The sequence below is a fragment of the Peribacillus frigoritolerans genome (assembly GCF_004358755.1).
In the GTDB taxonomy this organism is placed as follows: Bacteria; Bacillota; Bacilli; order Bacillales; family Bacillaceae; genus Bacillus_P.
The window spans coordinates 401,493-459,163 of sequence record NZ_SMZY01000003.1; the positions used below are offsets into that span (position 1 = coordinate 401,493).

Annotated in this window: 58 protein-coding genes and 1 tRNA gene (1 of these 59 only partly in view); 10 read left to right on the top strand and 49 right to left on the bottom strand. The window is 42.9% G+C overall.

Annotation, left to right across the window (positions count from 1 at the left end; translation table 11 throughout):
- The 3 genes from rnr to secG all read right to left on the bottom strand — a co-directional run.
- A protein-coding gene (rnr, locus tag E2R53_RS15510) for a ribonuclease R (protein ID WP_133312643.1) crosses the window boundary here: on the bottom strand, window positions 1–1,149 show its 5' portion. 1,236 nt of this gene lie to the left of the window's left edge; 1,149 of the gene's 2,385 nt are visible here — the first part of the coding sequence; the start codon lies at window positions 1,147–1,149; its stop codon lies off the left edge, out of view.
- 20 nt (window positions 1,150–1,169) lie between these two features.
- The gene (locus E2R53_RS15515; protein WP_133312644.1) at window positions 1,170–1,913 is read right to left on the bottom strand and encodes an alpha/beta hydrolase; all 744 of its coding nucleotides are present in this window, start codon (window positions 1,911–1,913) and stop codon (window positions 1,170–1,172) included.
- A 169-nt stretch (window positions 1,914–2,082) separates the two neighbouring features.
- Complete coding sequence (gene secG, locus E2R53_RS15520) at window positions 2,083–2,316, bottom strand: preprotein translocase subunit SecG (RefSeq protein WP_133312645.1); 234 nt, start codon at window positions 2,314–2,316, stop codon at window positions 2,083–2,085.
- Between the two features lie 182 nt (window positions 2,317–2,498).
- Between secG and E2R53_RS15525 the strand changes: the two genes are divergently transcribed.
- Both E2R53_RS15525 and E2R53_RS15530 read left to right on the top strand, forming a co-directional pair.
- Window positions 2,499–3,428 (top strand): DMT family transporter, encoded by a 930-nt coding sequence (locus E2R53_RS15525; RefSeq protein WP_133312646.1) that lies wholly within the window; start codon window positions 2,499–2,501, stop codon window positions 3,426–3,428.
- 154 nt (window positions 3,429–3,582) lie between these two features.
- A complete protein-coding gene (locus E2R53_RS15530) occupies window positions 3,583–4,434 on the top strand; it encodes a nuclease-related domain-containing protein (protein WP_133312647.1) in 852 nt (283 codons plus the stop codon).
- Between the two features lie 938 nt (window positions 4,435–5,372).
- On the opposite strand, the gene eno is transcribed toward E2R53_RS15530, so the two are convergent.
- From eno to rpoN, 8 genes are all read right to left on the bottom strand, one after another.
- Window positions 5,373–6,665, bottom strand: a complete 1,293-nt coding sequence (gene eno / locus E2R53_RS15535; protein ID WP_070878081.1) for a phosphopyruvate hydratase — start codon at window positions 6,663–6,665, stop codon at window positions 5,373–5,375.
- 25 nt (window positions 6,666–6,690) lie between these two features.
- Window positions 6,691–8,226 (bottom strand): 2,3-bisphosphoglycerate-independent phosphoglycerate mutase, encoded by a 1,536-nt coding sequence (gpmI, locus tag E2R53_RS15540; protein WP_133312648.1) that lies wholly within the window; start codon window positions 8,224–8,226, stop codon window positions 6,691–6,693.
- Window positions 8,219–8,980 (bottom strand): triose-phosphate isomerase, encoded by a 762-nt coding sequence (gene tpiA / locus E2R53_RS15545; RefSeq protein ID WP_133312649.1) that lies wholly within the window; start codon window positions 8,978–8,980, stop codon window positions 8,219–8,221. The genes gpmI and tpiA overlap by 8 nt, the downstream gene beginning before the upstream one ends.
- Before the next feature lie 114 nt (window positions 8,981–9,094).
- The gene (locus E2R53_RS15550; protein ID WP_133312650.1) at window positions 9,095–10,279 is read right to left on the bottom strand and encodes a phosphoglycerate kinase; all 1,185 of its coding nucleotides are present in this window, start codon (window positions 10,277–10,279) and stop codon (window positions 9,095–9,097) included.
- A gap of 134 nt (window positions 10,280–10,413) precedes the next feature.
- The gene (gene gap, locus E2R53_RS15555) at window positions 10,414–11,421 is read right to left on the bottom strand and encodes a type I glyceraldehyde-3-phosphate dehydrogenase (RefSeq protein WP_070878074.1); all 1,008 of its coding nucleotides are present in this window, start codon (window positions 11,419–11,421) and stop codon (window positions 10,414–10,416) included.
- Between the two features lie 52 nt (window positions 11,422–11,473).
- A complete protein-coding gene (locus E2R53_RS15560; protein WP_133312651.1) occupies window positions 11,474–12,502 on the bottom strand; it encodes a sugar-binding transcriptional regulator in 1,029 nt (342 codons plus the stop codon).
- 222 nt (window positions 12,503–12,724) lie between these two features.
- The gene (locus E2R53_RS15565; RefSeq protein WP_070878071.1) at window positions 12,725–12,982 is read right to left on the bottom strand and encodes a glutaredoxin family protein; all 258 of its coding nucleotides are present in this window, start codon (window positions 12,980–12,982) and stop codon (window positions 12,725–12,727) included.
- Between the two features lie 14 nt (window positions 12,983–12,996).
- Window positions 12,997–14,316, bottom strand: a complete 1,320-nt coding sequence (gene rpoN / locus E2R53_RS15570) for an RNA polymerase factor sigma-54 (protein ID WP_133312652.1) — start codon at window positions 14,314–14,316, stop codon at window positions 12,997–12,999.
- Between the two features lie 78 nt (window positions 14,317–14,394).
- Here rpoN and yvfG point away from each other — a divergent pair, with 78 nt between their 5' ends.
- The gene (gene yvfG, locus E2R53_RS15575) at window positions 14,395–14,613 is read left to right on the top strand and encodes a protein YvfG (protein WP_070878068.1); all 219 of its coding nucleotides are present in this window, start codon (window positions 14,395–14,397) and stop codon (window positions 14,611–14,613) included.
- A gap of 289 nt (window positions 14,614–14,902) precedes the next feature.
- On the opposite strand, the gene E2R53_RS15580 is transcribed toward yvfG, so the two are convergent.
- A tRNA-Arg gene (locus E2R53_RS15580) sits at window positions 14,903–14,978 on the bottom strand.
- 214 nt (window positions 14,979–15,192) lie between these two features.
- Here E2R53_RS15580 and E2R53_RS23605 point away from each other — a divergent pair.
- Window positions 15,193–15,318, top strand: coding sequence for a hypothetical protein (locus E2R53_RS23605; protein WP_286166230.1), 126 nt, complete (start codon window positions 15,193–15,195; stop codon window positions 15,316–15,318).
- 237 nt (window positions 15,319–15,555) lie between these two features.
- Window positions 15,556–16,155 carry an ATP-dependent Clp endopeptidase proteolytic subunit ClpP gene (gene clpP / locus E2R53_RS15585; protein WP_070876430.1) on the top strand — a complete coding sequence of 200 codons (600 nt, stop codon included), beginning with the start codon at window positions 15,556–15,558 and terminating at the stop codon, window positions 16,153–16,155.
- Between the two features lie 131 nt (window positions 16,156–16,286).
- Here clpP and E2R53_RS15590 read toward each other — a convergent pair whose 3' ends face one another.
- The 20 genes from E2R53_RS15590 to hprK all read right to left on the bottom strand — a co-directional run bounded on the left by E2R53_RS15590 (window position 16,287) and on the right by hprK (window position 34,365).
- The gene (locus tag E2R53_RS15590) at window positions 16,287–16,544 is read right to left on the bottom strand and encodes an HPr family phosphocarrier protein (RefSeq protein WP_133312653.1); all 258 of its coding nucleotides are present in this window, start codon (window positions 16,542–16,544) and stop codon (window positions 16,287–16,289) included.
- Window positions 16,545–16,569: 25 nt separating this feature from the next.
- The gene (whiA, locus tag E2R53_RS15595; protein WP_133312654.1) at window positions 16,570–17,520 is read right to left on the bottom strand and encodes a DNA-binding protein WhiA; all 951 of its coding nucleotides are present in this window, start codon (window positions 17,518–17,520) and stop codon (window positions 16,570–16,572) included.
- 126 nt (window positions 17,521–17,646) lie between these two features.
- Window positions 17,647–18,606 (bottom strand): gluconeogenesis factor YvcK family protein, encoded by a 960-nt coding sequence (locus tag E2R53_RS15600; protein ID WP_133312655.1) that lies wholly within the window; start codon window positions 18,604–18,606, stop codon window positions 17,647–17,649.
- Window positions 18,607–19,494, bottom strand: coding sequence for an RNase adapter RapZ (rapZ, locus tag E2R53_RS15605; protein WP_070876436.1), 888 nt, complete (start codon window positions 19,492–19,494; stop codon window positions 18,607–18,609).
- A gap of 53 nt (window positions 19,495–19,547) precedes the next feature.
- Complete coding sequence (locus E2R53_RS15610) at window positions 19,548–20,006, bottom strand: 8-oxo-dGTP diphosphatase (protein WP_070876437.1); 459 nt, start codon at window positions 20,004–20,006, stop codon at window positions 19,548–19,550.
- 381 nt (window positions 20,007–20,387) lie between these two features.
- The gene (gene trxB, locus E2R53_RS15615; RefSeq protein ID WP_133312656.1) at window positions 20,388–21,338 is read right to left on the bottom strand and encodes a thioredoxin-disulfide reductase; all 951 of its coding nucleotides are present in this window, start codon (window positions 21,336–21,338) and stop codon (window positions 20,388–20,390) included.
- Window positions 21,339–21,441: 103 nt separating this feature from the next.
- Window positions 21,442–22,911, bottom strand: coding sequence for a tetratricopeptide repeat protein (locus E2R53_RS15620; RefSeq protein WP_133312657.1), 1,470 nt, complete (start codon window positions 22,909–22,911; stop codon window positions 21,442–21,444).
- Between the two features lie 473 nt (window positions 22,912–23,384).
- Window positions 23,385–24,017 (bottom strand): bifunctional phosphoribosyl-AMP cyclohydrolase/phosphoribosyl-ATP diphosphatase HisIE, encoded by a 633-nt coding sequence (hisIE, locus tag E2R53_RS15625; protein WP_133312658.1) that lies wholly within the window; start codon window positions 24,015–24,017, stop codon window positions 23,385–23,387.
- Entirely contained in the window at window positions 24,014–24,772 is a 759-nt protein-coding gene (gene hisF, locus E2R53_RS15630; protein ID WP_133312659.1) for an imidazole glycerol phosphate synthase subunit HisF, read from the bottom strand. Before hisF ends, hisIE begins: the two co-directional genes overlap by 4 nt.
- The gene (gene hisA, locus E2R53_RS15635; RefSeq protein WP_133312660.1) at window positions 24,769–25,506 is read right to left on the bottom strand and encodes a 1-(5-phosphoribosyl)-5-[(5-phosphoribosylamino)methylideneamino]imidazole-4-carboxamide isomerase; all 738 of its coding nucleotides are present in this window, start codon (window positions 25,504–25,506) and stop codon (window positions 24,769–24,771) included. The genes hisF and hisA overlap by 4 nt, the downstream gene beginning before the upstream one ends.
- Window positions 25,503–26,138 (bottom strand): imidazole glycerol phosphate synthase subunit HisH, encoded by a 636-nt coding sequence (gene hisH / locus E2R53_RS15640; RefSeq protein WP_133312661.1) that lies wholly within the window; start codon window positions 26,136–26,138, stop codon window positions 25,503–25,505. Before hisH ends, hisA begins: the two co-directional genes overlap by 4 nt.
- A complete protein-coding gene (gene hisB, locus E2R53_RS15645; RefSeq protein ID WP_133312662.1) occupies window positions 26,139–26,726 on the bottom strand; it encodes an imidazoleglycerol-phosphate dehydratase HisB in 588 nt (195 codons plus the stop codon). It abuts the gene before it with no gap.
- A 12-nt stretch (window positions 26,727–26,738) separates the two neighbouring features.
- On the bottom strand, window positions 26,739–28,007 hold the full coding sequence (gene hisD / locus E2R53_RS15650) for a histidinol dehydrogenase (RefSeq protein WP_133312663.1): 1,269 nt from the start codon (window positions 28,005–28,007) through the stop codon (window positions 26,739–26,741).
- Complete coding sequence (gene hisG, locus E2R53_RS15655; RefSeq protein WP_133312664.1) at window positions 28,004–28,642, bottom strand: ATP phosphoribosyltransferase; 639 nt, start codon at window positions 28,640–28,642, stop codon at window positions 28,004–28,006. Before hisG ends, hisD begins: the two co-directional genes overlap by 4 nt.
- Entirely contained in the window at window positions 28,635–29,810 is a 1,176-nt protein-coding gene (locus E2R53_RS15660) for an ATP phosphoribosyltransferase regulatory subunit (protein WP_133313086.1), read from the bottom strand. The genes hisG and E2R53_RS15660 overlap by 8 nt, the downstream gene beginning before the upstream one ends.
- A gap of 666 nt (window positions 29,811–30,476) precedes the next feature.
- Window positions 30,477–30,998, bottom strand: coding sequence for an acyltransferase (locus E2R53_RS15665; protein ID WP_133312665.1), 522 nt, complete (start codon window positions 30,996–30,998; stop codon window positions 30,477–30,479).
- A gap of 2 nt (window positions 30,999–31,000) precedes the next feature.
- A complete protein-coding gene (gene ppaX / locus E2R53_RS15670; RefSeq protein ID WP_133312666.1) occupies window positions 31,001–31,642 on the bottom strand; it encodes a pyrophosphatase PpaX in 642 nt (213 codons plus the stop codon).
- Entirely contained in the window at window positions 31,632–32,582 is a 951-nt protein-coding gene (locus E2R53_RS15675; protein WP_133312667.1) for a nucleoside recognition domain-containing protein, read from the bottom strand. Before E2R53_RS15675 ends, ppaX begins: the two co-directional genes overlap by 11 nt.
- A gap of 4 nt (window positions 32,583–32,586) precedes the next feature.
- Entirely contained in the window at window positions 32,587–33,405 is an 819-nt protein-coding gene (gene lgt / locus E2R53_RS15680; RefSeq protein ID WP_133312668.1) for a prolipoprotein diacylglyceryl transferase, read from the bottom strand.
- A 24-nt stretch (window positions 33,406–33,429) separates the two neighbouring features.
- The gene (gene hprK / locus E2R53_RS15685; protein ID WP_133312669.1) at window positions 33,430–34,365 is read right to left on the bottom strand and encodes an HPr(Ser) kinase/phosphatase; all 936 of its coding nucleotides are present in this window, start codon (window positions 34,363–34,365) and stop codon (window positions 33,430–33,432) included.
- 365 nt (window positions 34,366–34,730) lie between these two features.
- On the opposite strand from hprK, the gene E2R53_RS15690 reads away from it, so the two are divergent.
- Window positions 34,731–35,423 carry an N-acetylmuramoyl-L-alanine amidase gene (locus E2R53_RS15690; protein WP_133312670.1) on the top strand — a complete coding sequence of 231 codons (693 nt, stop codon included), beginning with the start codon at window positions 34,731–34,733 and terminating at the stop codon, window positions 35,421–35,423.
- A gap of 20 nt (window positions 35,424–35,443) precedes the next feature.
- On the opposite strand, the gene E2R53_RS15695 is transcribed toward E2R53_RS15690, so the two are convergent.
- Window positions 35,444–36,349 carry a metallophosphoesterase gene (locus E2R53_RS15695; protein WP_133312671.1) on the bottom strand — a complete coding sequence of 302 codons (906 nt, stop codon included), beginning with the start codon at window positions 36,347–36,349 and terminating at the stop codon, window positions 35,444–35,446.
- 111 nt (window positions 36,350–36,460) lie between these two features.
- Between E2R53_RS15695 and mscL the strand changes: the two genes are divergently transcribed.
- The gene (gene mscL / locus E2R53_RS15700) at window positions 36,461–36,850 is read left to right on the top strand and encodes a large conductance mechanosensitive channel protein MscL (RefSeq protein ID WP_133312672.1); all 390 of its coding nucleotides are present in this window, start codon (window positions 36,461–36,463) and stop codon (window positions 36,848–36,850) included.
- A 59-nt stretch (window positions 36,851–36,909) separates the two neighbouring features.
- On the opposite strand, the gene E2R53_RS15705 is transcribed toward mscL, so the two are convergent.
- The 10 genes from E2R53_RS15705 to E2R53_RS15750 form a co-directional block, all read right to left on the bottom strand.
- A complete protein-coding gene (locus tag E2R53_RS15705) occupies window positions 36,910–37,278 on the bottom strand; it encodes a phage holin family protein (RefSeq protein ID WP_133312673.1) in 369 nt (122 codons plus the stop codon).
- Window positions 37,271–37,480 carry a PspC domain-containing protein gene (locus E2R53_RS15710; RefSeq protein ID WP_070876458.1) on the bottom strand — a complete coding sequence of 70 codons (210 nt, stop codon included), beginning with the start codon at window positions 37,478–37,480 and terminating at the stop codon, window positions 37,271–37,273. Before E2R53_RS15710 ends, E2R53_RS15705 begins: the two co-directional genes overlap by 8 nt.
- Window positions 37,481–37,485: 5 nt before the next feature.
- Entirely contained in the window at window positions 37,486–38,574 is a 1,089-nt protein-coding gene (locus tag E2R53_RS15715) for a DUF4097 family beta strand repeat-containing protein (protein WP_133312674.1), read from the bottom strand.
- Window positions 38,575–38,875: 301 nt separating this feature from the next.
- Window positions 38,876–39,196, bottom strand: a complete 321-nt coding sequence (locus E2R53_RS15720) for a DUF4870 domain-containing protein (RefSeq protein WP_133312675.1) — start codon at window positions 39,194–39,196, stop codon at window positions 38,876–38,878.
- 277 nt (window positions 39,197–39,473) lie between these two features.
- The gene (gene uvrA / locus E2R53_RS15725) at window positions 39,474–42,350 is read right to left on the bottom strand and encodes an excinuclease ABC subunit UvrA (protein WP_133312676.1); all 2,877 of its coding nucleotides are present in this window, start codon (window positions 42,348–42,350) and stop codon (window positions 39,474–39,476) included.
- 6 nt (window positions 42,351–42,356) lie between these two features.
- Window positions 42,357–44,339 carry an excinuclease ABC subunit UvrB gene (gene uvrB / locus E2R53_RS15730; RefSeq protein WP_133312677.1) on the bottom strand — a complete coding sequence of 661 codons (1,983 nt, stop codon included), beginning with the start codon at window positions 44,337–44,339 and terminating at the stop codon, window positions 42,357–42,359.
- A 315-nt stretch (window positions 44,340–44,654) separates the two neighbouring features.
- A complete protein-coding gene (locus E2R53_RS15735; protein ID WP_133312678.1) occupies window positions 44,655–44,894 on the bottom strand; it encodes a CsbA family protein in 240 nt (79 codons plus the stop codon).
- Window positions 44,895–44,909: 15 nt separating this feature from the next.
- Window positions 44,910–46,499 carry a peptide chain release factor 3 gene (locus E2R53_RS15740; RefSeq protein WP_070876464.1) on the bottom strand — a complete coding sequence of 530 codons (1,590 nt, stop codon included), beginning with the start codon at window positions 46,497–46,499 and terminating at the stop codon, window positions 44,910–44,912.
- Between the two features lie 282 nt (window positions 46,500–46,781).
- Window positions 46,782–48,194 carry a sensor histidine kinase gene (locus tag E2R53_RS15745; protein WP_133312679.1) on the bottom strand — a complete coding sequence of 471 codons (1,413 nt, stop codon included), beginning with the start codon at window positions 48,192–48,194 and terminating at the stop codon, window positions 46,782–46,784.
- Window positions 48,184–48,888 carry a response regulator transcription factor gene (locus tag E2R53_RS15750; RefSeq protein WP_133312680.1) on the bottom strand — a complete coding sequence of 235 codons (705 nt, stop codon included), beginning with the start codon at window positions 48,886–48,888 and terminating at the stop codon, window positions 48,184–48,186. The genes E2R53_RS15745 and E2R53_RS15750 overlap by 11 nt, the downstream gene beginning before the upstream one ends.
- A 189-nt stretch (window positions 48,889–49,077) precedes the next feature.
- Between E2R53_RS15750 and E2R53_RS15755 the strand changes: the two genes are divergently transcribed.
- Both E2R53_RS15755 and E2R53_RS15760 read left to right on the top strand, forming a co-directional pair.
- Window positions 49,078–50,541, top strand: coding sequence for an ABC transporter permease (locus tag E2R53_RS15755; protein WP_133312681.1), 1,464 nt, complete (start codon window positions 49,078–49,080; stop codon window positions 50,539–50,541).
- 13 nt (window positions 50,542–50,554) lie between these two features.
- The gene (locus E2R53_RS15760; protein ID WP_133312682.1) at window positions 50,555–51,253 is read left to right on the top strand and encodes an ABC transporter ATP-binding protein; all 699 of its coding nucleotides are present in this window, start codon (window positions 50,555–50,557) and stop codon (window positions 51,251–51,253) included.
- A 38-nt stretch (window positions 51,254–51,291) separates the two neighbouring features.
- On the opposite strand, the gene E2R53_RS15765 is transcribed toward E2R53_RS15760, so the two are convergent.
- Window positions 51,292–51,846, bottom strand: a complete 555-nt coding sequence (locus E2R53_RS15765) for a TetR family transcriptional regulator (RefSeq protein WP_133312683.1) — start codon at window positions 51,844–51,846, stop codon at window positions 51,292–51,294.
- 114 nt (window positions 51,847–51,960) lie between these two features.
- Between E2R53_RS15765 and E2R53_RS15770 the strand changes: the two genes are divergently transcribed.
- Window positions 51,961–52,944, top strand: a complete 984-nt coding sequence (locus E2R53_RS15770; RefSeq protein ID WP_133312684.1) for a zinc-binding dehydrogenase — start codon at window positions 51,961–51,963, stop codon at window positions 52,942–52,944.
- 264 nt (window positions 52,945–53,208) lie between these two features.
- Here E2R53_RS15770 and E2R53_RS15775 read toward each other — a convergent pair whose 3' ends face one another.
- The 5 genes from E2R53_RS15775 to E2R53_RS15795 all read right to left on the bottom strand — a co-directional run bounded on the left by E2R53_RS15775 (window position 53,209) and on the right by E2R53_RS15795 (window position 57,567).
- Window positions 53,209–54,147 (bottom strand): siderophore ABC transporter substrate-binding protein, encoded by a 939-nt coding sequence (locus E2R53_RS15775; RefSeq protein WP_133312685.1) that lies wholly within the window; start codon window positions 54,145–54,147, stop codon window positions 53,209–53,211.
- Between the two features lie 142 nt (window positions 54,148–54,289).
- Complete coding sequence (locus E2R53_RS15780; protein ID WP_133312686.1) at window positions 54,290–55,045, bottom strand: iron ABC transporter ATP-binding protein; 756 nt, start codon at window positions 55,043–55,045, stop codon at window positions 54,290–54,292.
- Window positions 55,039–55,989, bottom strand: coding sequence for an iron chelate uptake ABC transporter family permease subunit (locus tag E2R53_RS15785; RefSeq protein ID WP_133312687.1), 951 nt, complete (start codon window positions 55,987–55,989; stop codon window positions 55,039–55,041). The genes E2R53_RS15780 and E2R53_RS15785 overlap by 7 nt, the downstream gene beginning before the upstream one ends.
- Entirely contained in the window at window positions 55,982–56,932 is a 951-nt protein-coding gene (locus E2R53_RS15790) for an ABC transporter permease (RefSeq protein WP_133312688.1), read from the bottom strand. Before E2R53_RS15790 ends, E2R53_RS15785 begins: the two co-directional genes overlap by 8 nt.
- 203 nt (window positions 56,933–57,135) lie before the next feature.
- Window positions 57,136–57,567, bottom strand: coding sequence for a MarR family winged helix-turn-helix transcriptional regulator (locus tag E2R53_RS15795; RefSeq protein ID WP_133312689.1), 432 nt, complete (start codon window positions 57,565–57,567; stop codon window positions 57,136–57,138).
- Between the last annotated feature and the right edge of the window lie 104 nt (window positions 57,568–57,671).

Sequence of the window (57,671 nt, forward strand, 5' to 3'; positions counted from 1 at the left end):
TTGATCGACCAGAATTTCCTTTACATCGGAATACGTCATGCGTTCAGTCGTTTTGATCACGCTTTGGAATATTTCGTGCTTTACGACTTCCCCTTGGCTGTTGATCTCCATCTCACAAGAAAGCGTCAGACGATCTACTTTAGGATTAAGAGAACAAATTCCGTTTGATAAACGGTGCGGAATCATCGGAATAACGCGGTCAACTAAATAAACGCTCGTTGCGCGCTCCAATGCTTCTTTATCAATTGGCGAGTTCTCTGTTACATAATGACTGACATCTGCAATATGAACGCCTAATTTGTAATTTCCGTTTTCAAGCTCTGTTACTGTAACCGCATCATCAAGATCTTTTGCATCCGCGCCGTCAATTGTGACAATGACTTCATTGCGTAGATCCCTGCGGTCCTTGATATCCTCTTCACTGATCGTTTCAGGAACATCATTTGCCTGTTCCAGAACCTCCACCGGGAAAGCCTGAGGCAGCCCATGCTTATGAATAACAGACAAGATATCAACGCCTGGATCATTTTTATGACCAAGAATCGCAATAACTTCGCCTTCTGCACTCATTCTTCCTTCTGGGTATGTTGTCAGATGAACGACCACTTTGTGTCCTTCAATCGCCCCATTTGAAGCTTTTTTAGGGATGAAAATATCATTTGGAATCTTTTTATCGTCAGGAATGACAAAACCGAAGTTTTTGCTTTCTGTATAGGTTCCGACAACCTCTTTCAGACCGCGCTCAACGATGCGGATGACTGTGCCTTCCTGCCTGCTTCCGCTGGATTCTGTGCTTACTCTGACCAGGACAGTATCTCCGTGCATGGCATTACCAAGCTCGCTTGGCGGAATAAACACATCTCCCTGATTTGGATCCTCTGTAATGACAAAGGCAAATCCTTTCGCATGTCCGCTGACTCTTCCGCGGATTAAATTCATTCGTTCAGGCAAACCATAGCGGTTGCTTCTTGTGCGCACAACCAGACCTTGTTCCTCCATCGTGACAAGAGCTTTTACAAACTCCTTGAATTCAGAAGAATCCTCAATTCCAAACGCTTCTTCAAGCTCCTGGACGGTTAAAGGCTTGTATGCCTCTTCTTTCATAAAAGAAAGCAGTTTATCAATATGTATCTTCATATTATTATCCATTTGCGTCCCTCCTTTTGGGATTATTGCCAATCAAGACTTTCTAAAAACTCATAAACATCTGCATGGAGCTGATCGCGCTCTTTATCCAGTGTGATGACATGTCCTGATTCTTCGTACCATTTTAAATGCTTATTATCAGATTCTACTTCGTTATAAATAATATTTGCACTATCTGTATTAATCATGTGGTCGTGTCTCGCTTGAGCGACAAATGCCGGCGAATAAACCATATCCACATTGTTCCTCACATCTGCAATCAGTTCCTGTAGAGCCCTCAGTGTATTCATCGGCGTTTTCTCAAATCGCTTCATTTCCTCTTCGATCTCTGCCTCTGATTTTCCTTCGAATTTCTTAAAGTTGCGGGCATACTCTAAAATACCCTTGTACATCACTTCTTCATTCTTGATATACATAGGGGCGCACATCGGAACAATACCCTTTACAGGTACAGTGTAACCCAATTTCACAGAAAACACACCGCCAAGGGATAACCCGGCAACTGCAATCGATTCATGGCCGCGCTCTTTCAGCAGATTATAGCCTTCCAAAACGTCCTTCCACCAATCTTCAGGACCAGTGTGCACAAGCTCTTCAGGCGGCACGCCATGGCCTTTGTATTGGGGGGCATGGCATGTATATCCTCTCTCATTTAAATAGCGTCCAAGCATCCTGACGTCAGCTGTGTTGCCCGTAAAACCGTGAAGCAGCAGAACGGCACGGTCTCCGCCTTCAAATATAAATGGTTTTGGCAAAACTCTCTTCATATTAAAAACTCCTTTTATGTAAGCATCTATTTATAAGGTTCCATCATCTGTTTCTATTTAAACAAACGTTTGATTAAAGGGCAAAAATGTTGATTCGGCAAGGGATTCTGGATAAATGACAAAAGGGAGTCTGATAAGAATCAGACCCCCGTTCGATCAATGTCATGTATTAAAATCCGGCGTATGACACCGCAATCGTCAATAAGAAGAAAAGTACAGACAATACGACTGTCGCACGATGAAGAACCAAATCCATTCCGCGTGCTTTTTGTTTTCCGAAAAGCTGTTCAGCTCCTCCGGAGATAGCACCTGATAAACCAGCACTTTTGCCTGACTGAAGTAAAACAACAGTAATAAGAGCAATACTTACGATTACAAGTAATGTGATTAATAAAATGTGCATGGACGACACCTCCTAGAACCCGGTTAGCATTATTTTCAATTTACCATATTGGTGGTCAAATGTCACTATCATTCGATCGTTTGTCCAATCTTTATTCTTAGCATTCCGAAACAATTCTTTTGAGGGAAAAGCTTCCTTTATGATATGCTACTTAGATAGTTTTGCAGAAAGAAGGGAAAACCTTGAAAAACACACGCATCTATCTTATCTTGATCGGTGTTATGCTCATTTGGGGACTGAATGTGCCTTTACTCAAAATCATTGTTGATAGCTTTATGCCCGTTACAGTAACAGCCGTACGAATTTTCACAGCAAGTATTTGTGTACTGATTATCTTATCTTTTTTAAAACTTTTCCGCAAACCGACTCTTAAGGAAACCATGTATATTGCAGGGGGCGGCGTGCTGAACGTTGTGTGTCATCATTATTTCCTTTCTGTAGGACTTACAATGACTACTTCTACAAATGGCGGTTTAATACTCGGCCTCGGTCCTATGCTTACAGCTATCTTATCGATTCTCTTTCTTAATCAAAGACTGACCATCATCCGTTTTACAGGATTTGTGCTGGGACTTACAGGAGTAGGATTTACCATTTTAGCAGGAAGCAAAGGCATCAGCAATATGAATACAGGAGATATCTACATCTTCATCTCCATTTTTACACAGGCCTGCAGCTTCATTATTATAAAAAAAGCGTGCCGAACGCTCGATCCTCGCTTAATGACAGGCTATATGCTGTTCTTTGGATCTCTTGTTTTATTTATCATCAGTCTGATCACAGAGCCTGGAGGAATTGAGAGCCTGTTTCACGGAACGCCTGCAGTCTGGGGAGTCTTTTTCACCTCTGCCATTCTTGCGACAGCGATTGGACACATGACCTATAACTTTGCCATCGGAATGGTTGGTCCGGCCGAAACATCAATCTTTATGAATTTAAGTACATTCTTTGCACTCGCTGGATCGGCTCTGATCCTGCATGAGGCCATTTACCCGTCGCATTTAATAGGGCTCTTGTTTATTGTATCCGGGGTTATTTTGGGCTCAGGAGCGTATGAGGAGTTTCGGTACCGGCACCGTCATCATAAGAATGAAGCATCTTCCTCCGGGTGAGGGAGGTGCTTTTTTTGCAGACACAATTTGATTTTTGTGATTTGCGTGATGGATGGGTTGGTTTTATTATGGGGCAAAGGAGGTGATTTGAATAATTTTAAAAGAGAGATGTGAATCTGCGGAACTGAGAACATATAGAAGTTTGAATGCACGAATGGAGTTAGCGGGAGCAGACCAGAAACTCTTCCAATACCTTGAAAGCGGCTACGAGGGAGAGAAGATCTTTGATGGGTGGATAGAGCCCGCAGGAGATGGGCTTATTTTAAATGATCTCCTCTTTGTCACAGGCGGAAGCCACTATCAAATGGATTCCTTATACATTGCTCCGCAAAAAATCTATCTCTTTGAAGTGAAAAACCTGTCAGGAGACCATTCCACTGAAAAAGAAGAATGGATGTCCTGCGCCACAAAATCAGAGATCCAAAATCCCATTTTGCAGCTTAAAAGATGCGAATCTCTGCTCAGGAGGCAGCTTCAAATTTTAAAATGTTCACTGCCGGTGGAAGCCTATGTGGTATTTGTAAACCCTGAATTTCACTTGTATCATGCTCCTCTACACTCCCCACTGATCTTCCCATCTCAATGGAATCGTTTTTCTCAAAGGCTTAAAAATGTCCGTTTATCCAATGGGTTTCACTCGAAGCTTGCGGAGAAGCTTTTGTCACTTCATGTGGAAAAATCCCCATATGAACGGCGTCCTGAGTTTAAATATGAGGACTTGCGGAAGGGGATTGTATGCGGGGGCTGCGGGAGGCTGGGGATGGAGGTTTTTAGTAAGACTCAGTTGATATGTGAAAGATGCAGGCATATGGAAAGGTATAAAAACAGCATTTTGAGAAGTGTGGAGGAGTTTCGTTTGTTGTTTCCTGAAAAAAAGATAACATCTGAACAAATACACAATTGGTGCGGAAATATAAAAAATAGCAGATCCATTCAAAAAATACTAAAAGAGAATTTTGTAAAAGTTGGTCTTGCAAGGGGCAATCATTATGAAGAGGTAAAATAACCTGTTTTGTGCTGTTAACTCCGGTTTAGCGCACTTTCGGTGGAACGGTCTCCTCACTTTGTGCTGTTAACTCCGGTTTAGCGCACTTTCGGTGGAGCGGTCTCCTCACTTTATGCTGTTAACTCCGGTTTAGTGCACTTTCGGTGGAGCGGTCTCATCACTTTGTGCTGTTAACTCCGGTTTAGCGGACTTTCGGTGGAGCGGCCTCCTCACTTTGTGCTGGTAACTCCGGTTTAGTGCACTTTCGGTGGAGCGGCCTCCTCACTTTGTGCTGGTAACTCCGGTTTAGTGCACTTTCGGTGGAGCGGTCTCCTCACTTTGTGCTGTTAACTCCTGTTTAGTGTACTTCCGGTGAAGCGGTCTCCTCTCTTTGTGCTGTTAACTCCGGTTTAGTGTACTTCCGGTGAAGCGGTCTCCTCACTTTGTGCTGTTAACTCCGGTTTAGCGCACTTTCGGTGGAGCGGTCTCCTCACTTTGTGCTGTTAACTCCTGTTTAGTGTACTTCCGGTGGAGCTGTCTCCTCACTTTGTGCTGTTAACTCCGGTTTAGCGCACTTTCTGTGGAGCGGTCTCCTCACTTTGTGCTGTTAACTCCGGTTTAGCGCACTTCCTGCAGATCTGCATTTCCACTTTGTGCTGCAAACTAGGGTTTAGTGCACTTCCTAAAGATCACCACTTGCACTTTGTGCTGTAAACATGGGTTTAACGCACTTCCTAGAGATCTCCACTTGCACTTTGTGCTGTTAACTCCGGTTTAGCGCACTTCCCAAAGATCTCCACTTGCACTTTGTGCTGTTATCCCAGGTTTAGCACACTTCCTGCAGAGCGACATTTTCACTTTATGCTGTTAACTAACCATCAACAATGCGTAACACCACCCGTACCCACACAAAAAAAACCGCCCGGAATCAAAATCCCGGGCGGTTTCTTATTCATTCATTATTTTTTAATGTTGTAGAAAGTGTGGATTCCATCGTAACGAGCTGTGTCACCTAGCTGATCTTCGATGCGAAGAAGCTGGTTGTATTTTGCAACACGGTCAGTACGTGACGGGGCACCAGTTTTGATTTGGCCAGCGTTAGTTGCTACAGCGATGTCAGCAATTGTGCTGTCTTCTGTTTCACCAGAACGGTGAGAGATTACAGCTGTGTAGCCAGCGCGTTTAGCCATTTCGATCGCATCAAATGTTTCAGTTAATGTACCGATTTGGTTCACTTTGATAAGGATTGAGTTGCTGATTCCTTTTTCAATACCTTCAGCAAGCTTCTTAGTGTTTGTAACGAATAGGTCGTCACCAACTAATTGAACTTTGTCGCCAAGGCGCTCAGTTAATAGTTTGTGGCCTTCCCAGTCGTTTTCATCCAATCCGTCTTCGATTGAGATGATTGGGTATTTAGAAACTAGATCTTCGTAGAAGTCTACCATTTCAGCAGATGTTTTTACAACACCTTCGCCTGATAAGTGGTATTTGCCGTCTTCTTTGTTGAAGATTTCAGAAGCTGCAACGTCCATAGCAAGTTTTACTTGCTCGCCAGGTTTGTAGCCGGCTTTTTCGATTGCTTCGATGATTGTTTGAAGAGCTTCTTCGTTAGATCCAAGGTTTGGAGCGAATCCGCCTTCGTCACCTACAGCTGTGTTAAGGCCTTTGCCTTGAAGAACTGATTTCAGGCTGTGGAAGATTTCAGCACCCATGCGAAGTGCTTCGTGGAAATCTTCTGCTCCAACCGGCATAACCATGAATTCTTGAATGTCAACGTTGTTATCAGCATGCTCTCCGCCGTTGATGATGTTCATCATAGGTACTGGCAATGTTTTAGCGTTGAATCCGCCAAGGTATTGGTAAAGTGGAAGACCTAGGAATTCAGCTGCTGCACGAGCTGCTGCCATAGATACGCCAAGGATTGCGTTCGCACCTAATTTACCTTTGTTTTCCATGCCGTCAAGCTCGATTAGAAGGTGATCGATTGCAACTTGCTCAGTTACGTCGAAACCTAATAATTCAGGAGCGATTACTTCGTTTACGTTTTTAACAGCGTTCAATACGCCTTTTCCAAGGTAACGGGATTTGTCGCCGTCACGCAGTTCTACTGCTTCGTATTCACCAGTAGATGCGCCAGATGGAACCAATGCACGGCCCATAGCACCTGTTTCTGTGTGTACTTCTACTTCAACTGTCGGGTTACCGCGTGAGTCTAATACTTCGCGAGCAAATACATCAACAATATATGGCATAATTTATTTCTCTCCTTTTAAATGGTTATTTTTTAAGTAATGATTTACCTGTCATTTCTTTCGGAAGGTCTACTCCAAGCAAGTCGAGCATGGTTGGCGCTAAGTCGCCAAGAATTCCATCTTCTCTTAAGCCTGCAACTTCCTTTGTTACGATTACAGGAACTGGATTTGTTGTATGTGCTGTCATTGGTGTACCTTCTAAGGTTGTCACTTCATCAGCATTTCCATGGTCCGCTGTAATAATAGCTGTTCCGCCTTTTGCAAGAATCGCATCAACGATTTTGCCAAGACATTCATCAACTGTTTCAATCGCTTTAATCGTTGGTTCAAGCATGCCTGAATGTCCAACCATATCTGGGTTGGCGAAATTCAGAATGATCGCGTTATGCTTGTCCGCTTCGATTTCGCCAAGCAACGCGTCCGTTACTTCGTAGGCACTCATCTCAGGCTTCAAGTCATAGGTTGCGACTTTTGGTGAATCAATCAGGATGCGTTCTTCACCAGGGAATTCCGCTTCACGTCCGCCGCTCATGAAGAATGTTACATGCGGGTATTTTTCCGTCTCAGCAATCCGAAGCTGGGTTAAACCGTTTTGCGAAAGAACTTCACCTAGTGTGTTATCCAAGTTCGTTGCTTTAAATGCAACATACCCGTCAACAGTTTCACTAAAATGAGTCAAACATACAAAATGCAGGTTTTTCGGATGCTTTGGTCCACGGTCAAATGAACGGAAGTCTTCGTTTGTAAATGTGTTTGAAATCTGAATTGCGCGATCCGGGCGGAAATTGTAGAAAATAACCGCATCGTTTTCGCTGATTGTTGCAACAGGAGAGCCGTCTTCTTTTGTCATAACAGAAGGAAGAACGAACTCGTCGTGGATTCCATTTTTATATGAATCCTCCACTAAGTCAAGCGGATTCGTATAAGCTGGGCCCTCGCCGTATACCATTGCGCGGTACGCTTTTTCAACACGATCCCAGCGCTTGTCCCGGTCCATAGAGTAATAACGGCCTGAGAGGGTTGCAATTGCACCAACACCATACTCTTCAATTTTTTCGTTCAATTGCTTAATATATCCTTCTGCTGTTTGCGGACCAACATCACGTCCGTCAAGGAAGCCATGGATATAAACATTTTTGACGCCTTCTTCTTTTGCCAGTCTGAGCAAAGCAAAAAGGTGATTAATATGGCTATGGACGCCTCCATCAGAAAGCAATCCAAAAACATGAAGGTTTGTGCCGTTTTCTTTCACGTGATTCATTGCTGAAAGGAAGGTTTCATTTTTCTCAAATTGACCTTCACGGATGGCTACGTTCACGCGCGTCAAGCTTTGATAAACGATGCGGCCGGCACCGATGTTTAAATGCCCGACCTCTGAATTCCCCATCTGTCCTTCTGGCAGGCCGACTGCTTCGCCGCTTGCCGTTAAAGTAGCGTGAGGATACTGATTCCAGTATCGGTCAAAGTTTGGTTTTTTTGCATGAACAACCGCATTACCCTTCTCTTCGCTGCGAAGTGCAAACCCGTCAAGGATAATTAAGGCTACCGGTTTCTTACTCATGTTTTCCTGCCTCCAAAAGCTGTAAGAAAGATTGAGGCTCAAGACTTGCTCCGCCGACTAAAGCGCCGTCGATGTCAGACTCAGCCATGTATTCTTTGATGTTTTCAGGCTTTACGCTGCCGCCATATTGAATGCGGACTGCTTCAGCCACTTCTTTTGAAAATTTCTCTGCCACAACTGAACGGATGTGTGAACAAACGTCATTTGCATCTTTTGCAGAAGAAGATTTGCCAGTGCCGATTGCCCAGATTGGCTCATAAGCGATGACAACTTCTTTTAATTGCTCGTCTGTTAAACCAGCAAGTGCTTTCGTTACTTGATCTCCTACAAGATCATTTGTTTTGCCTGCTTCACGCTCTTCAAGCGTTTCGCCGCAGCATACGATCGGCACTAGACCATGTTTGAAAGCAGCAGCCGTCTTTTTGTTAACTGTTTCATCTGTTTCAGCAAACATTTCACGACGCTCCGAGTGACCAAGGATCACGTAGCTTACGCCTAGATCTTTAAGTGCCACAGGACTTGTTTCGCCTGTATATGCACCGTTTTCTTCGAAATGCATGTTTTGGGCGCCGATTTTGACATCTGTTCCTTTAGAAGCCTCTACAAGGCGGTCTAAAAAGAGTGCAGGTGCACAAACTACAGCATCAACTTTGTCAGCAGAAGGAACTAAACCTTTTACTTCTTCGATGAATGCTGCTGCTTCGCCCATTACTTTGTTCATTTTCCAGTTACCAGCGATAATTGGCTTTCTCATCACGCACACCGTCCTTAACACACAAGAATTTATTTAGGCTCTTTTACAATCATGGCTGCATGCAATGGAAAAACCATCAGATTGGTGCACACAGCCTCTATTTTGTTAAAGAACTTATTTATCGTTTAAAGCGACAACTCCTGGAAGCTCTTTGCCTTCCATGAATTCAAGAGATGCTCCGCCGCCTGTTGAAATGTGATCCATTTTGTCTGCCATGTTGAATTTTTCAACTGCAGCAGCAGAATCTCCTCCGCCGATGACTGTGTATGTATCTTTTGCTTCTGAAAGTGCTACAGCCACAGATTTTGTACCCTCTGCAAATGCATCTAATTCAAATACGCCAAGCGGTCCGTTCCAGATCACAAGCTTTGAATTCTTAATAACATCTGCATAGATTTCACGGGATTTCGGACCTGCATCTAAGCCTTCCCAATCACTTGGAATGCTGTCGATCGGCACAACTTTAATGTTTGCATCATTTGAAAAATCATCCGCGACAACTACGTCAACAGGCATGTAGAAGTTAACGCCATTTTTCTTCGCTTTATCCATGAACGATTTAGCAAGCTCAACTTTATCTTCTTCAAGAAGAGATTTTCCAACCTCGTGGCCCAATGCTTTAATGAATGTGTAAGCAAGTCCGCCGCCGATGATGATGTTGTCTACTTTATCTAAGAGGTGATCGATGACACCGATTTTGTCTTTTACTTTAGCTCCGCCGATAATTGCTGTGAACGGACGCTCCGGGTTTGATAATGCTTTGCCCAATACTTCTAATTCTTTTTCCAAAAGGAATCCTGCTACAGCCGGAATGTGGTCTGCAATGCCTGCAGTTGAAGCGTGTGCACGGTGTGCTGCTCCGAATGCGTCATTTACATAGACATCAGCAAGCTCAGCGAATGCTTTTGCAAGCTCAGGATCATTTTTCTCTTCACCAGGGTAGAAACGAACGTTTTCTAATAGAAGTACGTCGCCTTCCTGCATTTTAGAGATTTCAGCTTTTACAGAGTCGCCATAAGCTTCGTCTGCTTTCGCTACATTTTTGCCAAGTAATTCTTGAAGACGCTCTGCAACTGCGTTTAAGCGAAGCTCCTCAACAACTTGTCCTTTTGGACGGCCTAAATGGCTTGCTAATAGAACCTTTGCACCTTGCTCTGTTAAGTACTGAATTGTAGGTATTGCTGCACGAATGCGTGTGTCATCTGTTACTTGGCCATCTTTCATCGGCACGTTGAAATCAACACGGCAGAAGACAACTTTCCCTTTTACCTCGATGTCTTTTACTGACTTTTTGTTCATCTTCAGGAATTCCTCCTTTAATTGGAATGGTTTGGCATACAAAGCAAAAGGGAGGGGGCCTGTATTCCCCTTCCCCTTTGCACTCATTATAACCTTAGTTTTGGTTGTAATCCAAGTCTCGGGAGACTTATGGATTAAAGACCTTTAGAAGCGATGTAATCAACTAGGTCTACTACACGGTTAGAGTAGCCAGACTCATTGTCATACCAAGAGATTACTTTTACCATGCTGTCTTCCATAACCATTGTTGATAAAGCATCAATAGTAGAAGAAGCTGGGTCGCCATTGTAGTCTCCAGAAACTAATGGCTCTTCGCTGTAGTTAAGAATTCCTTTTAATGCACCTTCAGAAGCTTCTTTGAATGCTGCATTCACTTCTTCAGCTGTTACGTTAGTGTCAAGCTCAGCAACTAAGTCTACTAAAGAAACGTTTGGAGTTGGAACACGCATAGCTCCGCCGTTTAATTTACCTTTAAGCTCAGGCAATACTAGAGAAACTGCTTTAGCTGCTCCAGTTGAAGTTGGGATGATGTTTTCAGCTGCTGCACGAGCACGACGGTAGTCTTTGTGCGGCAAGTCAAGAATTTGCTGATCGTTTGTGTATGAGTGAACAGTTGTCATCATACCGCGTTTGATGCCGAATTTGTCGTTAAGAACTTTAGCGAATGGCGCTAAGCAGTTAGTAGTACATGATGCATTTGAGATAACATCGTGGCTTGCAGCGTCATATTTGTCATGGTTAACACCCATAACGATTGTGATGTCTTCATCTGTTGCAGGAGCAGAGATGATAACTTTTTTAGCGCCAGCTTCTAAGTGCTTAGCAGCATCTGCACGCTTAGTGAAGAAACCAGTTGATTCAACAACTACTTCTACTCCGCGCTCGCCCCAAGATAATTTCGCAGGATCGCGCTCTGCTGATACTTGGATTGTTTTGCCGTCAACAACTAGGTTGTTTCCGTCTACTTTCACGTCAGCATCTAATCTGCCATGAATTGAGTCATATTTTAAAAGGTGAGCAAGCATGTTAGCGTCTGTTAAGTCGTTAACCGCCACAACGTCCACGTTAGGATTTTTAAGTGCTGCACGGAATACGTTACGTCCGATACGTCCAAAACCGTTAATACCAATTTTTACTGCCATGTTGAAATTTCCTCCTTTAAATAAGTGAGAGATTTTTTTAAAAACTATATAATTAGGGATTAAGATCCCTTATTAACTCTTTCGCGGCGCCTTCATCCGTGATAAGAATGGAATCGGCTGCCTGCTTCAGGTAAGCCCTGATTGCCTTGGCCTTTGAAGCTCCGCCAGCTACTGCAATGACGTTTTGAATCTTTTCCAGATCGTTCAGCTGCATACCTACTGTCTGCACTTTATGAACAACTTCGCCTTCCTGGTTGAAATAATACCCGAACGCTTCTGCAACTGCCTGACCCTGCTCTATTTTTATGTAATCATCAGGCTTCGTTTTGCGGCGTTCCGCCATTGTCTTAGCGTCTCCTATTCCATGAACAACCATACTTGAAGATTTGATGAGCATAAGCAGCTCTTTAATCGACGGTTCCTCAATAATAGAGAGATAGGCTTCCTTGCTTAACTGATCTGGAACGTGAAGCAGACGGTAGTTTCCCATCGCTCTCTCAGCCATCTTTGCACAGATTGTATTAGCCTGGTTTTCTACATTCTCCCCAAGCCCGCCTCTGGCAGGTACATACAGCTGTTCGCGATTTTTACTGTCCGGCGTCATCATTTCAGCAACAGCGGCAATGGTTGTGCCACCAGTGACAGCGACGATATTTTCCCCTGTAAGCCGCTCTTTTATGCATGCGACACAGGCCCTGCCCATTTCCTTCTTTACCCATGAGAACTGATCGCTGTCTCCGGATACGACGATAACGTTTTTAAGATTTAAACGTTCCTTTAATGTATTTTCCAAAAACGTTAAACCTAAAACATCTTTCATCGTTTCTTCGAGAATTCTTAACAGAGATGATCCTTCCTTCGTTAATGTCATGCCAGAGGAAAAAATATCGATCAGATTCTGATCTTTCAAAAACTGTACTTCCCCTCTTAAAACCCGTTCACTGATCCCGAGACTAGATGAAAGACTTCGACGTCCGATTGGCTGCATTAGTCGTATATACTGAAGGATCTGATAACGTTTTTGCATAACTTGAAGCAGATCAGGCAATAATTTTTTTTGGACTTCTATAATTGACCTCATGTACAAATTCCCTTTCAAATAGAAAAGCGGAAGCGCCTTGGTCAGCTCCGACAGAGCAGTACTGACCGAGGCGTTAGGCGCTGGAACTAGACACAGATGTGAATATTTCCTTAACCATTAAATCCTACGGGACGAAAAGAGTCCCTCTATGACGTAATATGTCCCACTATCCCTAAAAAAAATCATCCCTGCTATATTTTCATTTTAGCAGGGTGAAAATGCTTATTCAACTATTGTTTCTTGCTTTTTATCAAGTAACCGCTTTCTTATAAAATCTTTTTTAATTTTACCGTATCCAAGCACCATTCCCTCATATTCAACGACAGGAATCATGAGCTGATACTGTTCAAGCAGAGCATCGTCGCTGTAAATATCAACGACCTCGATTTCTATATCCATGCTCTCTTTCAACTTTTCAAGCTCCTCTAGAGCTTCCACACAAAGAGGACAGCTGGTTCTCGAATATATTTTTAAAAGCATCCTATATACACATCCTAATATCGTTTTCTTGCAGAAGATGAGGCAATGCCTAACTGATCCCTGTATTTGGCCACCGTTCTTCTTGATACATCGATTTGATGATCAACAGCAAGCTTGGATACAATTTTCTGATCGGACAGCGGCGCAAGCTTATCTTCCTTTTCGATCATTTGTTCTATGATCGTTTTTACAGTTGAAGAAGTAATCTCCTGTGAGGATTGCTCTAAACCATTCGAGAAAAAAAACTTCAGCTCATATAGTCCATGAGGAGTCTGAACATACTTTTCCCTAACTGTCCGGCTGACAGTAGATTCGTGAACTTCAATTGCATCAGCAACCACCTTTAATGTCAGCGGTTTCATGAATAATTCGCCTTTTTCGAAAAAGTCCGTCTGTCTCCGGACAATTTCTTTCATTACTTTCATCATTGTCTCTTTCCGCTGATTGAGCGTTTTAATCAGCCATCTGCATTGATTGAGCTTAGCAGTCAGATAATGCTTTACTTCTGAATCTTCTATAGAAGAAAAATTAGATTCATAGGCAGAGTTGACGGCCACCTTTGGAGAAATGTCATCGTTGTACATAACTTGCCATTCCCCGTGAACTTTAGCTACGGTCAGCTCAGGAACAATATAGTTATCATGAACGTGATGATAGGCAAGTCCAGGGCGAGGATGCAGCGTTTTTATGAAATCCTGAACGTTTTGAATTTCTTTCAAATCAAGCTTTGTTTTTTTTGCAAGCTCTTTCCATGATTTTTCTGCGAATAAGTAGAAATAGTCTTTCACAATTAATTCGGCTGTTTTATTTCGTTGGGGCAGCCTTGCAAGCTGAATGGAAATGCATTCCTGCAGATTCCTTGCTCCTACTCCTGCCGGGTCTAGCTTTTGCAAGACGGTCAGCTGCTGATTTAACTCATCAGCACTTAAATTGAATTTGTCGGAAAGCACACTAAGGTCCGCCTCTATGTACCCGTTAGGATCAAGAGCCTGTATCAGAATATGAAGAGTACGCTTTTCTGATGGAGTCAGCTTCATTCCAAGCAGCTGTGCTTCCAAATGCTGCTGCAGTGTTGTCCCAAGACTCGATACGTTTTCAATCATATCGCTGTTCTTTGATGAACTTGTCATTTTTGTTCGTGATGAGGTATGATACAATACGCCTGATTCAGGCTTTTCTTTTAATTCGATGAGGGGATTTTCTAGGGTAAGGTCCTCTATATAGGAGGCAAGCTCCATAGAAGAATATTGAAGGAGAGTAATCGCTTGCTTTAATTCTTGAGTCATATTGAGTTTTAATGATTGCTCTTGAAATAAACCGACTTTCATATCCATAGTTCGTTCCCCCTGCTTCTCATTTTACACGAAAACGGTCCATCATTGTATGGAAAGAACTTCAAAGGAGAGATATCAATGAGTGAGTTATTTTCAGTGCCCTACTTTGAGCAAAATTTTAAAGAGCACATTAAACAGAATGAAGGTCATGTTCCGAAGCTTGATGCCATGAACCGTTATTATCGATCAGTCGTATCCGCACTGGTTCAGGATCAGCTCACAAAAAACTCAGTGGTTTTAAAACGGATCCAGAATTTGGACGAGGCCTACAATACGATCAAATCTATAAATAATTGAAAAATTTACCTGTTCACAAAATGTGATTCATGCCTTACAATAGGAATTGTTGAGTCGTCAAGCACGGCAATATACACTTCTTGTCCAGTGCGGCTTACTGGACTCTTACATATTATTTCTAATTCCATTCAAACATGCCCCGCCAGGTTAACCTGGCGGGGCTTTTTTTCATTATCATTTGGTCATGTCGGGCTTTCCTGCAATAGCTTAAACTCTTTTTAGTCAATTTTATCACGGAACAATAAAAAAGAAAGAGCTGGTTATGAGAACCAGCTCTTTCTAAAAGTGACGCGCTCGAGAGGATTCGAACCTCCGACAGACGTGGTACCGGAAACCACCGCTCTATCCAACTGAGCTACGAGCGCATATAAAAGTTTATTAGTCAGTAGCGCTATTATACGATAAAACCAGCACATGTATCAAGCGGTATTTTTGGACCTGAGTAAATTCCTGAAGAAAATCACAGATATAGCTTACTTATCCTTCAAAGACGGCAGGCAGGTGAACGAAAATATAAAGGGTTTTTTAAAGAGCCTGCCGAATACATACGTTACAAAAGTTTCGGGAGAACTCTGAACAATGAACCTTGCTGAAGAAGGCCTGCAAGCCGCGCTTCTCCCGTTTGAAAAAAAGAAAAATTGGGTAACATGGTTACAGTCAGCGAAGAAAAGCGGAACCGACTGGTCAGGCCCGACAGACAAATAAGGATCCGGCTGAAAAGGTGCTTTTTGCCTTTACAGACGGAGCCGTTTTGGCCGAGGGACTAGGAGGTGGAGCTGGACACCGTGTAATGCGAAATATTCCGGTTAGCCCCGACAGACAAATCCGTCGATTAAGTACAAGAAAAAACATCAAAGAACAGCGTTTCGTTTGACCTTTATTGACCATAGTTGTATGATGAGAGTACATAAAATTTACCTTTATTTAAAAGGAGGAAATACGATGAATTTAATCCCTACAGTTATTGAACAAACGAACCGCGGTGAACGTGCATATGACATTTACTCACGTCTTTTAAAAGACCGCATTATCATGCTTGGAAGCGGAATTGACGATAACGTGGCAAACTCAATTGTATCACAGCTTTTGTTCCTGGAAGCTGAAGATCCAGAGAAAGACATCTCTATCTACATTAACAGCCCTGGCGGTTCAATCACAGCCGGTATGGCGATTTACGATACAATGCAGTTCATTAAACCGCAAGTATCAACAATCTGCATCGGTATGGCCGCTTCAATGGGAGCATTCCTCCTTGCAGCAGGAGCAAAAGGCAAACGCTATGCTCTTCCAAACAGTGAAGTAATGATTCATCAGCCGCTTGGCGGAGCTCAAGGTCAGGCAACTGAAATTGAGATCGCTGCAAAACGCATCTTGTTCTTGCGTGATAAGCTGAATCAAATTCTTGCTGACCGCACTGGCCAGCCAATCGAAGTGATTGCACGCGATACAGACCGCGACAACTTCATGACGGCAGAACGTGCCCTTGAGTACGGCTTGATTGATAAAGTGATGACTCGCAATACATTGCCTGATAAAAAATAATCAGACACAGCAGAACGACCAAGGGTCGTTCTGTTTTTTTATGCGATGAAGCCCTCTAATAATTCGAACAAATCCACTAAACCCGCTCACCTGTCCGCTAATTAAGCAAAAAAACGGCCAATGGCCGTTTTTTATGCTTCTTGCTTTACGTATTGAGAAAGAACTTCTAAAGCTTCTGACTCGTCATGGCCTTCTGCGATAAGAGTAACCACTGAACCCGTGCTGATTGCAAGGCTCATTAACCCCATGATGCTCTTCGCGTTCACCTTTTTCCCGTCTTTCTCTAAAAAGATGTCTGATGAATAACGATTAGCCTCTTGTACAAATAGTGCTGCAGGACGGGCTTGTAAGCCTGTCTTCAAACGAACTTCAACCTGTTTCTCAACCATGTGGATCCCCTCTTCTTTCCCCTTGTTATTTGATCGTTACCGGCTGGCCATTTCTTAGCTGTTCTGCAATTTCATCAAGCTTTCTCAGGCGGTGATTGATGCCTGACTTGCTGATTTTTCCGCTTGAAACCATTTCACCCAATTCTTTAAGCGTTACATCCTGATACTCTACCCGAAGACGTGCAATTTCGCTTAATTTGTCGGGCAGTGCTTCAAGACCCATTTTTTCATCGATGAATTTAATATTCTCGACTTGGCGTATGGCTGCTCCAATTGTTTTGTTTAAGTTAGCGGTTTCACAATTGACGAGACGGTTGACGGAGTTTCTCATATCGCGGACAATCCGCACATCTTCAAAGCGGAGAAGTGCCTGGTGTCCCCCGATGATGCTGAGAAAATCAGATATTTTTTCTGCTTCCTTCAAATAGGTAATGTATCCTTTTTTCCGTTCGAGCGTTTTGCTGTTCAAATGGAAGGTATTCATTAGTTCACACAGAGAGTCATTGTGCTCTTTATATAATGAAAAAATCTCTAAATGATAGGATGAGGTCTCCGGATTATTAACCGATCCTCCTGCCAAAAAGGCACCCCTTATATAGGATCGCTTGCAGCATTTCTTTTTAACAAGCTCTTCGGAAATACTTCTTTCAAACGTAAAGTTCTCTCCGAGTATTCCAAGGTCCTCTAATATTTCACGAGCTTTTTCTATCAGCCGAACGATATAGACGTTATTCTTTTTCAAACGCATTTTCTTCCGCACAAGCAGCTCGACAGAAACGTCATACTGCTTTTTTAAGAGAGTATATATTCTTCTAGCTATTGCTGCATTTTCGGTTTGAATGTCCAGGATTAATTTTCGATTCGAAAAAGAAAGAGAGCCGTTCATTCGGATGAGTGCAGATAACTCCGCTTTTAAACAACAAGCTTTAGATTCTATGTTGGTTAATTCTTTCTTTGTTTCAGAAGCAAAGGACATCTTTCTGCACCCTCCAATCCTTATGAATGCATTCGTTTGCACTCTTTATTTTTTTTGGCTTTTTCGCGTAAATTGCTGCTGACATCAGGCTGAAAAGCAGTAATTTACCTGAAAAAGCCTAATTTATTAAGTGATCATATCATACAGCAGCTTGGCAACTTTCACCGTATCATGACGGATAACGTTATTTTCATAGGAAACAATCTTGTCATGAACGATTTCGAGTCCTAAATCCCGCAATGCTTCAATGTCATAATAAACAGGTTTAGCCAGTTCTTCTGCATATAATGCTTTCATCATATCAGGAATTTCTTCATCATTCACTAATATTGTATCGATGAACGTGCATTTCATATGTTCATTCAAAGCTTTTACATGATCGCTTGCAGTGAAATCAAGGGTTTCACCAGCCTGAGTCATTACATTGCAAATATAAACCTTTTTCGCTTTCGCCTTGCAGACTTCATCACCGATTTTTGGAACGAGAAGGTTCGGCAGGATGCTTGTGTACAAACTCCCCGGACCAAGGAGAATTAAATCAGCCTGGCGAATCACTTCGATCGTCTCTTCAAGAGGCTCAATGGATTCTGGTGATAAAAAGACCCGTTTAATCTTCTTGCCGGAGTATGGAATTTTCGATTCTCCTGAAACAATCGATCCATCCTCCATTTCAGCGTGAAGCACAACGCTTCGATTTGCAGCAGGCAGAACTTTTCCGCGCACATTAAGGACTTTGCTCATTTCCCTTACAGCATGGAAAAAGTCGCCTGTAATATTCGTCATCGCTGCCAAGATAAGATTTCCTAGAGAGTGCCCTGTAAGACTGTTTCCTTTATTAAAACGATGCTGAAATAAATCTTCTACTAACGGCTCAACATCTGAAAGCGCAGCTAACACATTGCGAATGTCACCTGGCGGCGGTATTTTGAGTTCATCACGGAGCCGGCCTGAGCTCCCGCCATCATCTGCAACTGTAACAATTGCTGTAATATCTACAGGGTATACTTTTAACCCCCGCAAAAGTACAGACAAACCGGTACCCCCGCCGATTATGACAACCTTTGGCCTATTTGCAGTATCAGTCATCTAATGACGGTTTCTGCGCTCAATATCACGATGTGATACGTGCGTCTGATAATCATCTTTGTAGTGCTTCGCAATGTGTTCCGCCAGTGTTACCGAACGGTGCTGGCCGCCTGTGCATCCTATTGCAATGACAAGCTGGCTTTTTCCTTCTCTTTTATAATAAGGCAGCATGAAGGTAAGCAAATCCAGGACCTTTTCTAAAAACTTCTGAGTCTCTGCCCATTTTAGAACATATGAGGAAACTTCCTCTTCAAGGCCTGTTTTCGGTCTCATATGATCGATATAATGCGGATTCGGCAGGAATCTGACATCAAATACTAAATCAGCATCAATCGGCACTCCGTATTTAAAACCAAACGAGAGCACATTTACTGAGAAAGTATGCTCAGCATCTTCCGCAAACTGCTTCAATATTTTTTCTCTCAGTTCACGAGGCTTCAATTCAGATGTGTCAAAAATCATCTGCGAGCGGCCTTTCAGCTCTTCAAGCAATTCTCTTTCGTTTTTAATGCCTTCTAAAGGCAAGCCTGTTGTGGCTAATGGATGAGACCTGCGTGTTTCCTTGTATCTTGTGACAAGGGTAGCATCCTTTGCATCCAGGAAAAGAATTTGAGGATTAATCCAAGTCTTTTCTGCCATATCATCCAGCGCCTGAAACAGGCTTTCAAAAAATTCACGTCCCCGCAAATCCATCACAAGTGCAACTTTGTTCATTTTAGAGCCGGATTCCTTCATCAGCTCAAGAAACTTCGGAAGCAGATTAGGCGGCAGGTTATCTACACAAAAATAACCAAGATCTTCAAAGCTTTGAATGGCAACCGTTTTGCCTGCTCCTGACATGCCTGTAATAATCACCATCTTAATATCCTGAACACTGCCTGTACTCATGCAGATTGCCTCCTCTCTCTTTTTCGCGCTTTTATATAAATGAATGGATAAGTTTACTGCGGATCTAATCGATATGCCAGCAGTTCAAAATCAGGTGTGTAAGTAAAGGTGCCATAAATCAGCCCTGCACCCTTCATCATAAATTCAAGAATATGATGATCGCCTGGGGCCATCGGAAGAACGCTTACTTCATCTAATGAGTGCCACTTAAGCTTTCCTTCCTCAGACTCTGCCACATTCTCACCTGTAAACTCAGTAGCAAAAAATGTAAACATCATCCACTCTGACACAATTTCATTTCCATCTTTAATAATAAAGGTGAAGATCCCTTTAATTTTTGGGTTTTTTAAATATATGCCTGTTTCTTCGCGATATTCTCGGATGACAGTGTCTTTAATCGATTCACCCTGCTCCATTTTTCCGCCAGGCGCCACCCACCATCCTCTTCTCGGTTTTTGCAGGAGAAGAATTTTATTGTCCTGTACTAAAACGCAATTCGTTACTCTTTGCAAAAGTCTTTCACCTCTGGGTTCGTTCGGGTAGTCTAAACATATTTTCTCCCTTTTTATTATACTATTTCAAAGACTACCTCACAATGAACGGAGGCTGCTAACAGACTTATTTTTTAATGGAATGATGTGTGTGGTTTATATACGTGTTGGCGCAGATAAAAGTTTCAGAGGAAAATAAACACCAGAAAAGCGGAAGCGCAGGCAAACGGATTATCTTATAACAAAAAAAGGAGTACGGGAAAGGGCGCCCGTACTCAAAAGTTTATTTATAAAAGGGGGTCAATTACTATTTATATAGTACCCCATTATTATTTCAGTGGTGTTACAGGTTAGTTAAAACCGAGTTACGTTTTTGTTAACTCTTTAAAGCATTAGCGAAAATCAGCTGCCGGCTTTGATTTTTTCCATTAGCTCTTCCACAAAATGCTGAGCACTTTGTGCTGCAATGGAGCCATCGCCTGTAGCTGTGACGATTTGACGCAATGATTTTTCGCGGATATCGCCTGCTGCAAAGATGCCAGGCACCTTCGTTTCCATGCGCTCATTCGTTTCGATATATCCGTTTTCGTTTGTAATGCCGATAGATGCAAACGGTTTTGAAAGAGGCAGCATTCCGATATAAATGAATACGCCGTCCGCACTCATTTCAGTCTCTTCGCCTGTTTGAGTGTTTACAAGTGTTGCACTGCCGACCTTGCCGTCTTTTTCGTTGATTTCTTTAATCGTATGATTCCAGATGAAATCTACTTTTTCATTATCAAATGCGCGCTGCTGAAGAATTTTTTGTGCACGAAGCTCATCGCGTCTGTGAACAATTGTTACTTTAGATGCGAATCGTGTTAGATAAACGCCTTCTTCTACTGCAGAATCGCCTCCGCCAATAACGATAAGCTCTTTGTTTTTAAAGAATGCGCCGTCACATACTGCACAGTAAGATACTCCGCGGCCGCCAAGTTCTTTTTCTCCCGGAACTCCGATTTTCTTGTACTCGGCACCAGTTGAAATAATGATAGAACGTGCTTTGTATTGTTTGCTTCCAGCCACAACGGTTTTGTATTCTTCGCCGTCGATAATTTCTTTTATGTCTCCGTATGCATATTCAGCACCGAATTTTTTCGCATGATCAAACATTTTAGTTGATAAGTCAGGTCCAAGAATATGGTCAAAACCAGGATAGTTTTCAACGTCCTCTGTATTGGCCATTTGTCCTCCAGGAACACCGCGCTCTATCATTAAAGTTGAAAGGTTTGCTCTGGATGTATAAACAGCAGCTGTCATTCCGGCAGGACCTGCACCAGCTATAATCACATCGTAAATTTTTTCCTCGGACATCGTTCTTCACTCCTTGTGTTCACAACAATTGATTGTTTACGGGAGATCTCGTTTCCCATACTCATATCCTATAAAAGAATAGAGATTCATGCCATTTTTTTGCTCACGTCCATAAATTCTTGATGAAAGCTGAGTACTTTGAAAGAGTTTTGCCTGAAATGGAGTATTGCTTCGCAAGCTCTGTCTGCGTTACTTTATATCCATTTTCTTTTTTCCACACGTATTCCAAAGCTCCGGCCCATGCAAGGTGGTTTTTAAGCGGCATCTCTTCTCTTTTTGCTTTTAACGCTGTTTTAAAGAAGAACAAATAAAGTCCTTCGTTCAGGGTTTTATTGTTTTCAAACAGGACTTGCGCTGCCTGGTAAGTGAACTTTGATTTCTCAGAGACACTTTTTTTAATCTCTCCATTAACATGCGCAATTGCAAGATCCATAAACTCTCTTTCGAAGACTGATTGAGGAACTTTCGCTGATTGGAAGAATTGAATCTGATCAAGCTGCTTTGTTTCAGCTGCCAAAAAAATCGCAAGCAGACGCTCTTCAATCGGCATCGTCATTGGACGTTCCACCGATTTCTTATCCGACTTCCATGGTTCTGAACCGGCTTTTTCAGGATTCATTTCAATTACACGATCCCAGCTTGTTCTGGCAAGTTCTTCTTTTCCGGTAAAATAAGCCGAATAGGAAAGCCAATAAAAGAAGGTATCATCCCCGTCAAACCCCTGTCTGTAGATGGCTCTAAGCCATTTAAAGGCAAGCTCATATTGTCCGACCAATGCAAAAGTCGCCCCAAGCTTATAGCGGTGTTCAAAAAGGATTGGATAGATGTGTCCAAGTCTTTGCGCCAATTCTTCTACTTTATCATCCTGCCGTTCATAGTAGTAGAACACGAGAAGATTGCAAAGCGCATGGAGATTGCCCGGATTTTTGTCGAGCACCATATCTAAATAATCTTTCGCCTGCTGAACGTCGCCCATGTAAAAATAAGCTAATGATAAGTTGTTGTAAGCAGACCAGAATTCCGGAAAATCCGTGACGATTTCTTTTAATAAGGAAATGGCCTCTTCTAATTTCCCATTTTCCAACAGGGATTTTGCAGCATCCTGCTTTACTATCAATTCATCTGAATCTAAAAAAGGATCCTCTTCATCTGCCCCTTCTATCGTCAGCAAATCAAGGAGATCTTCTGTTTCTTCAATGAACTCGCCATTCGGCTCTTTTGTCTGATATTGAATTGCGCATTTATAGGCTTCATGAAAGAGACCTAAATGTGCGTAATTATTCGCCATAAAGTAATGGCATTCCGTCAAATCTTTATCAATATTCTTAAGAATGTATGTTAAAAGCTCATTAGATTGCTGGTATTTTCCAAGCTCGGTATAAATGGCTGCAAGCTGGCTGAGCATGACAATATGATTCGGCTCAAGCTGAATCGCACGCTGTATCCACTTGCTCGCTCTTAAAAGATCGCGTTCCCGATAGGCTTTCATGCCCTTACGGTAAAAGTACTGTCCGTCTTGGAAGAAAGGGACAATCTGCGCTTTTTGCTTCGTGTTACTTGATTGTTTTCCCACTGAAATCCTCCATTTCTTTACTTCTGCCGTAGGTTAGTATACCACACTGGGGAAGTACAACAATAGGAATGGTAAAAATTATTAAACCAATTAATAAAACAAGAATATAGCCTTATGCACTTGGTCTTAGCTTAGGCAAATCGGCGGTGCGCCAAACGGGATGGAAGGAAATAGTTGAGTTGGATTCGGGGTTTGCACACTGACAGATAGGTCCAGATTCAGAATTGATACTATTTTCCAAGGCAGAGGACATAACAAACTAATCCGATACACTGGGAGTGATTTGGAAAAAAGAAAGTAAATCCTCAAGAACGGAAAGTATTTCACTGGTTTTCGACAGTAAAGAAGCTGTTTCGGCAAGTAACTGTTAAGTTCACTCAAAATTGCGGCTCACTATCCAATCTATCCACAACCTATTACCTTTTATAATTTCCTTAACAATAAAAAAAGCCCTCAAAACGAGGACTCTTCCACTACTTTTTCGGTAAATGACGCTCTTCCAATACATTTAATACTTCATCCAGCGGAAGCTTTTGTTCGCGGAGCAGCACCATCAAGTGGAACAACAGGTCCGCTGCTTCCCATCCCAGTTCATCCGCGTCGCGGTTCTTGGCGGCGATGATGACTTCTGATGCTTCTTCTCCCACTTTTTTCAGGATTTTATCGACGCCTTCTGTGAACAGGTACGTTGTATAAGAGCCTTCAGGCATTTCTGCCTCGCGTTCTGCGATCAATTTTTCCAAAGTGTTAAGGATTTCAAAGCGGTCTGCCGGAGATTGCTTAGAATCGCCAAACACATTTTCTGAAAAACAAGAGTAAGAGCCAGTGTGGCACGCAGGACCCGCAGGCTTCACCAATACAAGCAGGGCATCCTGATCGCAGTCGTATTTTAAGCCGACAACCTCCTGGGTATTGCCGGAAGTTGCCCCTTTGTTCCAAAGCTCCTGTCTGGAACGGCTGTAAAACCATGTTTCTTTCGTTGCAATTGTTTTTTGCAGCGAATCTTCATTCATATAGGCTAGAGTAAGAACTTCTTTGCTGACGGCATCCTGAACGATTGCAGGGACTAAGCCATTTTGATCAAACTTTACGGATTGCAGATTCATCTGACATTCACTCCCTGCGTTTTTAAGTAGTCTTTTACTTCTTTCACCGATGTTTCTTTATAGTGGAAAATCGAAGCGGCAAGAGCAGCATCCGCTTTGCCTTCCAGGAATGCCTCTGCGAAATGTTCAGCATTTCCCGCACCGCCTGATGCGATGACAGGAACGGAAACAGATCCGCTGACCATTTTATTTAAAGCAAGATCAAATCCGCTTTTTTCACCGTCGCTGTTCATGCTTGTGAGCAGAATTTCGCCCGCGCCGCGCTTAACAGCTTCCCTGGCCCAGTCTGTCACTTCCCACTCTGTTTCTTTTCTTCCGCCGTGAGTGTATACCTTATAACTGCCGCTTTCTTCATCAAACCTTGCATCAATGGCTACAACAATGCACTGGGAACCAAAGAACCGCGCACCCTCTGAAATCAGTTCGGGGCGCAGTACTGCTGATGTATTGACGGAAACTTTATCAGCACCTGCACGAAGTATTTTTTTCATATCGGTAAGCGAATTGATGCCGCCTCCCACTGTAAATGGAATCGCAAGCTGCGCTGCAACTCGTTCCACTACATCCACCATTGTTTTTCTTCCTTCATGAGAAGCTGATATATCTAAAAAGACAAGCTCATCTGCGCCCTCTTTGTCATAGAAGGTGGCAAGTTCAACAGGATCTCCTGCATCTCTCAGCCCTAAAAATTGAATCCCTTTTACCACCCTGCCGTCTTTTACATCAAGGCAAGGAATGATCCGTTTTGTAATCATGCCCGCGCCACCTCTACTAAGGCCTGTGCAAAATCAAATTGATTTGTATAGAGCGCTTTTCCTACGATTGCGCCTGCCACTCCTTCTTTTTGAAAAGCAGCAAGCTCCACTAAATCATTCAGAGAGCTGACTCCGCCTGATGCGATCACATCTTTGCCTGTAGCCTTCGCCATTTCGCGCACAGCTTCAATGTTGGGTCCTGATAACATGCCGTCTGTTGCGATATCGGTGAAAATAAACACCTCTGCACCTGCAGCAGCAAGCTCCACGCCAAGATCGGCAGCCTTTACTGTTGACGTCTCAATCCATCCTTCAGTAGAAACATACCCATCCTTTGCATCAATCCCAATAGCTATTTTGCTTCCATATTTAGCAAGCATTTTTTTCACAAAATCAGGATTAGAGATGGCAGAACTTCCCAGAATAACGCGGGATACCCCATTTGAAAGGTAATACTCCACGTCTTCCTCCGTACGGATCCCTCCTCCTATCTGAACGTTTACATTCAGCTTTTCTGCGACTTCAAGAACATGATTGTCATTGACTCTTTTACCTGCTTTGGCCCCATCCAGATCCACCATGTGAATCCATTTCGCCCCTTTATCAGCAAATACTTTTGCCATCTCGTAAGGTGAATCGCCGTAAACTGTTTCTTTTGCATAATCGCCTTGTATAAGCCGGACACATTTCCCTCCGCGCATATCGATTGCCGGATATATAATAAATTCACTCATGATTTCACCTTCTCTTCAACGATTTTGACGAAGTTTCTCAAAATGCCAATGCCTAAGTGACTGCTTTTTTCAGGATGAAATTGCGTGCCGAATATATTTTTCTCACCAACAACTGCCGGAACGTCAACGCCATAGTCCGCACTTGCAATGACGGTGCTGCTCTTTTCAGCCTTCACATAGTAAGAATGCACGAAATAGGAATAGCCTTCTTCAAGACCTTCAAGAAGATCGCTCTGCTGGTGCATGAGTAATCGATTCCAGCCCATGTGCGGCACCTTCAGCTGCTCTTTTTTCATCAGATCAGCCGGAAAATGCACGACACTTCCTTTTAAAAGTGAGAGCCCTTCAGTAAAACCATTTTCTTCACTGGAATCAAATAATAATTGCATCCCTAAACAAATACCAAGCAGCGGCTTTCCTTCACTTGCTATCTTTTGAATATAACCAGTTAGTTTTGTTTCATTTAGAATAGCCATTGCATCATTAAAGGAACCAACTCCGGGAAGAATATAGCCATCCGCTTTTTCGAGCTCTTCAGGGCTTTCTGAAATGAAATAGCCGATATTCAAGCGCTCAAGTGCTTTGCTCACGCTGTACAAATTCCCCATGCCATAATCAATAATTCCGATCATTTATAACATTCCCTTCGTAGACGGGACTCCTTTAATCCGCGGATCAATTGTTGATGCCTCGTCAAGCGCTCTGCCTAAAGCTTTGAAAACCGCTTCAATCATGTGATGGGTGTTTCGGCCGTAGTGGACGATGACATGAAGATTGATCCGCGCTTCAAGAGCAAACTTCCAAAGAAATTCATGGACAAGCTCCGTGTCAAAATTCCCTACTGTAGGACTTGGAAATTCACCTTTAAGTTCAAAGTGAGGACGGTTGCTTAAATCAACGACAACCTGAGCAAGAGCTTCATCCATCGGAACCATTGCCTGACCATAGCGCTTGATTCCTCTTTTATCGCCTAATGCTTCTCTGAAAGCCTGTCCGAGACAAATGCCGATATCCTCTGTCGTATGATGGCCATCAATCTCCGTATCTCCAATCGCCGCAACAGACAGATTAAATTGGCCATGCTTAGTAAACAGATCAAGCATATGTGTCATAAAAGGCACGCCTGTATTTAATTCAGAAATCCCTTCTCCGTCAATTGAAAGGGAAAGGGAGATATCCGTTTCATTTGTTGTTCTTTGCAGACTTGATGTTCTTTCCATTGTCAGTTCCTCCTATTTTAAGCGCTCTTCGATGGCGCGTGCATGTGCTTCTAAACCTTCTAAACGGGCAAATGCTGCAATCTTATGGGCTGAATTCTGAAATGCTTTTTCACTGTATGAAATGATGCTGGATTTTTTCACAAAATCATCGACATTCAGAGGACTTGAAAAACGGGCTGTGCCATTTGTAGGCAACACATGATTTGGTCCTGCAAAATAGTCTCCGACAGGCTCTGAACTGTATCTTCCGAGGAAAATAGCGCCTGCGTGTCTAATACTGTTCAGAAGCTCCATCGGATTCTCTGTTAACACCTCAAGATGCTCGGGTGCGAGCTCATTTACCGCGTGAATCGCTTCATCCAGCGATTCGGCCACATAAATAAATCCGTATTGATCAATTGATGGACCCGCTATCTCTTTTCTCGGAAGAGTTTCAAGCTGGCGGATGACTTCTGCTGATACGGCTTCTGCAAGCTCCATCGAATCCGTCACAAGCACACTTGAAGCTAGAACATCATGCTCAGCCTGTGAAAGCAGATCGGCTGCCACTTCGTTCGCTTTCGCCGTCTGATCAGCTAAAACAACAATTTCACTTGGACCGGCAATCATATCTATATCAACATCCCCAAATACTTCCCGCTTTGCAAGAGCAACATAGATATTCCCTGGACCAACAATTTTATCAACCGGTTTGATCGTCTCCGTTCCATATGCAAGGGCAGCTACTGCCTGGGCCCCGCCTGATTTATAGATTTCTTCTATACCAAGCTCTTTTGCCGCTACAAGCACACCTGCCGGCAGCGTACCTTCCCTGTTCGGCGGGGAAATCAGAACAATCCGTTTCACCCCTGCCGTTTGTGCAGGAATGACATTCATTAAAACGGAAGAAGGATAAGCGGCAGTGCCTCCAGGTACATATACCCCAACAGCATCCAGAGGTGTGATCTTCTGACCAAGCATTGTTCCGTCCTCTTTATATGTAATCCAGGACTCGCGCTTTTGCTTTTCATGGAAAAAACGGATATTTTCAGATGCTTCCCTGATAACCTCAACTAAATCCTGATCCAGCGCCTGATAAGCTGCCTTAACTTCCGCTTCTGACACTCTAAGACTAGTTAAACGGACAGAATCGAATCTTTCCGCATAGGCGAAAAGAGCGGCATCCCCTTTTTGCTTAACATCTGCAATGATGTTTTTAGCAGCCTCTCTCTGTGCTTCAGTACCAGAATCAATGGAACGCTTTAGAGAAGCAAAATTTCCTGAAAGTCTCTCAATCCTCATTCTGCTTCTCCCTCCACAACTTCTGATAATCGGCTGACCAGTTCATCAATTTGGGCGTCTTTCATCCGGTAGCTGACAGGATTCACAATGAGTCTTGATGTGATGCTGCAGATTCTTTCGAGTTCAACCAGGCCGTTTTCTTTTAACGTTCTTCCCGTTGAGACAATATCGACAATGCGGTCAGCAAGGCCAATCAAAGGAGCAAGCTCGATTGAACCGTTCAGCTTAATGATTTCCACTTGTTCCCCCTGCTCCCGGAAATAAGAAGACGCAACACCCGGATACTTTGTTGCAACCTTAGGGGCAACATCAGTTGTTCCCGTATTAGGCAAACCCGCAACAGCCAAGTAGCAGTCGCTTATTTTCAAGTCCAGCACCTCATATACGTCACGTTCTTCCTCTAGCATGACATCTTTGCCGGCAATGCCTATGTCGGCAACTCCGTGTTCAACATAGGTTGTAACATCCATGGGCTTCGCTAAAATAAAGCGCATGTTTTCAGCCTGCACTTCTAAAATTAGCTTTCTGGACTCATCAAATTCAGGCGGCAGCTTATAGCCTGCTTTTCTGAGCAAGTTAGCTGCTTCATCAAATATTCTTCCTTTCGGCATTGCGATTGTAAGCATATTACCCATCCTGCTCTTCCTTTCTCGAACCAATAAAATAAGCCACATCTGCAAACTGTTTTGTATAGGCGTCTACATCATTTACACCGGATATATCCTGCAATATCACTCTTTTTCCCTTTCCGCGGAGCTCAGCCGTACACTTTAGAGCCTCTGTTCTTCTTTCCTGACTGTAAAGAACACAGTGAATATCAGGCGTTTCTTCCTGTTCTCCAAGAGACTCGATCAGTCTGTCCAGGCGGATTCCAAAGCCAGTAGCCGCTGCAGGAGTATTAAATCGTTCAAACAGCTGATTATACCGTCCGCCGTTTCCAAGCGGAAAGCCGACATTCCCTGCATAAACCTCAAATAAAACGCCTGTGTAATAGCTCATATGACTGACTAGATTTAAATCAAGCTTTACGGATTCCAGCACTCCGAAATCTTCAAGGTGTGACCACAGCTTGCCAAGTTCTGCTGCAGCCTCTTTTCCTTCCCTGCTTGAAACGAGGTCTGCTGCAATCGACAGCTGATCTTCTCCGCCTCTCAGCTGCAGAAGCTGAAGCAATCTTCCTTTATCAATAGACGACAGCGGCAGCGACTTCACATGCTCGCGATAGCCAACATAATTCTTTTCATATAAGTATCTTCTCAAAACATCGGCGCGCTCCTGATTGCCGAGAATCTCTTTGAACAATGCATCCGCGAATCCAATATGCCCGATTGCAACCTTAAAATCCTTAAGACCCGCTTCTTTCAGAACGGCAATCATAAGGGCAATTACTTCTGCATCACCGCTAGTAGTTGCATCTCCGATCAGCTCAGTTCCAATTTGTTCAAACTCTGCAGGACGACCGCCCTCGCGCTGCTGCGCACGAAAAACATTCGCATCATACGCAAGTCTGAGCGGATAATTTTCCTGATAAAACCTGGATGCCGCCACCCTTGCAATAGGTGCTGTCATATCCGGCCTAAGAACCAGAGTGTGCCCCTCCTGATCCAGCAGCTTAAAAAGCTGGCCTTCCAGAATGGCAGATTGAACACCTACCGTATCGTAAAATTCAAGCGTCGGCGTTTCAATAAATTGAAAGCCCCATTTCTCTATCGCACCCGTCATCTTTTGACGAAGCTGTTTTTTCGTTTCATACAATAATGGCAATGTATCTCTCATCCCGAGAGGTTTTTCAAACATAAACACGCTGACTTGCACCTCTTTCACAAAAAGTTCCGAATCCTTTAGTTCGCTAATATAGTAACATGCTACCAAAATAAAGATAGGTTCGCAAGTATGAATATTCCTTTATCATTCTCTTTATTTAACGAATTTCCTCTAATAAGATATTTTTAAACAAACGTTTGATTGGGTTTATTATTGATTGTAAAAACAGATAAGGTTGTTGGGAAATTCGAATAAGATCATATGTTGCGTTAATTTATTATGATTTCACACGAGAAAACCTTTATTTTATTGGCAGGTTGATTAGATATTTAAAACTCTTTGGCATGCCTCATTTCTAATCATAGATAACCTACAGGAAGTGTGGGGTCTCCCAATTTGCTCTGTTTCCCGCAGGAGTCAAGTTCCTTCCGCTGCAATCCACTAAAGGCTTTTAACATTTAATGCAATAATATTTAAACTACTTTTTCAGAATTTCCTATTTTCGACAGTATGCAATCTAATTTAGAAGCCATTCCAAAATGTCTTTAAAAAATCTCATAACTCTGCAAAAAAATATAAAGGTTTTCTCGTGTGGAACTCCTGTTTATCGTTAAAACCGCTAAAACCGCTCTTTCCGAAATGCTCAACAAAATTCCCGCCGCGTGCAATCTAACATACAAAACAAAACAAAAAAAGACACCAGCTTCAAAAGCTGGTGTCTTTTGCATTACGTAAATCCATCTGTTCCTTTGTAAAAATAACCCTCATCGGATTCCCCCCCACAAAGGCTCCTGCAGGAACATCTTTATGGACGAGCGTTCCCGCTGAAACGATGGCTCCGTCTCCGATTTCAATACCTGGAAGGACAGTGGAATTGGCTCCGATCATGACTTCATCGCCGATGACGATATCGCCAAGTCTGTACTCGCGAATCAAATATTCATGCGCAAGAAGCGTTGTGTTGTAGCCGATCACCGTATTCCGTCCAACTTTGATTTTTTCAGGAAACATCACATCCAGCATGACCATCAGGGCGAAGGATGTATGCTGCCCCACTTTCATTCCGAGAAAATTCCGGTACATCCAATTTTTCATTGAAAGAAACGGGGTGTAGCGGGCAACCTGTATAACGATGAAGTTGCGGACAACCTTCCAAAAAGGAACGGTTTTGTAAACATGCCAAAGCGAATTAGGGCCTTCAACGGGGTATCTCGTTGTATTTCTCACACTTATTCGTCTCCGAGAACATTCAGTAAATCACTCATTTTGTTCAGCATGTAATCAGGCTTAAACCCTTCCAAATACTCGACGCCTTTTATTGTCCAAGCAACACCTGCCGTTTTGGTGCCTGCTGCCTTACCAGAATCAATATCATGGTGGTTATCGCCAACCATGATGGCTTCTTCAGGAGAACTGTTCAGTTTTTCTAAAGCAAGCAATACCGGCTCTGGATGGGGCTTTGCATTCTTTACGTCATCAAGGGTGACGACCGTTTCGAAAAACTGGCCAAGACCAGTAAGCTTAAGACCCATATTGACGGTATCCCGTATTTTAGTTGTGACAATGCCTAGCTTATAGCCCTTTTCGTGCAAGGTCTGAACCGTTTCAAAGACTGTTTCAAACTGTGTAACCAATTGATCGTGCTGATCATGATTAAACTTCCGGTAGGTGCTGATCATTTCATCAACACGGATGGGATCCATCTTCACAAACGTTTCATGAAGGGTAGGTCCGAGAAACGGGAGGACATCCTCGCGTCCATATTGGTTCGGATAATAGAGATTCAGTGTATGCAGGAATGATTCTATGATTAAATCGTTTGTATTTATTAACGTTCCATCCAAATCAAACAATACGGTGTTAATTCTCATAAGTTGCTTCCTTTCTGCTTGTATGTTCAAATCGGCTCCAAATAGCTCCTACCGCCATTGTCAGAACTACCGCTGTTATAATCCGGATTATTAACAGAGGCAGTACCGGAATGCCAAGCGGCACAAAAATCAGAGTATCCTCCACCACAGCATGACAGGAGACGAGAAAAATAAAGGCGAGCGTTAAGTCTTTATAGCTGACGCCGTCTTCTTCGACTGCCTGAATCATAACTCCAGCTCCGTATGCAAGGCCAATCGTTAATCCGGCTACCAATGTCATAGAGGTGTTTTCTTTCATTCCAAGCATCCTTGTAATTGGTGCCATCCACCTTGAAAAGACCATTAAAAATCCTTTATCTTTAAGCACTTGAATAATAATCATCAGCGGAATGACAATTATAGCGAGCTGCACAATGCCAAGGCCTGCTTTCTGAACAGCGCTTAGACCAATTTCAAGGTAGCCAACCGGATCAGTTGTATCCTTTGGAATAAAGCCATACTGTGCCGTTTCCTGTCCGCCCTGCCATAATAAATTGATCATCAATGCAGAGCTGACCGCAAGCCCAACTCTTACAGCGAGAATAATCCAGAGCTTGATTCCCACCTTTGCAGCTACCGTCGATTCAATGATCAAGTTATGTGAGAACGATAGCATAACAGCTAGAATAAACACTTCCTTAACGGATAGATCAAGCGTCAGGATTGCAGCAATACCCGCATACAAATTCAGCATGTTCCCGAGAACAAGCGGAATTGCCGCTTCCCCTGATAACCCCAAAATGCCCATTACCGGCTGAATAAGCTTGATCAACCACGGAAGAACCGGTGTGTGCTGAAGTAGACTGACAATCAGCGTAACCGGAAAAATAACCTTGCCTAAAGTCCAAGTTGTCTGAAGCCCTGCCTGAAGTCCTTTTTTTAAGCTATTAATCAGAAACATCCCCTTATTCGGCTGATTCTAAGTATCTTTCTTTTGAATAACCTTTGACTCTCCTCAAAATCAATACAGCAACAGCTATTGCTATTAATACTAGAGATATAACTTGTGCAACACGCAGAGAATCCGTCAGCATCAGGCTGTCCGTACGCATTCCTTCAATGAAATACCTGCCGATTGAATACCAGATGATGTAGGTGAGGAATAGCTCTCCGCGGCGCAAATTGGCTTTTCTGAGAAGCATAAGTCCAGCGAATCCTACTAGACTCCACAAAGATTCATATAAAAAAGTCGGGTGATAGTAAGCACCGTTAATATACATTTGATTGATGATAAACTCAGGCAAGTACAGCCCCTCAAGAAATTGACGGGTTACCTCGCCGCCATGGGCTTCTTGATTAATAAAGTTTCCCCAGCGGCCGATTGCCTGCCCTAAAATAATGCTCGGCGCCCCAATATCAGCAAGCTTCCAAAACGAAATCCCTTTTACCTTCGCAAAAATATAGCCTGTAACAAATGCCCCGATTAATCCGCCATGAATCGCAAGGCCCCCGTTCCAGATCTTTACGATGTCTCCCGGGTTTTGAGAGTAATAATCCCACTGGAAAATCACATAGTAAATACGCGCACAAATAATGGCGATCGGAATCGCAAACAGCACTAAATCGACGAACGTATCTTTATGAAGACCTCTCCGCTCGCTTTCACGGACTGCAAGCCACAGTCCAAGCAGAGCACCTATCCCGATGATCAGCCCGTACCAGTGAACCTGTATCGGTCCAAGTTCAATAAAGATTGGATCGATCGGCGTAAAATTCTCCTCCATTGTCTACTCTCCCCCTATTGATGTTTATGCGTCGTCATGCTCAGTATCAGTTATGACATCAGTTAATTTATTCGTAAACTGCTCAGCTGCATTCAGACCCATGCGTTTTAATCTGAAGTTCATCGCCGCTACTTCAATGATGACCGCTAAGTTTCGTCCAGGACGGACCGGCACGGTTAATTTAGGGATATCTGTGTCGATGATTTTCATTTTCTCTTCATCAAGACCCAATCTGTCATATTGCTTCTTAGGATCCCAGATTTCAAGATCAATAATGAGGGTAATCCGTTTATAGCTGCGGACAGCGCCTGCTCCGAATAACGTCATCACATTGATGATGCCAAGACCGCGGATTTCAAGAAGATGCTCAATTAAGTCCGGTGCATTTCCGATCAAAGTATCCTGATCCTCCTGGCGGATCTCGACACAGTCATCTGCAACTAAACGATGGCCGCGCTTGACAAGCTCAAGAGCCGTTTCACTTTTACCGACTCCGCTTTTTCCGACAATCAGCACACCTACACCATAAACGTCTACTAATACGCCGTGAACAGCAGTAGTAGGAGCAAGTTTTCCTTCTAAAAAGTTCGTCAGATGACTGGATAGACGGGTTGTTTTTAAAGGCGAACGCAAAAGCGGAACTGATTTTTCCTCAGATGCATCCGTTAATTCCTGCGGAATCTCCATTTCGCGGGAAACAATAATAGCCGGAGTCGAATCTGTACAAAGCTGATCCATCCGGTTTTTCTTTTCCTCATCTGTCAGTTTTTGAAAAAACGTCAGCTCTGTTTTGCCGAGTATTTGCACTCGTTCTTTCGGGTAATATGTAAAAAAGCCTGCCATTTCAAGTCCTGGGCGGGACAAATCACTTGTAGTGATGGGACGGTTAATTCCTTCTTCACCGCTGATCAGCTCTAAATGGAATTTTTCGATTAAATCTTTTGTGCGGACTTTTGCCATTTTTCTGTTCCTCCTTTTTTAAGTGTTTGCTCCATCTTTTAACTAAGCGCTTTCGGTTTTCTGCGGTGTCTAGCTCCACCGCCCAACTCCTCGGCCAGAACGGCTCATCCAGCAAAGGCAAAAAGCGCCTTTTCTGGCTGATCCTTATCTGTCTTTCGGGTCTGAACAGTCGGTTCCGCTTTTCGTATAAAATCCTCTCTTATTTTAGCACTTTTACCTATTAAACGGAAACGGGGAATCCTTTCCCAGCCATTTAAACTTTCTTCTCTGTTTTCAAAAAAACATAGGACAATCACCGCTACTCTATCGCACATGAGGCAATATATTAGTAGAGTAAAGACCATTTATTCCGAGGAGGACTGTACGTGAAGATTGCAATTGACGCCGGACATGGCTATTCTACATCTGGAAAGAGAACCGTAGACGGTATGAAAGAATATGAATTTAATCGTGCTGTTGCCAATGAAATGAGGGATCTTCTGGCCGGGTATGAAAATGTCACTATCCTTTTTACTCACTCTGACACACGTGATGTCCCGCTGAAAGAGAGAACCGATAAGGCCAATGCTGCAAAGGCAGATGTATTCATCTCGATTCATGCCAACGCCTTTGGAAACGGCACAGCATGGAATGATGCAAAAGGGATCGAGACGTATGTTCATGATTCAAAACCTCAACAAGCCCTTGCACTTGCCGGAGCGGTTCAGAAGAAGCTGATAGAAAAAACAAAACGGAATGACCGCGGTGTTAAGCTTGCCAACTTCCATGTGCTGCGGGAAGCAAAAATGATCGCTATTTTAATTGAATGCGGATTTATGACCAATCAAGAAGAAGCCCAGGCTTTAAAATCAGCAGCTTACCGCAAAATATGTGCAGAGGCGATTACTGAAGCACTTGCTTCCTTTTTCAATTTGAAAAACAATGCCCCATTCGCTCCATCCTTACCAGGAAAGGTGTACAAAGTACAAGTCGGTGCTTTCTCAAAAAAAGAGAATGCCGTTGCCCTTGCCAATGAATTAAAGAATAAGGGATATAATGTCATTGTTTTGTACGAATAAAAGAGTAGAGATAGTCATCTCTACTCTTTTAATTTTAAAAGGAACCTCTCTTTTGGCAGGTGCTTCTTAGGTCGGAATTTATTCAAGTAGGGAGAGTAAGTATCGACCTGAATTTCGGTTTGATCCTGCTTAAAAAACAGAAGACGCATAAAGCCATTGCCCCCGTGCTTTTCAGCCTGATAATTCGCAAGCATTTGAAAAACTCTTTGATCTTCTGAAATTCTGGTCTCCAAGAATCCTGTTCCGTAATAATGGCCGGATAAGACCATTTTCACATTTGGATTTTTTAAAACAACTTTGTTATACAGCTCCTCGCCTGCAGGACTTCTCTCATTTTTATAGTTCAAGTAATCATGAAAAGCGAGAATAGCCGTGTGATCACGGTAGTCCATCAAAACTTTATTCATCCACCTGAGACCGCTCCGGTTCACATCCCATCCCATATAAATCATAATATACGGCTGGTTATGGATTGTCAGAAGATCATAATGTCCGCGGTTATTTTCAAAAGAACCTCCATAAAATGGCTGCCGGATAAACCGGTGATAACCGAAATGATCCGTGAATACTTTATAGGGCTGTTCCGTATGAACCAAATCATGGTTCCCCGCCAAAACGCCATATGGAATTCTTGTCATATCCAGCATTTTTAAAATTTGATCTGTCCTCTCCCATTGAACATCATCATTCGGCTGATCGACAAGATCACCTGTATGAAAAACATATCGAATGTTGTATTTATCCCGATTTTCAATAATCCACTGTATTTGTTTAATCATGATTTCCGGATAGGTTTTCGCGTAATATTGAGTATCAGTAAGCCATACAATCGTAGCGTCGCCTTTTTCAAATGAAAATTTCGCGTACGCAGGAGATGCAGTTAAACAAATCAGCAGCAGTACTGCCGCAAACCAAGTTTTTTTCATAACTTTCACCCATTTTTAGCGTACCCATCTAGCGTGTCCTTATGTTCCCAATTTACATTTATCATCATTGGTCTATACTAGATATGGAAACCAAAACAAGGAGACGTACATATGCTGAAGGAATTTAAAAAGTTCGCCATTAAGGGCAACGTGATTGATCTGGCAGTCGGGGTTATCATCGGAACAGCATTCGGAAAAATTGTCACTTCTCTTGTAAATGACATTGTCATGCCGCTGTTCGGCGTCCTGCTTGGGGGAGTCGATTTTTCAAAATTGCAATACCCATTCGGTAAAGCCATTATAAGATACGGAGCATTTCTGCAGACCGTTCTTGATTTCTTCATTATTGCTTTTTCCGTGTTTTTATTCATTCGATTCTTTGAACGATTTAAAAGAAAAGATGAGCAAAATCCTGTCCCAACATTAACAAATGAAGAGAAGCTGCTCACGGAAATTCGTGATTTGCTGAAGAAGGATGTTCAGCAGGAAAGAGAATTTTAAGAAAAAACAATAATTTCTTGCATCAAAAAAGGCGGAATCTCTGGGATCCCGCCTTTTGTCTATTTCTTTTTATTTTCTCTAAGCGGCTCAACGACGCCTTTTTGAATCAGCAAGTGCAGCAGCGAAATGACAATCGAAGCTAAGATGGCTGTGCCAAAGCCATCGATATTAAAGGAATCTCCCATAATTCCCTGTGCAATCATCAGTGTAATCGCATTGATGACAAACAGGAAAAGCCCAAGCGTTACCACCGTAACAGGCAGCGTCAGCAGGATAAGGAATGGCTTCACCAGAACATTTAAAACGGAAATGAGCAAACTTGCTAGAATGGCGGCTCCTACGCCGCTGATATGGAAAGAATCAAAGTACCCTGATACGACTATCAGTATGAGGGCATTGACCAAAATACTGATGGCCCATCTAATCATGCTTAATGACATCCCCCTCATTCGGCACCAGGAAGATCATCACCAAATAGATGAGACCGAATGGGAAAAAGGCAGTCGTGAGCAATAGAATCACAAATAGAATCCGAAGCAGGGTCACGTCCATATTCAAATAATCAGCCAACCCTCCGATGACGCCGCCAATCATTTTTTTTGATTTGGATCGGTATAATTTCTTTTTCATTTGGATTACCTCTCTTTTAATAGAATGGAACCTGTTTTAGAATCTGCAAAAACAGACATCGTTTGTTCACCCGCTGCAATCGATTTAAACCTAAGCTCCTTTTGAATCGTTTCATTCTTTTCAAAAAGCACTTCAAGGTCCTTTAAATCAGCAGCCACTGAACCTAAATTCGATTTCAGTTCACCATTTATCTTCACGTTTTCCGGAACATACACGTCCACGTTTCCAGTTGCTGTTTTCGCATAGAGAGTGTGGCATCTTTCGTCTTCAAGCTTAACGATGATATTTCCATTAAAGCTCTGAACATCGATTCTCTCACTCTTTCCGTTTAAGTGGATAAGACCGTTGATTGTTTCTGCTTCAATATGTGCCGCCTCAACATTTGTCAGGCGGATTTGACCATTTGCTGTTTCAGTCTCTATTTTTTCACCCTTAAAATTCAGGACAGAAATGACACCATTTGCCGTTTTCGCATTAAAATCCCTTACTTTTAAATCTTCCCCTCTGATTGGGCCGCTAAACAGCTTAATTTTTACAAGCTCATACTGCTCTTCCGGCACAAACAGAGTCATGTTAATTTTTATTGTTTTCTTTTCCGTGTAAAAACGGAACTTTGAACCGTCCACTGAGCAATCAACATTCTGCATAAAGGTTTCTCTCGCAAGCTCCTGATTCTCTGCCCGGTAAACTTTTGCATCACACTCGACACGAACATCACTTTGAGTCCAGGATTGCAGATTTACACTGCCGTGGATTAATTGAATATCAAAATCACGGATATCAGCATCCTTGAACTGATAGATGTGCTGAACATTAAGAGCACCGCCAAAATTTAAATCGAGATCAAGCTCCTTTACCTTCTTGACTGCTGTATCGATAAAGGTCACAAGCTTTGAAGAAAGAGAAGACCCGGCTGTTTTCTCTTTTTCTACAAAAGGATCCTTTGAGAAACTATCTGAAGATAAAGACGTCAGCATTTCATTTTCTTTATGACTATATTCCTCTTCCAGCTTTTCTATGAGAGTCAGTGCTTCACTTGCCGACAGTTTTCCCTGTTCAACTAAATCCAAAATGCGCTTTCTTTGATCCTTCACGTTTCCCATCCCCCTGAATATGTATTTTTAAAGGCTGTTTTCGCTTAGATTGTTGTTTTTCATGATAAACGTTGTTCGTTCCTTGCAGCGAGAGGAACTTGCTTTCCGCGGGGAGCATGGGAGCCTCCTCGGCGTTGCCTGTGGGGTCTCCCAATTTGCTCTATTTCCCGCAGGAGTCAAGTTCCTTCTGCTGAAATACGCTAAAGCACTAAAGACTTTTAACATCTAATCCAATAGCACCAATATTTACGAAAATAGCCTTTTTAAAAAAAGCCTTGAGCAAAAACCAAAAGCTTTGAAATTACACCGTTTTTAAAATTTTAATTCCCTGCACAATGTTATAAATAAACACAACAAGGTTCACGATGCCAATCAGAATAAATCCAAAAATCACAACTCCCACAGCAAAGGCTTCCGGAGAACTGAACATACCTGCAAACAAGATCATGAAGAATGGTGCAATAATCGTCACGATTGGAATAATATGTGACAGCAACGATTTTTTCGCATGCTGCTTCACTTCCAGGTCATCTGAAATAAAATAGACGATAATCGGAAATAAAAACGGCGCGAAAAAAATACTGAAATAGCATAGTGATGAGAGTAATTTATCTGTTTTCATTTGAATTACAACTCCTTATTACAAATATACGATTGAAACAGAGATAAGTTTCATTAAATTTTTGTGCGGAGTCAGGTTTCCTTAGTGCTTCCACTTATAATTTGTTCATAGCTTAAAAACTGGCGTCATTCTCCTTAGTGCTGCCACTTTTAACGGTTCATAGCTTAAAAACTGGCGTCAGTCCCAGTAGTGATGCCACTTTTGATTGGGCAAGGTCCCAAAAGAAAGGGCTGTCCAATAAGTCAGTAAAAAATGACTTTATGGACAGCCCTCTTATTTAAGCTTTGGCCACTGCTTCTTTTTCTTTTATGACTTTTTTCATCCGGTCGCGGTCTCTTATTAAGATAGGCTTCAAATACTTGCCTGTATAAGATCCTTCTACCTTGGCAACCTGTTCAGGAGTTCCCGTTGCGACGATTTGTCCGCCGTGATCTCCTCCTTCCGGTCCAAGATCGATCAGATAATCTGCCGCTTTAATGACATCAAGGTTATGCTCAATGACTAAGACAGTATCTCCATTTTCGACTAGGCGCTGAAGGACTTTCAGAAGTCTTGCAATGTCGTCCACATGCAAACCTGTTGTCGGTTCATCCAGGATGTACAGCGAACGTCCTGTTGAACGGCGATGGAGCTCAGAAGCAAGCTTCACACGCTGCGCTTCTCCTCCCGACAGGGTTGTTGCAGGCTGACCAAGTGTAATGTAGCCGAGTCCTACATCATAAATGGTTTGCAGCTTCCGTCTGATTTTAGGAATGTTCTCGAAAAATGCGACTGCATCTTCAACAGTCATTTCTAAAATGTCAGCAATGTTTTTGTTTTTGTATTTCACTTCCAGTGTTTCGCGGTTATACCGCTTTCCATGGCACACTTCGCATGGTACATATACATCTGGAAGAAAATGCATTTCAATCTTGATGATTCCGTCTCCCCGGCATGCCTCACATCGGCCGCCTTTTACATTAAAACTGAAGCGGCCTTTCTTGTAGCCGCGCACCTTTGCTTCGTTTGTTGTGGCAAAAACGTCGCGGATGTCATCAAAAACACCTGTATAGGTTGCCGGGTTAGAGCGGGGAGTCCGGCCAATCGGCGATTGATCGATATCGATGACCTTATCCAGCTCTTCTGTTCCTTTGATTTCTTTATGCTCCCCAGGCTTCGTTTTTGCTTTGTTCAGCTTTTGAGCAAGCGACTTATGAAGAATTTCATTTACAAGCGTACTCTTACCAGATCCCGATACGCCAGTAACGGCGACAAACGTGCCAAGCGGAAACTTCGTTGAAACGTTTTTCAGGTTATTTTCGCTTGCGCCTTTTATTTCGATGAAACGGCCGTCCGGCTTTCTGCGTTCTACCGGCAGCGGAATGAATTTTTTGCCCGATAAGTATTGGCCGGTTAAGGAATTCTTATCATTCATTACGTATTCAGGAGTTCCTTCAGAGATAATCTCTCCTCCATGAACGCCTGCCCCAGGACCGATATCTATTAAATAGTCGGCAGCAAGCATTGTATCTTCATCATGCTCAACCACGATAAGGGTGTTGCCGATATCCCTCATGCTTTGAAGCGTCTGGATGAGCCTGTCATTGTCACGCTGATGAAGTCCGATTGAAGGCTCGTCAAGAATGTACAGAACACCTGTTAATCTAGAACCAATCTGAGTCGCAAGCCTGATCCGCTGTGCTTCTCCGCCTGAAAGTGTTCCTGCAGCACGGCTTAAAGACAGGTAATCAAGACCGACATTGTTTAAAAAGCCTAGTCTTTCTTCAAGCTCTCTTAAAATCAATCTTGCAATCTGCATTTCTTTTTCTGTCAAGTTGACCTTTTCAAAGAAATCGATGGCTTCATGAACAGATAAAGAAGTGACATTTCCAATGTGATTGCCATCTACAAGCACAGACAGACTTTCTTTTTTCAAGCGATGGCCTTTACACTTAGGGCACGCCTGCTGAGCCATATATTTTTCCATCTGCTCACGTATGTAGTCTGAGCTTGTTTCTTTATAGCGGCGCTCCACATTACGGATGACGCCTTCAAACTGAATGTAATTTTCACGCACCTGACCGAAGTCATTTTCATAGCGGAAGTAAATTTCATCATTTCCGCTGCCGTATAAAACCTTGTCCAGCAAGTGGGCTGGGATTTCTTTTACAGGAACATCCATCGGGATGCCGTAATGATTGCACACAGCCTCAAGCAGCTGAGGGTAATATTGAGAGCTCGTCGGTTCCCACGGAGCCAGCGCATGCTGCTTTAATGATAAATCCTTGTTTGGAAGTACTAAGTCTACATCGACTTCAAGCTTCGTTCCAAGGCCGTCACACTCATTGCAGGCGCCAAACGGACTGTTGAAAGAAAACATTCTAGGTTCCAGCTCACCGATTGAAAATCCGCAGAGCGGACAAGCGTGATGCTCGCTGAAAAGAAGCTCTTCTTCTCCGATGACATCAATCATGACTCTGCCTTCGCCAAGACCAAGTGCAGCTTCAAGCGAATCTGCAAGCCGGGCTGCAATTCCTTCTTTGATGACGATACGGTCAATTACTACCTCAATACTGTGCTTTTTGTTTTTCTCAAGGGTAATCTCATCACCGATCTCCATCATCTCGCCGTTTACGCGAACCCTTACATACCCTTGCTTTTTGATCTCTTCAAAAACCTTGGCATGAGTCCCTTTTCGGCCGGAGACAATCGGTGCAAGGACCTGAAGCTTTGTACGCTCAGGATATTCTAAAATCCGGTCAACCATTTGCTCAATCGTCTGCGATGAGATTTCAATGTCATGATTCGGGCAGGTCGGTCTGCCTACACGAGCAAATAGAAGTCTCAGGTAATCATAAATTTCTGTTACGGTTCCGACGGTTGAACGCGGATTGCGGCTCGTCGTTTTTTGATCAATCGAAATCGCCGGTGAAAGTCCTTCAATTGAATCGACATCCGGCTTGTCCATTTGCCCCAGGAACTGACGGGCATAAGCAGAAAGAGATTCAACATATCTGCGCTGGCCTTCTGCATAAATCGTATCAAACGCAAGCGACGATTTCCCCGAACCTGATAAGCCTGTCAGAACGACAAGCTTATCCCGCGGAATCGTCACATCTATGTTTTTCAAATTGTGAGCACGCGCACCTTTCACAATAATTTTATCAATTGCCATCTAGTTTCATCCTTCCGCTTTTAGCTCTAGAATCAGATCGCGAAGCTCAGCTGCACGCTCGAAGTTCAAGCCTTTTGCAGCTTCTTTCATCTCTGTTTCCATTTGTTCGATAACCTTTTCGCGCTCTTTCTTCGTCAGCTTGCCAAGCTTTGGAGCTAGTGCACCCAAATCTTCCCCATCCTCCGGTGCAATAACAGCGCGAATCGTTTCGCGAATTTTTTTCTGTATCGTTTTTGGCTCAATGCCGTGCTTTTTATTAAAAGCCTCCTGCGTTTCGCGGCGGCGTTTCGTTTCGTTCAGGGCAATTTCCATTGATTTCGTCACTTTATCGGCATACATAATAACGTGGCCGTTTGAGTTCCGGGCTGCACGTCCGATCGTCTGAATCAGTGATCGCTCAGATCTCAGGAAACCTTCCTTATCTGCATCCAAAATGGCTACTAAGGACACCTCTGGAATATCGAGACCTTCTCTTAGAAGGTTGATTCCGACCAGAACGTCGTACTTCCCAAGCCGGAGCTCACGGATGATTTCAATCCGCTCAAGTGTTTTGATTTCAGAATGCAGGTAGTTCACCTTAATGCCTATGTCCTTCAGATAATCAGTCAGATCCTCAGACATTTTCTTTGTCAGTGTTGTGATAAGAACACGTTCATTGCGTTCGGTTCTTGCCTGAATTTCGCCGATCAGATCATCAATCTGACCCTGAATCGGCCTTACATCAATGGTCGGATCAAGAAGTCCCGTCGGGCGGATGATCTGCTGAACCATTTCAGGTGTATGATCAAGCTCATATTGGCCTGGTGTAGCCGATACAAACAGGATGTTATTGATATGTTTTTCAAACTCGTCAAATTGCAGCGGACGGTTGTCTTTTGCTGATGGCAGGCGGAACCCGTGGTCAACGAGCACCTGTTTTCTTGCCTGGTCGCCATTGAACATTCCCCTGATCTGAGGAATAGTCACGTGGGATTCATCCACGACAATCATGAAATCTTTCGGGAAGAAATCAAGCAATGTATAAGGAGTCGAACCTGCAGGGCGAAGCGTCAGGTGTCTTGAGTAGTTTTCAATCCCGGAACAAAAGCCCATTTCCCGCATCATTTCAAGATCATAGCGGGTACGCTGTTCTAGCCGCTGTGCTTCTAACAGCTTGCCGTTCTCATGAAGCTCTTTCAGCCGTTCATCAAGCTCCTGCTCGATATTCGTTATCGCAACCTTCAGCTTTTCCTCGCGGGTTACGAAATGGGATGCTGGGAAAATGGAGATATGTTCGCGGTCTCCTTTGATTTCGCCCGTTAATGCATCCACTTCTCTGATCCGGTCGATTTCATCGCCGAAAAATTCAACTCTGACGCACTGCTCGTCTCTTGAAGCCGGGAAAATTTCCACAACATCTCCGCGCACTCTGAAGGTACCGCGTTTAAAATCAATATCATTTCTTTCATACTGTACATCAACAAGTTTTCTGAGCAGCTGATTACGTTCAATCTCCATGCCCGTGCGGAGAGAAACGACCAGGTCACGGTATTCTTCAGGCGACCCCAAGCCGTAAATGCACGATACACTCGCGATGATAATGACGTCCTTCCTCTCAAACAGCGAGGCTGTTGCGGAGTGTCTGAGCTTATCGATTTCATCATTGATGCTTGCGTCTTTTTCTATGAATGTATCAGTCTGCGGCACATAGGCCTCCGGCTGATAATAATCATAGTAGCTGACGAAGTATTCGACTGCGTTGTTTGGAAAGAACTCTTTGAATTCGCTGTATAATTGTCCCGCCAATGTTTTATTATGAGCAATAATCAGCGTCGGTTTGTTTATTTCCTGGATGACGTTTGAAACGGTAAACGTCTTCCCTGTACCTGTAGCACCAAGAAGCGTCTGATGCTTCTTTCCTTCTTTAATGCCCTGGACGAGCTGTTTTATTGCCTGAGGCTGGTCGCCCTCTGGCTTATAATTCGAGACTAAATCAAAACGATCGCTCAACAGGAGGACCTCCATTCATATGTAATCAGTATTCATATTTTACCATAAACGAGTGAAAAATCACCAAAAATACGAACTATAGTTCGCATGTTTCGTTCGACATTTTGTACTTGATTCTATCATTATCGCCTGATTTTGCTATTTAAATGCCTGACTTATCTTTTTCAATACCTTTTTCGGAGGGATGGTAAACCGACAGCAGCCAGGCGGTGAAAAAATGAAAACGGATAAAAGTCCATTTTAGGCTGATACATCAATGACACTGGGTTCACTGCAAAACAAAAAACCCGCTCCCAAAGGGAACAGGTTCAAGCCTCAATTCGTTTTTTCGCGTCTTGTGCGCCGTGCCATTTTTGCCGCATACAAAAATCCGGCCATAACGGATATCACATCTAAAACAATGATGATCCATGAATCCATATAGCCTTTTGTATATGCTGCAGCTAAAAGCGCAATGGTCAGGACAGTCGCTACGTAGTGGTTATATGAGACCCTGGCAAACAAGGTCAAAATAATAAAAGGCAGAGTCAGGGCCAAAACGGCTTTTAGTAACATGAAATCAGCTCCTGCTTACTTCTCTGAAGCAGAAAAGCTTTGATAGTCGTTTTCCTGCAGAAGATCGATCAATTCAATCTCTTTGTGATTTTCTTTAAAATGCCTGAAGGTAAAATCATTTTCAAAGAGGACTGCATATTGATCATTGCGGTCGCGTACAAGCAGGCTTCTTGAATCAAAGAAGCGCTTTTCGAATTTTTCATTGCCGATCCATCTTGGAATGCGGTCGCCCATAGGAACAAATTCGATTTCTACGTTGTACTCAGCTCTCATCCGGTATTCAAATACCTCGTACTGAAGCTGTCCGACAGCGCCAAGAATGATGTCGTCCGTTGAATCCTGACGGAAATACTGGATGGCGCCCTCTTGAACAAGCTGGTCAATTCCTTTACGGAACTGCTTCGCTTTCATGACGTTTTTCACGCGTACTTTTTTGAACATCTCCGGCGGGAACTGAGGAAGCTCATCATAATGATAGCCTTCTTTTCCAACCGTTAAGGTATCACCGATTTGATAAACGTTCGGATCATAGATTCCGATGATGTCGCCTGCGAATGCTTCATCAACTGTCTCTCTGTCTTTTGCCATAAACACCTGCGTCTGATTCAGCTTAAGCGTTTTATTCGTTCTGCTCAGCTGCACGCTCATGCCGCGCTCAAATCGTCCGGAGCACACGCGCAGAAACGCGATGCGGTCGCGGTGGGCAGGATTCATATTGGCTTGAATCTTAAAGATATACCCTGAAAAATCTTCTGTCTCAGGAGCAATGAAGCCATGGTTTGTTCTTCGCGGCTGCGGAGGAACGGCATATTGTAAAAATACATCAAAAAATGATTTTACACCAAAGTTCGCAAGCGCACTTCCGAAGAAGACAGGTGTTAATTCTCCGCGCTTAACACGCTCAGCGTCGAACTGATTGCCAGCTTCCTCAAGCAGCTCCATTTCATCCTTTGTTTCCAAATAAGTCGGATGGCTGCCAATCTCACTTGCATCTACTTCATCTGAAGGGATGATTTCTTCCTGCTCGTTTCCTTTAAACTGAACAACGGTATGCTGTTCGCGGTCGATAATGCCCAGGAAACGCTTACCCATGCCGATCGGCCAGTTCATTGGATAAGATTCAATGCCGAGTACTTCCTCAATCTCAGAAAGCAGTTCAAGCGGATCTTTTCCTTCACGGTCAAGCTTATTAATAAATGTAAAGATAGGGATGCCTCTCATGCGGCAGACTTTGAAAAGCTTGATCGTCTGAGGCTCGACCCCTTTTGTAGAGTCGATGATCATCACTACGCTGTCTACTGCCGTAAGCGTGCGGTATGTGTCTTCACTGAAATCTTCATGTCCAGGAGTGTCCAGAATGTTTACGTGGAAATCATGGTATGGAAAGCTCATGACACTTGATGTAACGGAGATTCCGCGCTTTTTTTCAATTTCCATCCAGTCAGAAGCCGCAAATTTGCCGGTCTTCTTCCCTTTAACCGTACCTGCTTCACGGATGACTTTGCCGAAATATAATAATTTCTCTGTTAGTGTCGTCTTTCCCGCATCCGGATGGGAGATGATGGCGAAAGTCCGTCTCTTTGATATTTCATTATCTATGTTCATTTACATTACCCTCACAAAGTTTACTTCGTTTGAAATATATCACATTTGGAGCAATAGAACAATTTCACTCTGGACTTTCTCCTGCTTTATACCGGCGCTGTAAAAAAGAGCACATTCACTGCAGCCATCACGACTGCGCCGATAATAATAAATGCTGTATCCTTCTTTTTCATGTTTTTTCCCCTCCTTATAAATTTGTTTTCACATAGTGTATCAGGAAATTATGTCTAAACTATTAACAAGCTTATTTACGTAGAACAACAAACTAAGCAAAAAGACCAATCAGAAATCATGTTTCTTATCAGGAAATTTCAGAATGAATTTGGTGCCTTGATCCTTTTGGCTGTGAATCTCAATTTCTCCGAGGTGCAGGTGAACAAGCTGTTTGACAATCGATAGTCCCAGGCCGAATTCGCCAAATTGATGGCCGGTTCTGGACATATCCGCTTTGTAAAAACGCTGCCAAATGGATTCAACCTCTTTGGGATCCATTCCGATTCCTGTGTCTTCAATTTCAATAATTGTTTCCTTATACCCCTTTTTCCCGCGCAGCCAAACGGTCCCGCTCTCTGTAAATTGAATACTGTTTTTCGTTATATTGATTAAGATTTGAATGAGGCGGTCATAGTCAGCATAAACCGTTATTTCTTCATTTCCATCAATCTCGAGTTCCACCTGTTTTTCTTCTGCCTGAAAAATTAAATGTTCTTTAATGATTTCAAAAGCTTCTTTCAGCTGAATTTCTTCTTTAAATAGCTTCACCTGATTGGAACGGATTTTTTCATAATCAAGGTTTTCATTTACAAGTCTGATGAGGCGTTTTGCTTCCAGACTGACAAGCTGAATGCCTTTTTCTTTTTCAGTCTCTTCAATCATGTTGTTTTTAAGCCCTTCAATCACGCCGCTGATCGTCGTGAGCGGTGTTCTTAATTCATGAGAGACATCGGCCATAAACTTTCTTCTTCGATTCTCTAAACTTTCGATTTCCTGATTGGATTGCTTAAGCTGCTCTGCCATATTATTAAAATCGTTTGCAAGCTCGCCGATTTCATCAATATTGGACGACGGCACCGAAATATCATATTTCCCTTCCGCAATCATTGAGGTCGCATTCCGGATCCGCTGAATTCTTTTCACATGAACGTTTGAGAGAAACCAGCTTAATAAAAGCGAAATGGATAAAGAGATTAAAATGGTATAGAGAAGATAGCGGTTAATTTCACTGATTGTTTCTCTGGATCCTTTAATCGGCGAAACCAGCAGAATCCCGCCGGAGAGATTGCCGTTCTCAAGATACGGAAGGGCAACTAAAGAAACCTCCTGGTCAAAACGCTTGATCTCATGCTTTACAACGATTCTCTCGCCAGCCTTCAGATTCTGCCATTCTTCTTCTGTCGGCTGAAACCTTGGAGCGTTGCCTGCATAAGGGTAAAAAATCATCCCTTTATCGTCAAAAAGACTAAAACGTATGCCTCTCGCGCTGAGTACATGTTCATACTCTCTCAGCGCCCGCTCGCCCCTGTTATTTTGCACGTCTGTTATTATTCTGCTGCCATACTGCTCAAGCTCCTCCACTTTGTTTTCGTAAACAAAGGATTCCGCATATTGGGCTACAACAAGACTTAAAATCATAAAAGCGATAATCAGAATGCTGATATGACTTAAAAACAGCTGATAAATATACTTAATTCTCATTCGGATCTACCGTTTCATCGAATTTATAGCCCACTCCCCATACCGTATGGAAAAAAGGCCTTGTCTGCGAGCCCAGCTTTGCCCGCAATCGCTTAATATGAACATCAACCGTCCGTTCATCTCCATAAAACTGATAGCCCCAAACACGCTCAAGCAGCTGTTCGCGCGTAAAAACCTGACGAGGGTGCTCCGCAAAATAATAAAGGAGATCAAATTCTTTAGGCGTTAAGTTTTCGACTTTTTTATTTTCAAGCAAGACTTCCCGTTTCTGCTTGCTGATTTTGAAATAAGCGGTTTCAAGACTGCCTGTCTCTTTTTTAGGTGCATGCGAAACGGAGTGCCTGCGGGATACCGCTTTAATACGCGCCATAAGAGCAAGCGGGCTGAAAGGCTTCGTTACATAATCATCCGCTCCCATCTCTAAACCAAGAACCTGATCAGACTCGCTGTCCTTTGCTGTCAGCATAATGATCGGAACTGAACTCTTCTCTTCTCTGATTTTTCTGCAAAGAGTAACCCCGTCCATCCCCGGCAGCATCCAATCGATAATCAGCACATCCCAGTCTTCCCGCTTATATGCATTGTAGCCTTCAAGTCCATCATTTATAAAAGCACCCTGAATGCCTTCTTTTGAAAAAAACATTTCAAGCATCGCACTGACACTCTGATTATCCTCTATTACTAAAACCTTCATATTTGCACCATCCAAAAATATGACTTTCTTTTCAAAGTAAAGTGAATTTCATCGTTTCGCAACAGTTTTCTAAATTGTTCCCTGTTTTTTAAAGGTTAAGAAATAGTTTGGACATAGTTTGTTCATTTCTGTCACCTATTCTGTGAAAGCAAGGAAGTTGTACTAAGTCTAATACAAAGGAGAAACAAAATGAATTTTATCAAACGCGGTTTTTTAAGTGTCAAAGCACGTGCAGGAAAAAGCCTGCTCCAAGTCTTTATTTTTACTGTCATTTGCGTGTTTGTTCTATCAGGGCTCTCGATTCAGTCAGCTGCTGAAAAATCAAGCGTGCTTGCGAGAGAATCTCTCGGAGGTGAAGTGACTCTGAATGTTAATATGGAAAAATTAATGGAACAGCAGCGGAGCCAAAGCACAGAAGGCGAAAGAGTCCGTTTTCAGCCTGTTCCCATACCGGAAGAATCAGCTGAAGAACTAACTTCCTACTCTCAAGTAAAAGGCTATAATTTTTTATCCTCTACTTTCGGAACAGCAGCAAATTTCGAGCCGATTGAAAATGAATCTACTAATACAACAGAAACAGAAGAAGGTGGTCCGGTCGGCGGCATGGGCGGCGGACCTATGTCTGCCGCAGATATTACGCTTCAGGGGGTTATGTTTACAGATTCTGTCCAGTCCTTCTTAAACAGCGAATCTACTATAGTAGAAGGCCGTCACCTTACAGATGAAGACTTAGAGAAAAATGTAACAGTCATAGAAAAAACACTAGCAAAAGACAATGAGCTGGCAGTTGGTGATAAGGTCACTGTGCAATCAACAGCTGATGAAGAGACATCTTTAGAGCTTGAGATTGTAGGCATCTATGAAACGGCCTCTGCAGGCACAGATCTGGGCGGAAGAAACGTCACAGCTATGAATCCATACAACCTGCTTTACGTTCCTTACACAGCAGCCTCCGCTCTTAAGGGAGCAGATTACGAAGGAACCATTGATCAGGCCGTATATTACATGAATGACCCTGAGAAAATCGACAGCTTCACAGATGAGGCAAAAGAAAAAAGCAGCATTGATTTTGAAACGTTCAAATTGGATGCCAATGATCAGACGTATCAGCAAATGATCGGACCCATTAACAATGTGGCTTCTTTTTCAAAAAATGTCGTGTATTTAGTAACGGTCGCCGGTGCCGTTATTTTAGGACTCATCATCATGATGTCTATTCGTGAACGCAAATACGAAATGGGCGTCCTGCTTGCGATTGGGGAAAAGAAGTGGAAGCTCGCCTGCCAATTCCTGTTTGAAATCTTAATCGTCGCTGTCCTGGCTCTTGGCGTATCATCTTTTTCCGGCCAAGCCGTGGCAAAACAATTCGGGGATCAGCTGCTTTCCCAGGAGCTTACTCAGACAGAAGAAACCGCATCAAACCCGGCTTCATTTGGAGGCGGACGGGGCGGCATGGGAATGGGCGGACCGATTGGCATGCAGCAGTCTGCAGCAGAGGCAGATCCGATTGATGAGCTTCAAATTGAAGTGACCGGCAAGGACTTAGGCATCCTCTTTGGCATCGGGCTGTTAATCGCCATTATTTCAGCGCTAATCCCAGCTTTATCTATTTTAAGACTTCAGCCGAAAACCATCTTAACGAAACAAGACTAAGGAGGAAACATCCATGACAAATCTGCTGCAATTTGAAAACGTCAGCTACTGGTACCATCATGAAAATAAAAAGCATGTGATTTTGAACGACATTTCCATTGGCTTTAACAAAGGAAGCTTCTATACCATCGTCGGTCCATCCGGATCAGGAAAAACAACCTTTCTGGCACTCGCAAGCGCACTGGACGTTGCGAAAGAAGGCTCCGTTTTATATGAAGGCAAAAACATTAAGAAAATCGGCCTTGCCAACTTCCGCAACAAATACGTATCGATCGTTTTTCAATCCTATAACCTGCTGCCGTATATGACAGCCCTTCAAAACGTAACGACGGCTATGGAGATCACGGGATCAGCCCAGTCCAACAAAAAAGAATTTGCTTTGCAGATGCTTGAGAAGGTAGGCATTTCTGAAAAACAGGCACGGCAAAAAGTTCTGACCTTAAGCGGCGGGCAGCAGCAGCGCGTTTCCATCGCCCGAGCGCTTTCCTGCAAGTCTGATCTAATTATTGCAGACGAGCCAACGGGGAATTTAGATGAGGACACAGCGAAAGACATTGTCCGGCTCTTTCAGGATCTGGCCCATAAGGAAGATAAATGCATCATTGTTGTCACACATGATCAAAACATCGCGGCGATCTCAGATGTGACGGTAAAGCTTTCGAAGGGCAGTTTTTATGTGCAGAAGAATCGGGAATTGGTTCATAATAAATAAAACAAAGCCGGCTCTCTAGGGGAGCCGGCCTTTCGTTTTTACTTTTCTGCGATGCCTGAAAGAATCAGCTGCCATACAGATTCAAACTCTTCGTTAATTCGCGGCGTTTCCCACTCTTTTGCGTGAAATGGGTGGTGAAATTTTGCAGTCGACACGAAGATTGCAGAGGCAAGGCGACTTGCATCCCCTGCTTTAAACTCGTTCAGACTGATTCCATATTCAACAATTTCAGCTATTTGTTTTACAAGCTCCTCCACATGGACTTGCACGATATCTACTGCTTCTTCTGCAAGATCCGTATACATGTTAAATAATTCCGGATCCTCTAATACTTTTGTTTGCTTGATCGTCATAAGGGTCTGGAACCATGTATGAAGCCTTTCTGCAGCGCTTGAAGATTGATGCGGAATCTCTGCAAGCGGTGATGAGACACGGTGCCGCCATCTTTCAGCAACTGCTCTTCTTAAGGTTTCTTTGCTTGAAAAGTGACGATAAACTGTACCGTGACTGACATTTAACTCTCTTGCCACATCGACTACTGTTGCTTTTTGAGTGCCAAAACGGGTGAGTACTTTTTCAGCTGTGTCTAAGATCGCTCACTCGTCAATTTCCAAGCAGTAAAATTGAAAGTAAACTTCTTCGTTTTTTATAATTGAATAGAATAGTTGTATATCCACATTTTTAACGGAAATAAGGAGTGTTCACATTTGAAAGCACTATTGCTAGAGGGTAAAGGCGAATGGACTGAAATGCGCGTTGGAGAGACAGAAAAGCCTTCTCCGGGAAAAGGCGAAATTTTGATTAAAGTAAAAGCTGCCGGACTGAATCCGGTTGATTATAAAACGGCCACAGGCGGTAATCCTCTTTGGAGCTATCCTCATATTCTTGGCCTTGATGCAGCCGGGATCGTTGAAGAAACCGGTTCTGAGGTAACAAATGTACAGATAGGCGACCGGGTTGTTTACCACGGTGACTTAACGAAAAAAGGCGGATTTGCTGAATATGCGGTTACGACCGCGCACACGGTTTCCATTATTCCGGAATCTGTGTCTTTTGAAGATGCAGCTGCCCTTCCAACAGCTGGCTATACTGCATATCAGGCTTTATACAGAAAGCTTCGCATTAACGAGGGTGAATCCATTTTAATTCATGGGGGAGCAGGCGGTGTCGGCGGATTTGCGGTTCAAATGGCAAAACGCTCAGGCTTAACTGTGTTTACAACAGCATCTGCAGCTAATCATGAATACGTTAAGTCTCTTGGCGCAGATTACGCAATCGACTATAAAGAATCGGATGTCACCGCAAAAGTGATGGAATTAACAGCAGGCAATGGCGTGGATGCCGTTCTTGATACGGTAAGCCGTCAAAATGCAACAGATTCTCTTGACTGCCTCGCTTTCAACGGCAGAATTGCGTACATTGCCGGAGCGCCTGACTTTACAAAAGTGAAGCCATTTACAAAAGCCATCTCCTACCATGAAATTGCCCTGGGAGCCGTTCATCAATCAAATAATATAGAGCAGCAGAAGGACTTAGCAGTTATGGGAGACGCCATGCTGATGCTGGTTGCTGAAAGACAGCTATCCTCTCTGCTTGAGCAGGTCATTTCGCTTGAAGAAGTGCCGGAAGCTTTGTTACAGCTGTCTGAGCGCCATGTGAAAGGGAAAATAGTTGCTAGAGTGAATGATTAAAGAAAACCGGACATTGTGTCCGGTTTTTGTTATTGCTGAAAGCTGATTACTCAGGTCCAGTCTTTGTTTTTGCTGAAACCAGGTTTACTTTCCAAATCAAGGCCGTTACTTGCCAGTTTGGCCTTTTTACTGGCGAAAACCGCTAGAATACTAGCCGATTTGTCTGATTTACTTTCTTTTTTCCATTTTCCTCCTAAAAAAGATCAGTTTAACTGGAATCTCTGCAAAAAAACTGCGGGAACATGTCCCCGCAGTCTCACCTAATTATTGAATAGCTCCCTTTACTTCCTCTGTCATGCCTGCAACAGATTCAAGTCCGCCGCCTGACAGATACCAGTAGTCAGGATCAAGATAAATGATTTTCCCATTTTTATAGGCTTTCGTATTTTTAACTAACTCATTCTCCACGACTTGCTTCGCAGAAGATTCACCGCCGACAACTGCACCTCTATCAATTACAAATAAGTAGTCAGGGTCTTTTTCTACAATGTATTCAAATGAAATGCTTTGTCCATGCGTAGATACTTCAATCTTTTCATCAGCTGGTGCAAATCCAAATTCATCATGGAGAATTCCAAAGCGTGAGCCTGCTCCGTATGCACTTACCTTTCCGTCATTTGCAAGAACGATTAACGCTTTTTCATTCCCTGCTGAAGCTTTCTCTTTAAGCGCTTTTATAGACTCTTCTACATTAGCAAACTCTTTTTCTGCTTCTTCTTCTTTGCCGAAGATCTCGCCTAATGTAGTGACATTTTCTTTAAATGATTCCATGTACTTCGTTGTGTCCACACCCATGAAAATCGTTGGGGCAATTTTGCTCATCTCTTCGTATGAATCCTGCTGTCTGCCTGAAATGATAATAAGATCCGGTTCCATTTCGTTGATCTTTTCAAAGTCAGGCTCTTTTAAGCCGCCGATATTTTCGTATTTTGCATCTTCATATTTTGAAAGGTAAGAAGGAACATTTTCCTGCGGCACTCCCGCTGCTTCAACGCCCAGTTTATCCATTGAATCCAGCGTTCCAAAATCAAAAACAACAACTTTTTCAGGGTTTTTAGGCACTTTTGTTTCGCCTAATTGATGCTTAATTGTCAATTCTTCTTTCTCTGCACTGGCCGTTGTTTCTTCTGCTTCTTTCGATCCGCATGCTGCTGCGAAAATTGCAAGCACTAAACTTAGTGCTAAGATTAATAGTTTCTTCATCTTCTTTCACCCCTATTGGTTTTTAAAAATGGCCGTTTTCGTTTGTATGTTGTTTTTGATTATAAATGTTGCCCGTTCTTTTCCGCTCCACTTAAGCGTATAAACATTTAATCTAAAGGCAACAAAGGATACGAAAAGAGCCTTAAAAGTAAACACAAATGCGATTGCCATTTATTGTTTGAATATCGATATCCATTTCATAGATCTCTTTTAAAACAGGCGATGTAATGATTTCTTCAACAGGACCTTCCTTCACGATTTTTCCGTCCTTTAACGCGACAATAAAATCGGAATAGCAGGAAGCAAAGTTGATGTCATGAATCACAATTACGACTGTTTTCTGAAGCTCGTCCACAAGCCTTCTCAGCACTTTCATGATCTGCACGGAATGCTTCATATCGAGGTTGTTCAGCGGCTCATCAAGGAGGACATATTCTGTATTCTGAGCGATGACCATGGCAATAAATGCCCGCTGCTGCTGGCCTCCGCTCAGCTGATCCAAGTATTTATTCTCCATGTCCTGAAGCTCCATATACTTAATCGCCTCATCAATATGCCTCACATCGTCTTTAGTCAGCTTTCCTTGAGAATAAGGAAACCGTCCAAAGCTGACGAGGTCTCTGATTGTTAATCGGATATTCAAATGATTGGACTGCTTCAGAATCGAGATCTTTCTCGCCAGATCATTGCTTTTCCATTCTCCAATGTCTGTGCCGTCAATAAATACCTGCCCGGTATCCTTTTTAATCAAGCGGCTGACCATCGACAGCAGCGTGCTTTTTCCCGCTCCGTTCGGTCCGATAAAAGAGGTGATTTTCCCTTTCTCGACCCTGACGGATACATCTTCCACTACATTCTTATTTCCATACCGTTTTGAAACCTTGCTGACTTCTACCATGATTTATTCTCCCTGAGCAGCAGATAAATAAAGTACACGCCGCCAATGAAATTGATGATCACGCTGAGCGTTGTTGAAAAGGTGAATACTTTCTCAACGATAAATTGACCGCCGAGCAAAGCAATGATGCTGATTAAGATAGAACCTAAAATCAGATACTTATGCTGATATGTTTTTAAAAACTCATGCGCCACATTTACAACAAGCAGGCCAAAGAATGTAATCGGGCCGACGAGAGCCGTCGCAATGGAGACTAGGACAGCAATGATGATCAGCAGTCTTTTGACCACGCCATCGTAGTCAATCCCGAGATTTACAGCATGTTCTCTCCCAAGCGAGAGCACATCGAGGAAATGACTGAATTTCATAAAATAGACCGCAATTGCGGCTGCGATAACAAAGGCAGCAAGCAACAGATCTGTATTTACATTGTTAAAGCTTGCAAACATCCGATCCTGAACGATCTGAAACTCATTCGGATCGATCAGCACCTGCATAAACGAGGACATGCTTCCGAATAACGTTCCAAACACAATCCCGACTAACAGGAGAAAATAGATGTTTCTCCCTTCTCTTTTAAAGAGCAGCTGATAGAGCAGCAGGGCAAACAGCACCATCAACCCTGCAGATAAAAGAAAGTTTATATTCTTATTGGCCATCGTCAGGGACTGAGAGCCAAAGACAAAGATGATGAACGTTTGAATAAAAAGATAAAGGGAGTCTAATCCAATGATGCTTGGCGTTAAGATTCGGTTGTTTGTAATCGTTTGAAAAATCATCGTTGAAAACGCGATGCAGCTTCCGGTCAAAACAATCGCCAAAATCTTGACTCCGCGTTTTGGGATTACATAATCGGGATTTCGTCCGACATCATAAAATAGGAAAACAGCCGCGAATAATATAGAGATAATAGCAAGGATGATCAGTTTCGTTTTATTATTCATAGGCCTTTCTCCTAAACAGTAAATAAATGAAAATGATGCTTCCGATCACACCGACAGTCAACCCAATCGATATTTCATACGGATAAATGATGATACGTCCTAAAATATCACAAAACAGGATAAATACTGCACCAAGCAAGGCTGTATGAGGCAGGCTTTTTTTCAGGTTATCACCTAAATAAATGCTGACGATGTTCGGTATGATTAATCCCAGGAACGGAATGACGCCTGCTGTCAAAATAACGACTGTTGTCACAAGTGCTACAATGACAAGCCCAATATTGACAACCTGCTTATAATTCAGTCCAAGATTGGCTGAAAACTCTTCTCCCATTCCCGCTACCGTAAACCGGTTCGCATAGAAATAGGCTACGATGACAAGCGGAATACTTATGTAGATCAGCTCATACTGCCCTTTTACAATCATTGAAAAATCGCCCTGGAGCCACGACGACATATTTTGAATCAAATCATTCTTGTAGGCGAAAAAGGTGGTAATCGAACCGATGATGTTGCCGAACATTAAACCCACAAGCGGAATGAAGATCGTATCTTTAAATCTGATTCTCTCTAAAATCTTCATAAAAATGAACGTGCCCGCTAATGCGAAAAGAAAAGCAACACCCATCTTTTCAAGCGGACTTGCTGCAGTAAAAATCATCAGCGATACTAAGATTCCCAATCTGGCTGAATCCATCGTGCCGGCCGTGGTCGGAGAGACAAATTTATTTCTCGTCAACTGCTGCATGATTAAGCCGCAAATACTCATACTTACTCCGGCAATCAAAATGCTGATGAGCCTCGGAAGTCTGCTTATCAGGAGGATTTGCACCTGGTCATCCTGCAGATTCAGAAGATCTAATGGCGTAATGTCCTTGACCCCGATGAAAAGGGAGCATATTGATAAAATTGTCATCGCTAAAAACAAATATCTCTTTTTCATAACGTTTCCTTACATGCATGTATTTTTGAAGCTTATTTTCCGGGAATCACCTCATCTGTTCTAATAAAGATAATCATTCTCATTTAACCCTAAAAAAAAGAAGCTTTCGCTTTGTTGTTATCCTCACTTTAAATGATAATGATTTTCATTGTCATTTGTCAATATGAATTTACTTGTTTGAACAAGTATTTATGAAAAAACATTTATTTTAAGTTATTTCTGATTTTATCAAGGACTGCGAGACAGATTTCCATGTCTTGTTCACTAATCTCTGCTGAAGCATCCGCTATGGTTTGGCTGGCTAACCCTTCGAGCTCTGACTGCAGATCTTTCATTGCTTCAGTCAAAAAAATCAGGTTTATGCGCTTATCACTTTCGTGAGGAAGTCGTTTCACCAGGCCGCGCTTGATCATATTATCAATTAGCCTTGAAACACTTGCTTGATCTCTTTCATTAAGCAGGGCCAGCTGATTTTGTGTTTGGCCATCCTTTTCATAAAGCCTGCACAGAATCTGCCACTGTTCATATGTGACAGAATAATCTCTTAAGTTTTGATTCAAACGGCTGCAGATAAGCCTTGAAGCATGAAACAGTTTATATCCGAGTGAGTTGTCTAAATAATATTTTTTGACCATAGGTGCACACCTCTTTTTAACAGTATGTCCACAAATAATGGTAGTAGAAGATACTTGTTTATGCAAGTATTATCCGAAAAAAGAGATAACAAATCGTTATCTCC

Coding starts and splice junctions, on each gene's coding strand:
- E2R53_RS15515 (WP_133312644.1), bottom strand. CDS start 1,913: ATGAAGAGAGTTTTGCCAAAACCATTTATATTTGAAGGCGGAGACCGT.
- secG (WP_133312645.1), bottom strand. CDS start 2,316: ATGCACATTTTATTAATCACATTACTTGTAATCGTAAGTATTGCTCTT.
- E2R53_RS15530 (WP_133312647.1), top strand. CDS start 3,583: ATGGAGTTAGCGGGAGCAGACCAGAAACTCTTCCAATACCTTGAAAGC.
- eno (WP_070878081.1), bottom strand. CDS start 6,665: ATGCCATATATTGTTGATGTATTTGCTCGCGAAGTATTAGACTCACGC.
- gpmI (WP_133312648.1), bottom strand. CDS start 8,226: ATGAGTAAGAAACCGGTAGCCTTAATTATCCTTGACGGGTTTGCACTT.
- tpiA (WP_133312649.1), bottom strand. CDS start 8,980: ATGAGAAAGCCAATTATCGCTGGTAACTGGAAAATGAACAAAGTAATG.
- E2R53_RS15550 (WP_133312650.1), bottom strand. CDS start 10,279: ATGAACAAAAAGTCAGTAAAAGACATCGAGGTAAAAGGGAAAGTTGTC.
- gap (WP_070878074.1), bottom strand. CDS start 11,421: ATGGCAGTAAAAATTGGTATTAACGGTTTTGGACGTATCGGACGTAAC.
- E2R53_RS15560 (WP_133312651.1), bottom strand. CDS start 12,502: ATGAGGTCAATTATAGAAGTCCAAAAAAAATTATTGCCTGATCTGCTT.
- E2R53_RS15565 (WP_070878071.1), bottom strand. CDS start 12,982: ATGCTTTTAAAAATATATTCGAGAACCAGCTGTCCTCTTTGTGTGGAA.
- rpoN (WP_133312652.1), bottom strand. CDS start 14,316: ATGGATATGAAAGTCGGTTTATTTCAAGAGCAATCATTAAAACTCAAT.
- yvfG (WP_070878068.1), top strand. CDS start 14,395: ATGAGTGAGTTATTTTCAGTGCCCTACTTTGAGCAAAATTTTAAAGAG.
- E2R53_RS23605 (WP_286166230.1), top strand. CDS start 15,193: ATGAACCTTGCTGAAGAAGGCCTGCAAGCCGCGCTTCTCCCGTTTGAA.
- clpP (WP_070876430.1), top strand. CDS start 15,556: ATGAATTTAATCCCTACAGTTATTGAACAAACGAACCGCGGTGAACGT.
- E2R53_RS15590 (WP_133312653.1), bottom strand. CDS start 16,544: ATGGTTGAGAAACAGGTTGAAGTTCGTTTGAAGACAGGCTTACAAGCC.
- whiA (WP_133312654.1), bottom strand. CDS start 17,520: ATGTCCTTTGCTTCTGAAACAAAGAAAGAATTAACCAACATAGAATCT.
- E2R53_RS15600 (WP_133312655.1), bottom strand. CDS start 18,606: ATGACTGATACTGCAAATAGGCCAAAGGTTGTCATAATCGGCGGGGGT.
- rapZ (WP_070876436.1), bottom strand. CDS start 19,494: ATGAGTACAGGCAGTGTTCAGGATATTAAGATGGTGATTATTACAGGC.
- trxB (WP_133312656.1), bottom strand. CDS start 21,338: ATGTCCGAGGAAAAAATTTACGATGTGATTATAGCTGGTGCAGGTCCT.
- hisIE (WP_133312658.1), bottom strand. CDS start 24,017: ATGAATCTGCAATCCGTAAAGTTTGATCAAAATGGCTTAGTCCCTGCA.
- hisF (WP_133312659.1), bottom strand. CDS start 24,772: ATGATTACAAAACGGATCATTCCTTGCCTTGATGTAAAAGACGGCAGG.
- hisA (WP_133312660.1), bottom strand. CDS start 25,506: ATGAGTGAATTTATTATATATCCGGCAATCGATATGCGCGGAGGGAAA.
- hisH (WP_133312661.1), bottom strand. CDS start 26,138: ATGATCGGAATTATTGATTATGGCATGGGGAATTTGTACAGCGTGAGC.
- hisB (WP_133312662.1), bottom strand. CDS start 26,726: ATGGAAAGAACATCAAGTCTGCAAAGAACAACAAATGAAACGGATATC.
- hisD (WP_133312663.1), bottom strand. CDS start 28,007: ATGAGGATTGAGAGACTTTCAGGAAATTTTGCTTCTCTAAAGCGTTCC.
- hisG (WP_133312664.1), bottom strand. CDS start 28,642: ATGGGTAATATGCTTACAATCGCAATGCCGAAAGGAAGAATATTTGAT.
- ppaX (WP_133312666.1), bottom strand. CDS start 31,642: ATGAGAATTAACACCGTATTGTTTGATTTGGATGGAACGTTAATAAAT.
- E2R53_RS15675 (WP_133312667.1), bottom strand. CDS start 32,582: ATGTTTCTGATTAATAGCTTAAAAAAAGGACTTCAGGCAGGGCTTCAG.
- lgt (WP_133312668.1), bottom strand. CDS start 33,405: ATGGAGGAGAATTTTACGCCGATCGATCCAATCTTTATTGAACTTGGA.
- hprK (WP_133312669.1), bottom strand. CDS start 34,365: ATGGCAAAAGTCCGCACAAAAGATTTAATCGAAAAATTCCATTTAGAG.
- E2R53_RS15695 (WP_133312671.1), bottom strand. CDS start 36,349: ATGAAAAAAACTTGGTTTGCGGCAGTACTGCTGCTGATTTGTTTAACT.
- mscL (WP_133312672.1), top strand. CDS start 36,461: ATGCTGAAGGAATTTAAAAAGTTCGCCATTAAGGGCAACGTGATTGAT.
- E2R53_RS15705 (WP_133312673.1), bottom strand. CDS start 37,278: ATGATTAGATGGGCCATCAGTATTTTGGTCAATGCCCTCATACTGATA.
- E2R53_RS15710 (WP_070876458.1), bottom strand. CDS start 37,480: ATGAAAAAGAAATTATACCGATCCAAATCAAAAAAAATGATTGGCGGC.
- E2R53_RS15720 (WP_133312675.1), bottom strand. CDS start 39,196: ATGAAAACAGATAAATTACTCTCATCACTATGCTATTTCAGTATTTTT.
- uvrA (WP_133312676.1), bottom strand. CDS start 42,350: ATGGCAATTGATAAAATTATTGTGAAAGGTGCGCGTGCTCACAATTTG.
- E2R53_RS15735 (WP_133312678.1), bottom strand. CDS start 44,894: ATGTTACTAAAAGCCGTTTTGGCCCTGACTCTGCCTTTTATTATTTTG.
- E2R53_RS15740 (WP_070876464.1), bottom strand. CDS start 46,499: ATGAACATAGATAATGAAATATCAAAGAGACGGACTTTCGCCATCATC.
- E2R53_RS15745 (WP_133312679.1), bottom strand. CDS start 48,194: ATGAGAATTAAGTATATTTATCAGCTGTTTTTAAGTCATATCAGCATT.
- E2R53_RS15750 (WP_133312680.1), bottom strand. CDS start 48,888: ATGAAGGTTTTAGTAATAGAGGATAATCAGAGTGTCAGTGCGATGCTT.
- E2R53_RS15755 (WP_133312681.1), top strand. CDS start 49,078: ATGAATTTTATCAAACGCGGTTTTTTAAGTGTCAAAGCACGTGCAGGA.
- E2R53_RS15760 (WP_133312682.1), top strand. CDS start 50,555: ATGACAAATCTGCTGCAATTTGAAAACGTCAGCTACTGGTACCATCAT.
- E2R53_RS15775 (WP_133312685.1), bottom strand. CDS start 54,147: ATGAAGAAACTATTAATCTTAGCACTAAGTTTAGTGCTTGCAATTTTC.
- E2R53_RS15780 (WP_133312686.1), bottom strand. CDS start 55,045: ATGGTAGAAGTCAGCAAGGTTTCAAAACGGTATGGAAATAAGAATGTA.
- E2R53_RS15785 (WP_133312687.1), bottom strand. CDS start 55,989: ATGAATAATAAAACGAAACTGATCATCCTTGCTATTATCTCTATATTA.
- E2R53_RS15790 (WP_133312688.1), bottom strand. CDS start 56,932: ATGAAAAAGAGATATTTGTTTTTAGCGATGACAATTTTATCAATATGC.
- E2R53_RS15795 (WP_133312689.1), bottom strand. CDS start 57,567: ATGGTCAAAAAATATTATTTAGACAACTCACTCGGATATAAACTGTTT.